Source organism: Hydrogenophaga sedimenti (genome assembly GCF_051857515.1).
Classification (GTDB): Bacteria; Pseudomonadota; Gammaproteobacteria; order Burkholderiales; family Burkholderiaceae_C; genus Hydrogenophaga.
Genome location: NZ_JBPZHA010000017.1, coordinates 1 through 56,527, shown reverse-complemented (window position 1 = coordinate 56,527; position 56,527 = coordinate 1). Strand labels below are relative to the sequence as shown.

52 protein-coding genes and 1 tRNA gene (1 of these 53 cut by a window edge) are annotated in these 56,527 nt (G+C 63.7%); 16 read left to right on the top strand and 37 right to left on the bottom strand.

Annotated features, from left to right (window positions below):
• The 6 genes from ACS5NL_RS21260 to ACS5NL_RS21235 all read left to right on the top strand — a co-directional run.
• A protein-coding gene (locus ACS5NL_RS21260) for an OmpA family protein (protein ID WP_439355961.1) crosses the window boundary here: on the top strand, positions 1–573 show its 3' portion. The gene continues 75 nt to the left of window position 1, outside the view; the window shows 573 of its 648 coding nt (coding positions 76–648); its start codon lies off the left edge, out of view; its stop codon occupies positions 571–573.
• A gap of 39 nt (positions 574–612) precedes the next feature.
• Positions 613–1,782, top strand: coding sequence for an LPD7 domain-containing protein (locus tag ACS5NL_RS21255; protein WP_439355960.1), 1,170 nt, complete (start codon positions 613–615; stop codon positions 1,780–1,782).
• A gap of 9 nt (positions 1,783–1,791) precedes the next feature.
• Positions 1,792–3,102: a DUF1173 domain-containing protein gene (locus ACS5NL_RS21250; protein WP_439355959.1), complete on the top strand. Its 1,311-nt coding sequence runs from the start codon at positions 1,792–1,794 to the stop codon at positions 3,100–3,102.
• 72 nt (positions 3,103–3,174) lie between these two features.
• Positions 3,175–4,347, top strand: coding sequence for a Fic family protein (locus tag ACS5NL_RS21245; RefSeq protein ID WP_439355958.1), 1,173 nt, complete (start codon positions 3,175–3,177; stop codon positions 4,345–4,347).
• Between the two features lie 178 nt (positions 4,348–4,525).
• Positions 4,526–5,656 carry a hypothetical protein gene (locus ACS5NL_RS21240; protein WP_439355957.1) on the top strand — a complete coding sequence of 377 codons (1,131 nt, stop codon included), beginning with the start codon at positions 4,526–4,528 and terminating at the stop codon, positions 5,654–5,656.
• Positions 5,657–5,697: 41 nt separating this feature from the next.
• A complete protein-coding gene (locus ACS5NL_RS21235; RefSeq protein ID WP_439355956.1) occupies positions 5,698–6,570 on the top strand; it encodes a hypothetical protein in 873 nt (290 codons plus the stop codon).
• Between the two features lie 26 nt (positions 6,571–6,596).
• On the opposite strand, the gene ACS5NL_RS21230 is transcribed toward ACS5NL_RS21235, so the two are convergent.
• From ACS5NL_RS21230 to ACS5NL_RS21200, 7 genes are all read right to left on the bottom strand, one after another.
• On the bottom strand, positions 6,597–9,623 hold the full coding sequence (locus tag ACS5NL_RS21230; protein WP_439355955.1) for an N-6 DNA methylase: 3,027 nt from the start codon (positions 9,621–9,623) through the stop codon (positions 6,597–6,599).
• 128 nt (positions 9,624–9,751) lie between these two features.
• Positions 9,752–10,846 carry a DNA cytosine methyltransferase gene (locus ACS5NL_RS21225; protein WP_439355954.1) on the bottom strand — a complete coding sequence of 365 codons (1,095 nt, stop codon included), beginning with the start codon at positions 10,844–10,846 and terminating at the stop codon, positions 9,752–9,754.
• Positions 10,843–11,043: a ribbon-helix-helix domain-containing protein gene (locus tag ACS5NL_RS21220; protein ID WP_439355953.1), complete on the bottom strand. Its 201-nt coding sequence runs from the start codon at positions 11,041–11,043 to the stop codon at positions 10,843–10,845. The genes ACS5NL_RS21225 and ACS5NL_RS21220 overlap by 4 nt, the downstream gene beginning before the upstream one ends.
• Before the next feature lie 147 nt (positions 11,044–11,190).
• Positions 11,191–11,493: a hypothetical protein gene (locus ACS5NL_RS21215; RefSeq protein ID WP_439355982.1), complete on the bottom strand. Its 303-nt coding sequence runs from the start codon at positions 11,491–11,493 to the stop codon at positions 11,191–11,193.
• 140 nt (positions 11,494–11,633) lie between these two features.
• Positions 11,634–12,332 (bottom strand): hypothetical protein, encoded by a 699-nt coding sequence (locus tag ACS5NL_RS21210; RefSeq protein ID WP_439355952.1) that lies wholly within the window; start codon positions 12,330–12,332, stop codon positions 11,634–11,636.
• A 132-nt stretch (positions 12,333–12,464) separates the two neighbouring features.
• Complete coding sequence (locus ACS5NL_RS21205) at positions 12,465–13,436, bottom strand: relaxase/mobilization nuclease domain-containing protein (RefSeq protein WP_439355951.1); 972 nt, start codon at positions 13,434–13,436, stop codon at positions 12,465–12,467.
• Between the two features lie 16 nt (positions 13,437–13,452).
• Positions 13,453–14,028 (bottom strand): hypothetical protein, encoded by a 576-nt coding sequence (locus tag ACS5NL_RS21200; protein ID WP_439355950.1) that lies wholly within the window; start codon positions 14,026–14,028, stop codon positions 13,453–13,455.
• 246 nt (positions 14,029–14,274) lie between these two features.
• Between ACS5NL_RS21200 and ACS5NL_RS21195 the strand changes: the two genes are divergently transcribed.
• Positions 14,275–15,222 carry an LOTUS domain-containing protein gene (locus tag ACS5NL_RS21195; protein WP_439355949.1) on the top strand — a complete coding sequence of 316 codons (948 nt, stop codon included), beginning with the start codon at positions 14,275–14,277 and terminating at the stop codon, positions 15,220–15,222.
• Here ACS5NL_RS21195 and ACS5NL_RS21190 read toward each other — a convergent pair.
• The 10 genes from ACS5NL_RS21190 to guaB all read right to left on the bottom strand — a co-directional run bounded on the left by ACS5NL_RS21190 (position 15,182) and on the right by guaB (position 28,554).
• Positions 15,182–16,111 carry a ParB/RepB/Spo0J family partition protein gene (locus ACS5NL_RS21190; RefSeq protein ID WP_439355948.1) on the bottom strand — a complete coding sequence of 310 codons (930 nt, stop codon included), beginning with the start codon at positions 16,109–16,111 and terminating at the stop codon, positions 15,182–15,184. The genes ACS5NL_RS21195 and ACS5NL_RS21190 overlap by 41 nt on opposite strands.
• The gene (locus tag ACS5NL_RS21185) at positions 16,092–16,949 is read right to left on the bottom strand and encodes a ParA family protein (RefSeq protein ID WP_439355947.1); all 858 of its coding nucleotides are present in this window, start codon (positions 16,947–16,949) and stop codon (positions 16,092–16,094) included. Before ACS5NL_RS21185 ends, ACS5NL_RS21190 begins: the two co-directional genes overlap by 20 nt.
• Positions 16,950–17,175: 226 nt before the next feature.
• The gene (locus ACS5NL_RS21180; protein ID WP_439355946.1) at positions 17,176–18,036 is read right to left on the bottom strand and encodes a DUF932 domain-containing protein; all 861 of its coding nucleotides are present in this window, start codon (positions 18,034–18,036) and stop codon (positions 17,176–17,178) included.
• A gap of 77 nt (positions 18,037–18,113) precedes the next feature.
• On the bottom strand, positions 18,114–18,566 hold the full coding sequence (locus ACS5NL_RS21175; RefSeq protein ID WP_439355945.1) for a single-stranded DNA-binding protein: 453 nt from the start codon (positions 18,564–18,566) through the stop codon (positions 18,114–18,116).
• 701 nt (positions 18,567–19,267) lie between these two features.
• The gene (locus ACS5NL_RS21170; RefSeq protein ID WP_439355944.1) at positions 19,268–19,804 is read right to left on the bottom strand and encodes a JAB domain-containing protein; all 537 of its coding nucleotides are present in this window, start codon (positions 19,802–19,804) and stop codon (positions 19,268–19,270) included.
• 384 nt (positions 19,805–20,188) lie between these two features.
• Positions 20,189–22,210, bottom strand: coding sequence for a ParB/RepB/Spo0J family partition protein (locus ACS5NL_RS21165; RefSeq protein ID WP_439355943.1), 2,022 nt, complete (start codon positions 22,208–22,210; stop codon positions 20,189–20,191).
• 438 nt (positions 22,211–22,648) lie between these two features.
• Positions 22,649–23,041: an ATPase gene (locus ACS5NL_RS21160; RefSeq protein ID WP_439355942.1), complete on the bottom strand. Its 393-nt coding sequence runs from the start codon at positions 23,039–23,041 to the stop codon at positions 22,649–22,651.
• 722 nt (positions 23,042–23,763) lie between these two features.
• A complete protein-coding gene (locus ACS5NL_RS21155; protein WP_439355941.1) occupies positions 23,764–25,170 on the bottom strand; it encodes a tyrosine-type recombinase/integrase in 1,407 nt (468 codons plus the stop codon).
• A gap of 226 nt (positions 25,171–25,396) precedes the next feature.
• On the bottom strand, positions 25,397–27,013 hold the full coding sequence (gene guaA, locus ACS5NL_RS21150; RefSeq protein WP_439355940.1) for a glutamine-hydrolyzing GMP synthase: 1,617 nt from the start codon (positions 27,011–27,013) through the stop codon (positions 25,397–25,399).
• A 71-nt stretch (positions 27,014–27,084) separates the two neighbouring features.
• On the bottom strand, positions 27,085–28,554 hold the full coding sequence (guaB, locus tag ACS5NL_RS21145; protein ID WP_439355939.1) for an IMP dehydrogenase: 1,470 nt from the start codon (positions 28,552–28,554) through the stop codon (positions 27,085–27,087).
• A 172-nt stretch (positions 28,555–28,726) separates the two neighbouring features.
• On the opposite strand from guaB, the gene ACS5NL_RS21140 reads away from it, so the two are divergent.
• On the top strand, positions 28,727–29,335 hold the full coding sequence (locus ACS5NL_RS21140; protein ID WP_439355938.1) for a DUF4124 domain-containing protein: 609 nt from the start codon (positions 28,727–28,729) through the stop codon (positions 29,333–29,335).
• A 25-nt stretch (positions 29,336–29,360) separates the two neighbouring features.
• Here the strand turns inward: ACS5NL_RS21140 and ACS5NL_RS21135 are convergent, their stop codons facing one another.
• The gene (locus ACS5NL_RS21135; protein ID WP_439355981.1) at positions 29,361–29,690 is read right to left on the bottom strand and encodes an RnfH family protein; all 330 of its coding nucleotides are present in this window, start codon (positions 29,688–29,690) and stop codon (positions 29,361–29,363) included.
• The gene (locus ACS5NL_RS21130; RefSeq protein WP_439355937.1) at positions 29,690–30,133 is read right to left on the bottom strand and encodes a type II toxin-antitoxin system RatA family toxin; all 444 of its coding nucleotides are present in this window, start codon (positions 30,131–30,133) and stop codon (positions 29,690–29,692) included. Before ACS5NL_RS21130 ends, ACS5NL_RS21135 begins: the two co-directional genes overlap by 1 nt.
• Positions 30,134–30,182: 49 nt before the next feature.
• Between ACS5NL_RS21130 and smpB the strand changes: the two genes are divergently transcribed.
• A complete protein-coding gene (gene smpB, locus ACS5NL_RS21125; protein WP_439355936.1) occupies positions 30,183–30,674 on the top strand; it encodes an SsrA-binding protein SmpB in 492 nt (163 codons plus the stop codon).
• 25 nt (positions 30,675–30,699) lie between these two features.
• On the opposite strand, the gene ACS5NL_RS21120 is transcribed toward smpB, so the two are convergent.
• From ACS5NL_RS21120 to ACS5NL_RS21055, 14 genes are all read right to left on the bottom strand, one after another.
• On the bottom strand, positions 30,700–31,800 hold the full coding sequence (locus tag ACS5NL_RS21120) for an enoyl-CoA hydratase/isomerase family protein (protein ID WP_439355935.1): 1,101 nt from the start codon (positions 31,798–31,800) through the stop codon (positions 30,700–30,702).
• A 20-nt stretch (positions 31,801–31,820) separates the two neighbouring features.
• Positions 31,821–32,837 (bottom strand): DMT family transporter, encoded by a 1,017-nt coding sequence (locus ACS5NL_RS21115; RefSeq protein WP_439355934.1) that lies wholly within the window; start codon positions 32,835–32,837, stop codon positions 31,821–31,823.
• Positions 32,838–32,888: 51 nt separating this feature from the next.
• The gene (typA, locus tag ACS5NL_RS21110) at positions 32,889–34,715 is read right to left on the bottom strand and encodes a translational GTPase TypA (protein WP_439355933.1); all 1,827 of its coding nucleotides are present in this window, start codon (positions 34,713–34,715) and stop codon (positions 32,889–32,891) included.
• Positions 34,712–35,689, bottom strand: a complete 978-nt coding sequence (truB, locus tag ACS5NL_RS21105) for a tRNA pseudouridine(55) synthase TruB (RefSeq protein ID WP_439355932.1) — start codon at positions 35,687–35,689, stop codon at positions 34,712–34,714. The genes typA and truB overlap by 4 nt, the downstream gene beginning before the upstream one ends.
• Positions 35,690–35,691: 2 nt before the next feature.
• Positions 35,692–36,063, bottom strand: coding sequence for a 30S ribosome-binding factor RbfA (gene rbfA, locus ACS5NL_RS21100; RefSeq protein ID WP_411364493.1), 372 nt, complete (start codon positions 36,061–36,063; stop codon positions 35,692–35,694).
• 15 nt (positions 36,064–36,078) lie between these two features.
• Positions 36,079–38,916: a translation initiation factor IF-2 gene (gene infB, locus ACS5NL_RS21095; protein ID WP_439355931.1), complete on the bottom strand. Its 2,838-nt coding sequence runs from the start codon at positions 38,914–38,916 to the stop codon at positions 36,079–36,081.
• Positions 38,917–38,947: 31 nt separating this feature from the next.
• Complete coding sequence (nusA, locus tag ACS5NL_RS21090; RefSeq protein WP_439355930.1) at positions 38,948–40,447, bottom strand: transcription termination factor NusA; 1,500 nt, start codon at positions 40,445–40,447, stop codon at positions 38,948–38,950.
• Between the two features lie 46 nt (positions 40,448–40,493).
• Positions 40,494–41,069: a ribosome maturation factor RimP gene (gene rimP, locus ACS5NL_RS21085; RefSeq protein ID WP_439355929.1), complete on the bottom strand. Its 576-nt coding sequence runs from the start codon at positions 41,067–41,069 to the stop codon at positions 40,494–40,496.
• A 157-nt stretch (positions 41,070–41,226) separates the two neighbouring features.
• Positions 41,227–41,448: a DUF2788 domain-containing protein gene (locus ACS5NL_RS21080; RefSeq protein ID WP_439355928.1), complete on the bottom strand. Its 222-nt coding sequence runs from the start codon at positions 41,446–41,448 to the stop codon at positions 41,227–41,229.
• A 21-nt stretch (positions 41,449–41,469) separates the two neighbouring features.
• Complete coding sequence (locus ACS5NL_RS21075) at positions 41,470–42,207, bottom strand: DUF2189 domain-containing protein (protein WP_439355927.1); 738 nt, start codon at positions 42,205–42,207, stop codon at positions 41,470–41,472.
• Between the two features lie 125 nt (positions 42,208–42,332).
• A complete protein-coding gene (locus ACS5NL_RS21070) occupies positions 42,333–43,928 on the bottom strand; it encodes an ABC transporter ATP-binding protein (protein ID WP_439355926.1) in 1,596 nt (531 codons plus the stop codon).
• Positions 43,925–44,953: an ABC transporter permease gene (locus tag ACS5NL_RS21065; protein ID WP_439355925.1), complete on the bottom strand. Its 1,029-nt coding sequence runs from the start codon at positions 44,951–44,953 to the stop codon at positions 43,925–43,927. Before ACS5NL_RS21065 ends, ACS5NL_RS21070 begins: the two co-directional genes overlap by 4 nt.
• 4 nt (positions 44,954–44,957) lie before the next feature.
• Complete coding sequence (locus ACS5NL_RS21060) at positions 44,958–45,983, bottom strand: microcin C ABC transporter permease YejB (protein WP_439355924.1); 1,026 nt, start codon at positions 45,981–45,983, stop codon at positions 44,958–44,960.
• Positions 45,984–45,998: 15 nt separating this feature from the next.
• On the bottom strand, positions 45,999–47,843 hold the full coding sequence (locus ACS5NL_RS21055; RefSeq protein WP_439355923.1) for an extracellular solute-binding protein: 1,845 nt from the start codon (positions 47,841–47,843) through the stop codon (positions 45,999–46,001).
• A gap of 38 nt (positions 47,844–47,881) precedes the next feature.
• Between ACS5NL_RS21055 and fabI the strand changes: the two genes are divergently transcribed.
• Together fabI and ACS5NL_RS21045 are read left to right on the top strand one after the other, a co-directional pair.
• Complete coding sequence (fabI, locus tag ACS5NL_RS21050; RefSeq protein ID WP_439355922.1) at positions 47,882–48,679, top strand: enoyl-ACP reductase FabI; 798 nt, start codon at positions 47,882–47,884, stop codon at positions 48,677–48,679.
• 28 nt (positions 48,680–48,707) lie between these two features.
• On the top strand, positions 48,708–49,589 hold the full coding sequence (locus ACS5NL_RS21045; protein WP_439355921.1) for a DNA ligase: 882 nt from the start codon (positions 48,708–48,710) through the stop codon (positions 49,587–49,589).
• Between the two features lie 20 nt (positions 49,590–49,609).
• On the opposite strand, the gene ACS5NL_RS21040 is transcribed toward ACS5NL_RS21045, so the two are convergent.
• On the bottom strand, positions 49,610–49,828 hold the full coding sequence (locus ACS5NL_RS21040; RefSeq protein WP_439355920.1) for an HP1242/YdcH family protein: 219 nt from the start codon (positions 49,826–49,828) through the stop codon (positions 49,610–49,612).
• 29 nt (positions 49,829–49,857) lie between these two features.
• Positions 49,858–52,140 (bottom strand): Orn/Lys/Arg family decarboxylase, encoded by a 2,283-nt coding sequence (locus ACS5NL_RS21035; RefSeq protein ID WP_439355919.1) that lies wholly within the window; start codon positions 52,138–52,140, stop codon positions 49,858–49,860.
• A 158-nt stretch (positions 52,141–52,298) separates the two neighbouring features.
• Here ACS5NL_RS21035 and ACS5NL_RS21030 point away from each other — a divergent pair, with 158 nt between their 5' ends.
• From ACS5NL_RS21030 to ACS5NL_RS21010, 5 genes are all read left to right on the top strand, one after another.
• On the top strand, positions 52,299–52,724 hold the full coding sequence (locus ACS5NL_RS21030) for an NfeD family protein (RefSeq protein WP_439355918.1): 426 nt from the start codon (positions 52,299–52,301) through the stop codon (positions 52,722–52,724).
• Positions 52,725–52,780: 56 nt separating this feature from the next.
• A complete protein-coding gene (locus tag ACS5NL_RS21025) occupies positions 52,781–53,698 on the top strand; it encodes an SPFH domain-containing protein (RefSeq protein ID WP_439355917.1) in 918 nt (305 codons plus the stop codon).
• Between the two features lie 41 nt (positions 53,699–53,739).
• Positions 53,740–53,824, top strand: a tRNA-Ser gene (locus tag ACS5NL_RS21020).
• Positions 53,825–54,171: 347 nt separating this feature from the next.
• A complete protein-coding gene (locus ACS5NL_RS21015; protein ID WP_439355916.1) occupies positions 54,172–55,113 on the top strand; it encodes a ParA family protein in 942 nt (313 codons plus the stop codon).
• Between the two features lie 8 nt (positions 55,114–55,121).
• Positions 55,122–55,517 (top strand): hypothetical protein, encoded by a 396-nt coding sequence (locus ACS5NL_RS21010; RefSeq protein ID WP_439355915.1) that lies wholly within the window; start codon positions 55,122–55,124, stop codon positions 55,515–55,517.
• A gap of 16 nt (positions 55,518–55,533) precedes the next feature.
• Here ACS5NL_RS21010 and ACS5NL_RS21005 read toward each other — a convergent pair whose 3' ends face one another.
• Complete coding sequence (locus ACS5NL_RS21005) at positions 55,534–56,256, bottom strand: hypothetical protein (protein WP_439355914.1); 723 nt, start codon at positions 56,254–56,256, stop codon at positions 55,534–55,536.
• Between the two features lie 47 nt (positions 56,257–56,303).
• On the bottom strand, positions 56,304–56,527 hold a 224-nt coding region (locus ACS5NL_RS21000), incomplete at its 5' end, for a hypothetical protein (protein WP_439355913.1).

The following is a 56,527-nucleotide window of genomic DNA, read 5'->3' as shown; positions in this document are numbered from 1 at the left end:
CCCAAGCCCCCCACCGTGGACGAATCTCAGAAGCGGCCCGCCAATGCGCAGATGGCCGTCGACCTGCAGGTGTGCAAGAACGATTTGCAGAATACCCGCATCCAGGCCAAAGAATCCAGCCGCCTCGCCGAGACCACCACCGCCACGTTGGCCCACATGGCGGCGCGCCAGCAGCTGGTGGCGTCGATTCAGGAGAAAGCGCAAGCCAACAGCGTGCGCATCGTCCACTTCGACTTCAACAGCACCCGGGTCTCGATCCCCGCCGAGGAGGCATCGGCTCTGGTGGAAGAAGCCAAGACCGCGCCGCTCGTGGTGCTGAGGGGGCGCACCGATGGCACCACCGACTCTTCAGCCGAAAGCCGTATCGCGCAGGCCCGGGCCAACGCCGTGCGCGACTACCTGATTGCGGCGGGCGTGGACGCCGCTCGCATCCGCACCACCCACCAACCCAGCGGTGACCACCTGGCCGACAACAGCAGCCAGAGAGGCAAAAACCTCAACCGCCGCGTCGAGATCGAGGTGTACCGGGTGACACCGGTGTCCGCTCAAGCCCCTGCCCCTTCCCAACTCTGACAAACCGCCAGCCGGAATCAACCACTGAAGGAGACCACCATGGATGAAAGAGCTGCACCGGCCCGGCGCGTGGATCAGACCACGGCAAACACCAGCGCCTCCTTGGGCGGCACGGTGGAACCCGTGGATCGCGCCGCCGTCGCCATCCGCACCTTCCAGGCACCCGAGCCGGAGCCGGGCGAGCGGTATGAACTGCGCGACCCGTTCGCCGAACTCACCTACCGCACCGACCGCTACCAGGACATGGTGGCCAAGGCCGACCAGCTCGGCGCCAACCGGTTCGTCGTCGTAGATGTGCGCGGGCAAAAGTCCTTCGTTCACAAGATCGACGGCCAATGGCAGCGAGACGAATCCCGTGATGCCCAGCCCCCTGCGACTGCACCGCAAGCGAAACCGGCAAAGACCGATCCAGCACGCCAGACGGCGGAGTCGAATGTCATCCCCCTGCCCGCCAAAGACAAAGGCATCGAAACACCCGAAGCATCCAGCCCGCCAGCCAGCGCCCGCATGGAGGTCCAGGCCGAACGCGAAGCCCTCGTCTCCCGGCTGGAAGCCGCCTTGGTGGACCGCTACATCATCAAGCGCGCCCCGGTCACGCTGGGCGACGTCAGCCTCGGTCTGACCGAATACCGCTTCCGCGGTGATACCTCTCGCGTTGCCTTCACCGAATCCACCTTCCGACTGGTCACCGACACCAACAGCCCCTCAGTGGCCCGCTCCATGGTCGATGTGGCCGAAGCCCGCAACTGGCGGTCCCTGCGAGTCACGGGCAGCGAAGACTTCCGGCGCCTGGTCTGGCTGGAAGCCGCAGCGCGCGGTGTGAAGACCCTGGGCTACGAGCCCAATCCGGCCGACCTGGAACGCCTCAAGGTGGAGCGCGAGCTGCGCCAGATCAATCGCATCGAGCCCAACCGGGACGCCAGCGCACCCACGGCCGCCACCAACACCGACAAACCATCGGGTCGCGGCAGCGGTGGCCGCAAGACCGTGCTGGCCGCCATCGAAGCCATCCTCGTCGCCAACCGCGTGCCCGAGAAACGGCGCGAAGCCGTCATGGTCGCCGCCGCCGAGAAGCTCGCCCAGCGCATCCGCGACGGCCAGAACCCCAGGGTCCGGGTCTACGACAAGAACGCACCGCCCCAGCGCCCGGCCGTGACACCTCAACCAGATCAGCAGCGCAGTCGCGAACGCGCTGCGCCGGCTCGTTGAAGTTTTGCAATGACCACACCTGTGGCCTCAGACGCGGTCTACGCCATTGGTGACCAGCGCTGGGCGAGAGACGCCCCCGGCTTGGCAGAGGCCATTGCCAACGCGCACGAACACCACCTGCGCCCCCGCTGCCTGTGCCAGCCCATCGGGCCGGGCGTTGACATGTACGTGGCCCGCGTCCTGAACGGTTACACCGTCAAACGCATGCCCAATACTGGCAGCCAGCACGCCACCACCTGCCCGTCTTATGAACCGCCGGCCGAGTTCAGCGGCCTCGGCCCGCTGGTCGGCACCGCCATCGTCGAGAACCCGGCCACCGGCACCACGACCCTCAAGCTCGACTTCCCGATGACCAAGCTGCCCGGCCGGGCCGCGCAGCCCCCCTCCGCCAGCACCAGCAGCAGCGTGGTCGCCCACGGCCACCGGCTAGGCCTGCGCGCCCTGCTGCACTACCTGTGGGATCAGGCCGAAATGACCCACTGGAACCCCGGCTTTGCCGGCCGGCGCACCTGGGGCACCGTGCGCAAGCACCTGCTGCAGGCCGCCGACAACAAGGTCGTCCACTGCCACGCCCTGCTGCGCAGCCTCTACGTCCCCGAAGTGTTTTCGGTGGAACAGCACGAGGCGATCCTGTCCCGCCGGCAACGCTTGTGGGCCCATGGCGCCCCGAGACACGGACAACCCCAGCCCCTGCTGCTCATGGTGGCCGAAGTCAAGGACATCGCGCCCGCTCGCTACGGGCACAAGGCTGTCTTCAAACACCTGCCTGACCAGGCCTTCGTGCTGGACGACGCGCTGTACCGGCGCCTGGGCAAGAGCTTTGAACACGAACTCACCCTCTGGGGTACCGAGCCCGACCTGCATCTGCTCATGATCGCCACCTTCCGGGTTGACGAAGCTGGCACGCCGGGCATCGTGGAACTGTCCCTCATGCTCACCACCGCGCAGTGGCTGCCGGTGGACGACGGCTGGGACAGGCAACTGGTCGGGGCGCTGGTGCGACAGGGGCGCAGCTTCATCAAGAGCCTCCGGTACAACGTGCCCACCACCCAGGCACTGGTCTGCGCCAGCCTGCTGGACTGCGGCCTGACCCCCTGTCCTCTCTTCATTGACCGCGAGTACAACCCGAAAGCATCCCCGTCGGCCGAAATCACAGAGCCCGACAGCGACAACCCTGAATGGCGGTGGAGCCCAACCCAGGGCGACATGCCTGCGCTGCCGCTGCGCCAGCAGACCGACCCGATCCAGCTTCCTCACCCAGCTCCTTCCAGTTCCGATATCAGGAATTTTCCAGATATCCGAATCAAACCAAATATATAAACGTATATCCGAAAAGGATTTTTTGACTTAGAGTCCAGATATCCATCCACCCCATTTCAGATTCCAGCCCCCATGGTTCAGTTTGTTCACCACCCGCTGCGGCTGCTGAACCCCAGCTTTGACTCGCCGCTGCTGGATGTATTGACAGACCTGGAGCACCTGCGGCGCCTGCAGATCCAGGGCACCACGCCCATGCCGGTGTTCATGCAGCTCAAGCAGGTCTTCCACGTGCTGGAGAGCCTGGCCTCGGCACGCATCGAGGGCAACCACACCACCCTGGCCGACTACGTGGAAGCCCGGGTCATCGACGGTCCGAATCGGTCCGAGCAACTGCAGGAGATCGCCAACATTGAGCACGCCATGCAGCAGTTGGAAGACAGCGTGGAACCCGGCGCCCCGTTGACGGAGCACCTGCTGCGCGGCCTGCACGCCACCACGGTGGCCGGCCTCAAGCGGGAAGGCGACACCAACCCCGGCGGCTACCGCCAGGGTACGGTGAAGATCGCCCAAGCCGAACACCTGCCGCCCGAAGCGCCCCAGGTGCCGGACTACATGACCGAGCTGGTCACGTTCATCAACCGGGCGGACCCGCCCAAGTACGACCTGATGAAGGTCGCGCTGGCGCACCACCGGTTTGCCTGGGTGCACCCGTTTGGCAACGGCAACGGCCGGGTGGTGCGCCTGCTTACCTACGCCATGCTCATCAAGTACGGCTTCCGCGTGAACGCGGTGGGCCGGCTTCTCAACCCGGCCGCCGTGTTCTGCGCCGACCGCAACGCCTACTACGCCCGGCTGGGCGACGCCGACGCAGGCACCGACGAAGCGCTGGAGCGATGGTGTGTATATGTGCTCAGCGGCGTGCGCGACGAACTGACCAAAGTAGACCGCCTGGCTGACTACGAACACCTCAAATCCAAGGTGCTACTGCCTGCGGTGAACTACGCCCGCGAACGGCAGCTGATCACCCCGCTGGAACAGGCCGTGCTGACCACCACCATCAAAGCCGGCACGGTGAAGGCGGGCGACCTGGAAGCCGCCATGCCCGACCTCAACGCCAACCAGCGCACTTACCAGATACGCAAGCTGGTGGACGGCGGCATGCTGCAACCCATCAACCCGGGCGCCCGGCAATACAGCATTGGGTTCAGCCACAACATGCTCCTGCGTGGCGTGGTGCGCGCCTTGACGGATGAAGGGTTCATACCCGAAGCGCTAGTTGCGCCGCAGGCTAAACCTGCAGCTTAGCGCCGAGCAGCAGCCTTTGTCTCGGCGGCACTCAACAAGCCAAGAGAAACCACCATGTCATAGTGTGCAACGGTCAATAATCTACATACATGGCTACGGATGAACTTTCCTCGCCATCACAAAAAATACGAGATTTGGCTCTACACCGGTCGGAGAATCCTAGGAAAGACAAGGACACATGGCAACAGCAAAGAAACCAAGGTCGCCGAAAGCACCTCCGTCTCAGCTCCAGACGGTGCGCCAGATTGCGACCGCCGATCTAAAGTTTGACCCGGAAAATCCACGGTTCTACCGCCTGAACGACGCGAGCAATGTGGAAAGCGTCGTCGAGGAAATGCTGGACAAGGAGGGGGCGCAGAACCTTATGCTCTCCATCGGGCAGAAGGGGTACTTTGCCGGCGAACCGTTGCTTGTGGTTTCCGAGGATGGCAATGCACCCTTTACGGTGGTTGAAGGCAATCGCCGCCTAGCTGCGGTGAAGCTGCTGAATGGAGAAATCCCACCGCCAGCGCGCCGGAAGACCTCGATCGGCCAAATCCGCGCCGAAGCGGTGGTCAAGGAATTCCCTGTTGCCTTGCCTTGCCTTGTCTACACGGCCAGAAAGGACGTCCTACGCTACCTGGGCTACAGGCACATTACCGGCATCCAGGAATGGGATGCTCTCTCCAAGGCTCGGTACCTTGCGGAGCTGAAAGAAACTTTCTATTCAAATGATACGAAGACGGATCAGCTCAAGTCGCTGGCTAACGAGATCGGCAGCCGGAGTGACTATGTTGCTCAGTTGCTCACGGCGTTGAATTTGTACATACGCGCTGAAAGCAGCCAAAACTTCTTCGGCCTGCCTCTTACTGCAAAGGATGTGGAATTTTCCTACTTAACTACAGCGCTGAACTACTCCAGCATCTGCGAATGGCTAGGCCTTGAGAATAAAAGCGACGTGGAGATGCCTGGCCTGCAAGAGGCAAACCTAAAGCGTGCATTTGGTTGGTTCTTCTCGAAGGACCAGCTAGGCCGTACTGTTCTCGGAGAATCCCGCAACCTTTCAGATCTGGCAGCGGTCGTCCAGAATCCTGAAGCGGTCAAAGTGCTCTTGGAGACAAACCAACTCGCCGAAGCCTATTTGTACAGCGACGGTCCGCTCCAGGCACTGGAAAACGCCATGCAGGCAGCCATTGACCGCGTCAACACAGTGTGGAAGATGGTTCCCAGCTCCAACACCGTCAACAGCTCGCACCTGGAAATGGCCAAGAAGCTCGCTGAACAGGCGCGCCTTGTCCGGACGGCGATCGAGTCGAAGCTGGAGCAGTAATGTTCATATCACTGGACCAGCCGCCCCAGGGGACGGAAGGCATGTTCTGGGCCGATTTCGCTGAAATCAAAGCCCTTGTCCATCCCGATAGATGTTTCACGTCGGGGGACCTATCGGGCGTTGCGCAGCGGGCCAAGGACATGGGGCGTGGATTTGAGCCAGCTGCTCGTTGGCGCGACATCTTGAACTACGTACAGATCCGTGGCGCTGCATTCGGCACTGCGTATCCATTCGAGGTTTCCGACGATCAAGACACCATTGCAGTTGCTTTCGACGGTTCCCAGCGGCAACGCCTCTATCTCGCACTGCTTCTGGCGTCGTCCCTGCGCACACTTGAGAAGGGTCGCAGGAATGGAGTTGCTCGCATCTTTGAGGAAATTTCGTTTGCCGTCTTTTCGAAGCTCCTGCCCCCTGGATCCGAGATCCGGGCAACATGGGCAGGGCCTGGCCGGCCTGCACCCTACGAGGGTACGCTGTTCCAGAAGCTGACGGCATTGGCTGCCGACTTGCGCTGCACACCCAACTTTGCCCAAGCCGACTTCAATCTCGCAGACACCGGCGATGGTGGCATGGACATTGTCGCTTGGCACCCCATGAGTGACCTTCGGTCAGGCATTCCCATCGCAATGGCCCAATGCGGCTGCTCGCGCGATGACTGGGAACACAAGCAACTAGAAGCGCATCCGGTCAAGCACAGCCATCGGCTGCCCGTCATGCATCCTTGGGCTAACTACTACTTCATGCCGCTCGACTTCCGGCGTGCAGATGGAGATTGGGCAAAGAAAAGCGATCTAGCTGAGGTAATCATTGTTGACCGCCTCCGCATTCTTGGGCTTGCCGAGCAATTTGCAGTTCTCGATGAAATGCCAGCTTTCGCATATGTCGACGAGGCCCGCGCCGCAGCTATCACGTGATTCATCTGCCCCCAGCAGAGAGTCGTTCAGATTGCGAGCAGATCACGAACCTGTGCATCCAACAAAGCGAGATCCGAAGGACTCGCATTCCCTGACCTAGCCGTCAGGTCCCGGGCAATGCTTCCGATCGCGGCCATCTGCTCGTCTCCTTCGTCGAACTTCGGAATATTCAGGTATTCCGCTACGCTTGCCCCGAGACTGAGCTGGGCAGCATATGCGGAAACGGCCTTGGCGATGATGGGCGCATTCAGGAAGCCCGTCAGATAGGCGGCCTCCGGCTCCGAGTCCACAGGTATGAAATAGAGCTTGTGATCCGGAATCACGGTCTTTTCCCCCGCGTAGTCGATCTCTGCGCTTCCGATGTAGGCGGCAGCAAACGAGTTACCCATTTCCCTCCAAAGCACCTTGAAGGGTGCAAACGTGTAGGGGCCAGTGCTCCAGAGCGAGTAGAACGCCTGCCCCCTCTGGAACCTTTTCAAGCTCGAGCGCTGTTCAAGTTGGTCTTTAAAGCGATTGAGGAACTTGAAGGTCTGCGGGAATGCCGCCGGCAAATCAGGGTCGCCATGCATGCCCCGCTGAGGTACGAGGATGCGAAGCTCTGGTTCAGGCACCGCATTGAATGGTGCAACACCGCGCCCGCGCAAGAGCGGAAACAAGTGCTCAGACTCGACGTTCGCCGTGACCTGTGGAATGCCTTTCGTTTTCCCGATGTCCGCTACGTTTTGCACGGTCACCAGTCCCGGCCCGGACTGGCCGGTAGCGTGGACCCAGAAGATCCCGTTACGGTCTGTGGTAATCCCTTTTCGAGCCTTGTATTCAGGCTTTGCTCCCGCAGCAAAAACCTTCGCGAACACTTCTTGGTCCTGCACAGATCCCACAAGCCACGGCCGCATTCCATCACCGCCAGGTACCGGCACCGCGATACCGTCGATGCGCTTGGCGATGAGGCGGAACTGCTCCGCGGAAGCATAGGTCCGCAGGTTCGGTGAAGCGTCCTCGCCCGCTACCCAAGCGCGGTATGGAACAGGGAATTCTGTGGGCGCATCCCTTTGCACCATCAGGAACGTTGCATGGTTGCTAACACCGTCAAAGGGCCTGATCTCTTGGTAGTCCTCGACCAGCAGAACCTTGCACGGTAAGCGCCCGTTATCGATCGAAAACCGCCTGAATCCGGCGCTGGATTCGGTGGTGAACACCGAGCCTGGCAGGAAGAAGCCAAGCCGCCCGTCCTCGGCGAGATAGTGCTTCACCGCCTGGTAGGTGATCACGGTCGAGATGTCCGACTCGATGCCGCCCACCCACTTATCCGTACTGAATACGCCGAGGCCGCGGCAGTGCTGCTGGATCGACTGGGCGTAGTCCTTGGGTAGATTGCTCCATTTCACCCATGGTGGGTTTCCGCAAACGTGCGAAGACGGCGGGATCGCGCCGGCTGCGAATCGGTCGGCCAGTATCGAGCACCAGATGCCGTTCCAGCCTTGGTCGTGCAGATCCACCAAGTTAGCGACTGTCGTGCTGACGATCGCAATGTCAGAAGGGTCCAGGCCCATACTTTGGAGGTCGAAAAAGATGGAACTGCAGATTTTTGCTGCCGGATAGTCGGCATCGATCAGCGTCCTGACCTTCGAGAAGATCCGGAAGAACTCTGGGTGCGCGATCATCCGCTCTGGGACGGAAAACTCCCTGGGACCGACCTCTGTATGCAGCATGTAGCTGTAGTTGGAAAAGAAATCGACAGCAGCTGGATTGATGGCGTCCGCCAAGTACACCGGCAACCGGATGGGCTGCGCCGGATCCAGGTGCGGTGACAAGAAGACGGCAAGCGACCCCTTTGCTGCGAGAACGGCAAGGGGGTTGAGATCGATTCCGTGAATCCCTGCGAGCAGGGACTGCGCGGTCGCGCCGCTGCAGGCTTTGCGGCGGCGCCTGATTGCTTCGAGCAGGAAGGTGCCTGACCCGCATGTCGGGTCGGTCAGCGAATCGGCAGGTTCCCACCCCATCAAGTCCATCCCGTGCTCCGCCAGCCAGTCAGGCGTGTAGAACTCGCCAAGCGCATGCCTGACTTCCCTGGGAATAAACCGCTCGTAAATGCCTTTAAAAAGGTCGCGCGTCGTATCCGCGTGCTTCTTCGACACGGTGAAATCAACGCCCCCGAGCCGGCCGAGAAGCGCGCCGAGATGGGGCTGGTAACGGGGCCAGTCCCCGTCATCCAGGTACCAGGAAAAGAAGTCTCCGCTGAGCATGTTCAGGATGCCCGCATGCTCGAAAAGCTCGCCCGTTTCGACCGCCCGCAGCCGTTGCGCGATAGGTACGCCTTGCTGCAGCACGTCCTGGCTGGCACGTGGCAGCGCACAAGCAGCCACAACTTTCGCAATGATGGCGATGTAGGTGTTCAGCGCAAAAAGGTAGGCTGCCGGGTTTTCTTGGTACGGCTGGTCATGCGAAATCTCCTGCCGGGTGAGCAGCTTCTTCATCTGTGCTGGCTGGAACCCCACGACCTGGCTGAACAGCCTGCGCCACTCAGCAAACAGCATTTTCGTTTTCGAGGTGGCAGGCGAAGCATCCGCTTTGCAGATGCTGGCATAGAGTTCTGGAATGAGCGCGGACCCATATTCGGAGTCCGGTCCCACCAGCGCTTGCAGGAGCTGCGGATGTACGAGCGGGCGGCCATCGTTCTTCAGTGCAGCAAGCAAGCGGTCCGCCGAAAAAGCGTCGAACGCAACAACTCCCTCCCAGGTAGCGGCAGCCCCTTCGAACTTGCCAAAGGTTACATGGGCTCCATCCCAGGCGACTAGCACATACTCCTGCAGCGCCCTGCCCTCCTCCGCGGAGATCAGCTCTGCATATTCTTCAGCTTGCTGGCGCGCATGGCTCGCCTTGCTTCCCGCGCGCCCGCCGAACGACTTGGGTGGCTCATACTCGATGATCACTGCGCCGTGTGCCACATCGGCGAATTTGGTCGGCTTGCCCGTAGTTTTAAGGGCCCGCTCAAGCTGGAACGGAGTCCAAGGGATCGACAGGGCAAGGCAGGCTTGCTCCAGCGCGTTCTCCAATTCATGCCTCAGCTGGGCTTCGTTCCTTGAAGCCTCTGAAGCAGAAAGCACTGCGTTGACCAGCAAAGAGCATGCGCGGCGAGTCACAGGCCTTCCCATGCCATTTTGCGAGCAATGTCCATCCGGGCTTACCTCGCCTTGGAAGGTACTGCGCCAGTGCTGACCAGGCCCGCGCCGGAAAATAAGTGCGAGAAGATCGCCTTAGCCAGCTTGGGTGGAACAGCATTGCCGATCTGCGTGAACTTGGATGCAGTGTCGCCGACGGGGACGAATTTGCTCCCGAAGGTTTGTATGCGCGCGCACTCACGCCAAGAAAGCCTGCGCGCCTGTTCCAGCTTTGGTCGGCTCGGATCTGCCGCAAGGTGCTCGTACTGGTCAGAGAAGTCCCACCGTTGCTTCCATCCATCAGCGAGGTTCGACCACGTCAGCGTCATAACCGGACTGGCTGGATGCAGCGTGATGTGCCGCCAGTTGGCCACAACAGTGAACCCAGGATCAGCCCACTTGGCCTTGCGGTTCCGTGACATGTAGTACCAGGAAAAGTGGCCAGTGGGATCGTGCGGCCGCTCGTAGAACTCGCCCTCCGGCCAAAGAGGCAGGCTTTTGATTGCTTCGCCGTGTGACGCATACGGTTTAAGCGGACCAGATGATTTGGTCTCTTTCCCGTGCGTCGGAGAGGGAAACTCGAACTCCTGGTTCAAGTCTTTCCGCACACCAACGATGAAAAGGCGCTTGCGGGACTGCGGCACGCCATAGTCCCTAGCATTCAGTACCTGATAACTGACGTTGTAGCCCTCTTTTCCATAGGCATCCACCTGCTCCCTCAAGAACGTGCCACTGTTCAGCTGCTTCAGTCCTGACACGTTTTCGGCAACGAAATACTTTGGGCGGACGATGCTGATGACGCGCAGGAACTGCTTATAGAGGTTGGTACGCTCGTCTTTCTCAGGATCCCTATTTCCCGCCATCGAAAATGACTGGCATGGATAGCCACCGACGACAACATCAGCATTTGGAAATGCTCCGATGCCGGCGATATCCTCATTCCGGATGTCTGCATCGGGAAAGTACTTTTCGAGTGTCTTGCAAGCGTCGGCAAGCACATCGTTTGAAAAAATAACATGACCGCCAGCCGACTCGACGCCGAAATCCATCCCTCCACACCCAGAGAAGAGGGATAGGACCCGAATTTCATCGCCATTCTTTTCAAATATGTTGCTCACGTTCTATTGCTTCTCAGCTGTGCATCTTCGGCATCGGCGCCTTGCGGGAGAAGCGGCCACTTGGATTTCAAGTAGCCATCGATCGCGTCCCTAACAACCCAAGCCAGAGAAACTTTGTTCTCTGCTGCGATCTTTTCTAGAACCTGGTATTGCTGTTCAGAAAAGCTGATCGACGCGCGGACGGTGCGCTCGTGCATGCTGCTATCGTGACGTTTTGACGGAGACTGCATAGCTTTTTTACCGCGGTTGGAGAGCCTCTTCACCGTATTACACCACAGTGGTGAACGCGCCATCCGCGGCCCCTTGCATCAGCTGCGACGGCTAGGTTCGTACTGATGTGGGGCCTATGAATTGCCGAATCCGCTCTTCCGTCGCCTGGAGGTCCCGGACCTCGCACTCCCAAAGCTCAAGGACCGCCCAACCAAGATCCGGCAATGCATATTGCATGCGTCCCGCGCGCGGTTCGCCTCGATTTTTGGAGACCACTTCCCCAGGTTCGACTTTGATCCAGGCGCCAGCTTGCATCCGTGCCCATGCCAGAAGCAGCCGTGCACCAAGATGGCCTTCCGATGCTTGGGCAGGACCACATCTGGGCGACCAGGTAGGTCTTTGCGATGCAGCCGAAAGCGATACCCAAGGCGGTGCAGCAGCGACCTGACAGCAAGTTCAGGCTTGGTGTCTTGGCTTCAGTTCCGACTCATAAGACGGGATCTGGCATCCGGCGTTAGGGTGTCCATCAGGGATCGACATCTTGATCGCGAAGTGCCTGATGGCAGTTCAGCAGCCATCACGTCCATGCGACCCTGCAGGCCAAGTATTCGCTCAAAACAATGTGCACGAAATTGCCCTGCGTCTGTCCCACAAGGTAACGGTAGCGGCCCTCCTGGATGTCGAGCCAGCCATCTGCGACTTTGTCCCCGCTCGGGAACATTCGCATGAATGCTCTCGACCCAAGCTCCGGCCAGATAGCTGCAGGGCCGGGTTCCGGACACTCGAAGAAGGTGCGCTGAGCCTCACACATCCGCGCCAGCGGCACGAGCACGACCTCATCGGGTTCGTCCATCTCCTGGATGCTCAATTCGAAGTCGAGGTGGCCGCGCGCGAGCTTGACCACGATGCTCCTCACGCGATCCATGTCCGCCCTCCATGTCTGTCCGCCGATGGGGTCGTCGACCATCGAGGCTTGGATTTGGCTGGCAAGTTGCGGCGTACTTTGAAGGATCCTTGCAATATTCGTACGGCGTAGCGACGAGGGATCGGTGGAACCATTGATCGCGCATTCAATGAAGCACGCCAGGTATTGCTCATCTTTGGAAAACGATTGGTTGCATCTCTCGCACGCATTGACCACCGGCAGGTTCGGCGGGAACGGCTCATCAAGCAATACCTTAGAAGGGCAATGGTCACGCGTATTCGGCCTTCCACCACAAAAGACGCACATTCCCGTCGATCGTTCGTCAACGAATAGCTTTCGTGGATCATTCATCGCATCCTCTTTGAATATCTGAAATTGCTGTGGCGGTAGTTAACTTTGTTAACTTTGTTAACTTTGGTATGTCCGCGCTCCTCTCGCCGGCCGACCAGTTTGCAGCAATCTTGGTGCAGATTCTTTTGGGCATCAACGGCGAATCGGCATATCAACAACAGTATCCAGAAGCTGAGGTCCTATACCGGCCTCATGCGCCATCTTCTGCACATTCCAGGAGAAAGTCGCCTCCTGGATAAAGACCGCAATCGATCCAGCCAGCTTCACGTCCCGCGCGTCGGGTGATCCTGCCAGGGCACGCCCTATGTGCAGCCAGCCCTTCAAGGCTTCGGCCCTGCTGGTGCGGGCCTTGTCACCTGAAGTGCTGCTCGGACGAGGCTTCCTCAATCGCCCTGCCTCGCTGGCTTTCAGTTGCCACAGGTCAGGGTGGCTCTCGCTCCGTCCACGGGTAGCCTGCCGGGTGGCTTCAGCCTCGACCCCATAGCCACGCAACTTCTCAGCAAAGGTCTCGCGCCATCGCTGCAGGTCTGCCTTGCGCGGGTTAAGTCGTCTGCCGTTCATCGACTCCGCCCGCACGCTGATGTGCACGTGCGGGTTGGCCTGGTGGTCGTGCAACACCATCACGTACTTGTGGTCCGCCAGCTCGATCTGCGCGAACTCGCGTGCCGCCCGCTGGACGATCAGCGGGTCGGTGCCCCGGGGCATGGACAGCATGATGTTGAAGGCCTCGCGTCGGTACCCTTCATCCCCGATCAGACTGCCGCCGTAGCGCCAGTCTTCTCCCAGTTCGTGCACAGCCGACTTGCCGCGCACCGTGTCGCCTTGTTCGGTCTCGATGTCGAGTCGGCCGTTCTTGCTGATGTAGCGGAAGTGGGCGGCAATGGCCAGCATTCCCCGCCCTCCCCCGGTGACCTTGACCATGACCTGGGGCGCTCTCTTCACCACTGTGGCTTCGATGCGTTTGCGGATGGCGTCTGCGCGTTGACGCATGCCACCATCACCCAGCCTGGGCTGCGGCTTGACTTTGACCACCCGATTGCCCGGGTAGAACAGGCGATCACCCCACTGGATGAGCACCGCATCGATGTTCGGTGCTTGGCTCATGGCGTTCTCCTGGCAGTCACCGGCCGGGCCGGTGGGTGGTTTCGGCGGATGACACACGCGGGCGCAGATCAGCCATCAGGGCCGCCGCCAGGGTGAGGTGGCGATGGATGTCTCCGTCCAGCGCGTCGAGCATGTCGCGGTAGACCAGCGCCTTTTGCACGTTGCTCTGGGCCAGCAGGCGCGTGAGGGCGTGGATGTTGCGGCTGAGGCTGGAGAGCTGCGCGTTGGACGTGGTGAGCGCAGAGAGCATCTCGGTGCGGTTTGCGCCCGTGGTCAACGCGGGGATGCCGGCGACGAGCCCTGCCAGGTAGGCGCCGCGCGACAGCCCTGCTGCGCGCGCACCGGCTGCCAGTCTCTCGGCATCACAGGTTGTCAATCTGATTGACAACTTGATCTGGGACTGGCGCAAAGGGGCGATGCTCTCGAAGCCTGTGATCGGCGGTGGAAGCGATTCAGCCTGCCCAATTTCGCGGGCCACAGCCCGACGAACCAGCACCGACACGCTCTCACGCCGAGCCTGCGCATGGGCCACCAACGCGGCCTTCAGACCGCGCATATCGACCGTGACGAAGTCAGGGTTGTGGGTGTTCATGGGCCAACCGAAAGGTGCAAACGTGAGCGAAGCGAATCGTTTGTGAAACCGGCGGCGTGCCGCCTATCCTGCAATCAACCATGCACCTATGCTCTCCGAGGATCGCCCGATCCGAGGTGCTGGATTCGGTCGAAAATCCAGCCAGACCCTTGCGGCGCCGATGGCGGCCAGGTTGTCAATCTGATTGACAACCGGCCAGGCAGAGGTCGCATGCAGACACCTTTGAACCACCTGGGAAGGAACGCTTTGAACGACACGTCGCAGCCCCGCGGACTGGAAAGAACACTTGAGCGAGATGAGGTGCTGCGCCGGATCGGTCGCAACGTGGTGAATTTCCAGGTGGTTGAGGCCATGCTCAAGCACCTCAACGCCACCGCTTCGGTACACGGGCCAGCAAGCGAGTTGGCAGAGCGCATGGAAACGCAGAGAACTGCCGTGCACCGGAAGACCATGGGCGAACTGGCAGGCAGGATGGTGACCCATGTCCTGCAAGCACCACCCGAACACCAGACGCCGGACGAGATCTCGGAGCCCTGGGTTGGCTTTCACTTCTCTGTGGAAACCGACGCACAGTTCATTGACCAGCAGGACCAGGAGATGCGCGCCCTGGTGGACGCGCGCAACGATCTGATTCACCACTTCCTGCCGCGCTGGTATTCGGCAGTGGACGGCGATGCAGAAGCTGCCCTGGCTTACCTGGATGCCCAGCGTGACGAAACCTTTCGCATGCTGGACAGACTCAAGTGCTGGGTGACAACGATGGATGAAGGGCGGAAACAGCTGGCGGCCTTCCTTGCATCGCCTGAGGGTGAACGGCAGATGGAACTGGGATTCCTGCAGGGCAGTCACCTGGTGGCGATGCTTGGTGAAATCGCCCTGAAGACCGCAAGACCTGATGGTTGGACGTACCTCACCACGGCACTCAACTTGATCCGTAGAAAGGCGCCCGACGAGCTGGAAGATCTGCAGAGGCGCTACGGCCACCAGAACCTCAAAGGCATACTGCTGGCCGCCGAGTACTTCGATGTGATGGATGAAGCAATGTCCAACGGCGGCAGTCGCGCGGTGTACCGGATCAATGATCGGTACACGCTGCTAATTGGGCAAGGCGATGCGGCCGAACAGGTGTCGGCAACCAAGGATCTCCCTGTTGTCAATCAGATTGACAACTCGTGTCCCGCGTCAGGCCGATAAGGATCAGTCGACTCGTGTCAACAGCCTCCGGTTGGCCACCCGTCATGGGGATCACGAAGAGCTGTCTTGCCTTGGGCGGAGCCTGCAGCGTGTTCACCACGACCTCGGCTCCATCCAGAAGAGCAATCAATTTGAGTGGCTGTTGACGTGACTTCCGAGATGCTGTTGCAGCGTCTCCACTCCTGAGACCCGCCTCCATGGATTCGAGCAATGCTGATGTGCCGCGTCGGACGCTGCCAGAATCCACAGCAAGATCGGCCCGAAGTGCCATCACAGCATCCCGGGTGATGGGGCTGCGATCCGAAGTCCAAGCCTCAACGTACTGCGGATGTTCCCCGGCCAGCTTACGCAGCTCATGGAGTTCATTCAGACCGCGGCACCGCCCTTCCCGGTATGCGGCCAGCAACCAGTCGGGTGGATCGATCAACGCCGTCGCCAGCGTCACGTACTGCCGGCTCTTGCCGATGGCCCGAGCGATGTCAGCCTGCGTCTGCCCCTGGTTCAATGCGCGTTGAACGAACAGCGCAATCTCCAGCGGGCTCAGACCCTTGCGCTGCTCGTTCTCGATGAACTGGTCCACGCTGTTGGAGGTCTGGTCCACAAAAGCGGGTATCTCGGACAGTCCAACCCTTTTGCAGGCCCGAAGGCGCCGGGCTCCAAAGTTGAGCATCCAGCGCCCGGGCTGTGTCGGGTGCGTGCGCACCGAGACGGGCTGGCGCACGCCTCGCTCCCGGATGGTTTCGGCGAGTTCGTCCAGGCTCTGCTCGTCGAACTCCTGGCGGGGTTGATCCGGGTCTTCGTCGATGGTGTCCAGCGGAATCCGCAAGGGGGTTCCGCCCTCTCCCCCGATCGGCGGCAGCAGGTCCAGACTATCCAGCGACAGGGCCATGGTCCGCTCCGTTGATGGGGGCTGTTGAGGCTGTATGCGCAGGCGTTTCCGACAGCACGGCTTTGGCGATCACGACCATGGTCACCTCGATCTCGCGCCAGGCGTCTCGCGCGGCGGTCTTCTTCATCTCCCACAGCACCAGGCCTTCCGCCTGCGCTTCGGCCACGGCCGAGCGGCGCGGCATCGACGCGAACTGCCCTGGCTTCGGTCCGTAGGGGATCAGGATGGGGTGGAACTTCTGCACCAGTTGGAGGAAGTTCTCCCGCTGGAACGGCGTGGCCTCCACCATCACCGGCAGGAGCCCGATCAGGTGTAGCTTCGGGTTCAGCATGTTCTTGATCTTGCGCACACCTACCCGTGGGTGATTGAGCAGGGCGTGCACGCCGTCCAGGGCTTCCTGGTTGAGCTGGATCGGCGAAAGCACAAAGTCGGCCGAGGCAAGTGCCGTGGTCATGCGGATGTCCGGGTTGGGGTTGGTGTCGATGAGGCAGACATCGAACCGGCCGTCCATGGCCTTCAGGAAGGCCCGCAGGTGGTTCGCGAAGTCGTTGTGCAGGCCGGGCTGGCGCTCCAGCCCGGACAGGTCCCGGTCGGCGGCGACGAGGACGAAGTCCGCGGCCGGGATGACCGGGTTCGTCTGCGTGAGCAAGGCGCTGGCCGGGACTTCGGCCATGGCCGCGCGCTGGGACTTGCGCAGCGGATCGGAAAAATTGCCCTGGTGGTCCAGGTCGATGGCCAGCACGCGGCAACCGAGTTTGCGGAAGTAATGGGCCAGCAAGGTGGCGACGGCGGATTTGCCGACGCCCCCCTTCTGGTTGGCGAGCACAAGGGTCTTCATGGGGGAGTCCTCCGGCGCGACCGACAAGGGAGGTCGAGGCGGAGGACGTTTCCCGGGCGCCGCGCTCGATGCGCCAGCGGCCGGGATCGCGCGAGCCGGCGCCGGCCGGCGAGCGCGTTTCAAAACTTCACGCGCACGCACCGCCCGATGATGGGCGCGCTGCGGCGCGTGGGCGGCGCTGGATTTGGGGTCGAATCCAGCGCCGGGAACGCTCATACCCTGTGGATCAGGCCTTGAGCTTGCGCATCTCTTCGGCCAGCACCCACAGCGCGCGGTTCAGGCTCACGCTGCGGTCGATGCTGGCCACCGGGCGGGTGTGCAGGCGTCGGCCCTTGGCGCCGCGCCCGGGCTGGCCACCGCGCAACGCGTTCTCCTGCACCCGCTGAAAAGTGGTCCACAGGCTGTTGCCGAAGTCTTCCGGACGGCGGGCTTCGATCAGCTGCTCGGCGGTCACCGGCGCCGGTGGTTCGCCCTCCCCTCGTTCACCGTAGCGCAGCGCCAGGGCGGCGGTGGCGAAGGCCTGCTGTTCCTCGCGCCGCAGCGGCAGGGCTTTCATGCTGTCGGTGGAGGCGTCCACCACCTCGAAGTCCTCCAGCACCCGGAACGCGCCTTCGATCACCTCGTCCTGAATGTTGCCCTTGTGCGGGATGCGGATGTCGTTGGTGACGTCGCCCACCACCAGACCATTGCAGCAGACAAACCTGAACACGCCCGCCAGCATCTGGTAACTGCTGGCGCCGTCGTGGCTGTTGATCAGGATGATCTCGTTGGCCTCGGGCCGGGTGTTGACCTGCCCGGCGTGGCGCATGCGGATCATGTGCTTGGTGAACTCGGTCTTGCCTTCGATGCGGCTCTTGCTCTGGGCCACCATGAAGGGCTCGAAGCCTTCCTGGCGCAAACCGCGCAGCACGTCGATGGTGGGGATGTAGGTGTAGCGCTCGGAACGGCTGCCGTGTTTGCCCTCGGCAAAGATGGACGGTGCGGCCCGGCGCATCTGGTCTTCGGCCAGCGGGGTTTCGCTGCGGATGACGAATGTGTTCTGACCAAAGCGGGCGGCCAGACGGGGGGAATGGGCGGTAGAGATCATGGTGATGCTCCTGGATCGAAGAATCGGGAAAGATGGAATGAGAGAAGCCGGGCGGCCGAACCGCCCGGTGTGCTGCGTCAGGCGTGTGCCGGTTGGCGTTCGCTGCGGGCCTTGCGGCTGCTGTTGGGTGCGATGGGGGCGGCTGCGGGTGGATCACCGGCACCTTCGCGCGCGCGGCGGGCCTCGCCTTCGGCTTTGCTGTCGAGGTAGTCGATTTCGTCCATGGTGAAGGCCAGCCCGTAGACCTCGACCCCGTCGTTGTCCTGGTAGTTGTTGTTGCGCACCCGCCCGACGATGTTCACGTGCGAGCCCTTGCCCAGGTACTCGGCGGCGTGTTCGGCCTGCTTGGCCCACAGCGTCCACTGGATCGCGGTGGCCTCTTCGGACCGCTCTTCGCCGCTGCCCCGACGGTTGTTGCTGATGGCGGTCAGCACCGCTTTGGCGACCTTGCCTTCTCGCCCGTTGACGAATTCGAGCTTGACGGCGGATGCCAGGTGCGCGTGGCGCTGGATGACTTGAACGTTGGCCATGGTGAAACTCCTTGCAAGAGCGACCAGCCGGACCCCGATCCGGGCTCCTCAAAACCGATCCTCTCGCTCGGACTCCCTCGCTCCCGCCCACGGGCGGGCGGGGGGTGGGCAAGGCCCCTTCCCTCGGGAAGGGGTGGGGGATGGGGAAACCTTGCAGCACGAAACAGTGAGCCAGTCACCCGGCCCACCGCTGAAAGATCCCCCCACAAGTCCCCCTCACCTGTGGATGGGGGCGCCGTGGGGGGATGACGGTGGGCCCATTGGCGCACGCGCTGCCACAGCCTCTTCGGGCGACCAGCACAGCGCAGGCGACCGAGCTACTTGAGCAGCGGCGGCTCTGCGGACGGCGTGACACCAAGCGCAGCGACTGGCGCGGCGTTCGAGCCGCTGCGATCACTTCAGGCGTTCGCTGTCTCCGGAATTCCCAGCGGCCCGGCTCCGGGCATGGCGGGTGACCGGGGGGACGATCTGGCGTGCGGGACGGGACCAGAGCGCAGCGGCGGGAGCGGACCGAACGTCAGTTCGTCCAGCGGGCTCGTTCACGCGCAGCGGGAAGGAAACCAGACCGCGATCCCCGGGCACGGGAAAGGGCCGCTGTCCCAAGTTCTGCCGGTGAACACCGGCCATGCTCCGCCCTCCCCTGTGCCCGCGCACAGCGCGCTGATCAACAACAAAAAACTTGGGGCCGAAGGCCCCAGGGGTTACACGAGGCCTTGCTCGGCCATTGAATTGACCGCGTCGCCCGCCACGATGAAGTGGTCGAGCACCCGCACATCGACCAAGGCCGCCGCCTGCTTGAGCGTCTGGGTCAGAACCTCGTCGGCACGCGATGGACGGGCAGCGCCGCTCGGATGGTTGTGCACCAGGACCAAAGAGCAGCTGTTGCGCAGGAGCGCATCGCGCACCACCTCGCGCGGGTACACAGATGTCTGGCTCACCGTGCCCCGGAACATCTCGACGTAATCCAGCACCCGGTTCTGCGCATCCAGATGCACCACGGCAAAGACCTCGTGTGGCAGGTTGCCCAGTCGGGCGCGAAGGAAGTCCTTCACCACAGTGGGTGAGTCCATCAAGTCGCTGCCGCGCACCTGAGCGGCCAGCAATTGCTGCGCCGCCAGCAGCACCTCGTCGGCCTCGGCCGGGCGGTACTGGCCCGCGACATCGCGCACCAGCAAAGCGGAAGCGGCAACCGAGAGTGCCTGGAAGGAATCGAGGGAAGAGAACAGATCGTGCTGCATGACCAACTCCGGTGATCGGGCGGGATTGCCCGAGACCGGAACCGGCACGCCGCAGCGCAGCGGTCACAGGTTCGAAGACGGCCGAGAGGCCGCCAGCGCCCAAAGGGCGCGCAGACCTTGACGGCGAGAACGGTGTGCAAGGATGAAGGGAACAGCAAGCCAGCCCCACCAAACCTGCAGGCGTGAGGAAGGCAAGCGCAGCGCGCAGGCCGGGACGGCCGGAGGCGTCAGCGATCGGCGCCCGACAGGGTCGAGACGCCTGGACACCTGTGGCCTGGTGGCTCGATGCGCAGCACCAGAGCGCGGTCCGGCTGTGCCGGAGACGCACAAAAAATCCCGGCCGAAGCCGGGATGAACTGGAGCGTTTCGGAACGTGTCGCTGTTTCAAGCGGCCTGATGATCTTCCGGCTCGTGCTCGTTCAGCGCTTCATCGGTCTGCACAGGCTCGGTCAGCATCTGCGGCAACCAACCCGAACCAGCGGCCAGCCGCTCGGCTTCGCTGGCGATCTGCGCCTTCTTGAGTTTCGCCAGCCGTTGCACCTCACCCGGCGCAAAGATCTGGACGGCCTCCAGCGCCTTCGCCTTCGATACGTGGTCGAAGTAGCCTGCCGCCGTGGGCGTCCACCAACTGTGCATGTCCAGCCCCACCGCCTTCGCCAGCAGCGCAGCCGGGGTTTCGTCTTCGCGCTGTGCGATGGCAGAAACCGTCAGCCCCACACACAGGGCCAACAGCGACAGCAGTTCTTCGTGCTCCATCGCCAGCAGTTCGGCAAAAAGGGCTTTCGGGTCTTCCGGCAATCGCGATATCCATGCCTCGCGCACGGCTCGCAGGCCCTGCGCAGCCGGTGCCTCCGCCACGTCTGGCGCATGTTGCTCCAGACGGTCCTGCGGCGTGGCGCTGATGTTGACCGGCGACACACCGTAGCCACCCAGAATCAATCGCAGTGCCAACTGGTGCACCAGCGCCACCAGAGCGATGCGGGGATGGCGGGCCACCTCGGCCTGCAGGGCGGCAGTGCGGTGCGCGCTCAAGCGCCGCACCAGCTTCTCGGACAGCTCTCCCCGGCTGGCTGGAGTTTCTGCTGAATCCCCCTCGCCTCCTACGTGTGCGTCCGGCGTTGGCCGCTCCTGCCCCCGCAGCGCCTTGACCTGTTCCTCGCGCAGCAGCCCACGATGCACCACCACGGCCCCCATGGGGTCCACCGACACCACCGCCCCGGCCATGGCGACGATGTCGGGATCGTAGACCACCAGGGTCTGTTCAATGGCGTCCAGTTGATCGTCCAGGCGATCCAGCTCTTCATGCAGGGCTTGTGCACCGTCATCGCTCAGGTCTTCGTCCTCGTCGTCGAGCTTGTCTTGAAGCCGCGCCTGCACCGCCTCCAGCTTCTCGATGCGTTTGGCCTCGGCCTTGGTGGGCTCCCGACGCGAGCGCCGCGCCCGCTGGAAGGTGTGCATTTCGGCTGAGGACACGCGCGGCGTGACTTCCACCCAGCCCCAGCCCTCGGCCCGCACCGATTCGGCCGCATCGGCCAGCCGGTCGCGGGCCAGCGTCTCCAGCAAACCGGCATCAGTGAGGAACACCCCTTTCTGCTCGTCCGCGAACAGGTCGCGCCGGATGCCACCACCCGCCGCTTCATAGGCATTCACGCCCACGAAGCGCGCCAGCGCATCGCGGCAGGCGTCCACCTCGTCGCGGGTCAGGTGGTCCCGCAGGGACTCCGGGTGGCGCTGCCACTGTGGCACCTCGTAGAACGCGGCTTCCTGCGCACCATGGTCGTCGGTGATCGCCAGGGCCATCAACTGCTCCAGCGAGACAGAGCCTTGCTGGTAGTCCGCCAGCAAGCGGGGCGAGACGTTCGCCAGCCGCAACCGTCGCTTGACCACCAGCGGAGTGACGCCGAAGTCGGCTGCGATGTCCTCCAGCGACCGGCCTTCGGCCACCAGCGACTTCCAAGCGAACAGTTCATCCACCGGGGTCATGGGCTCCCGCTGCACGTTCTCGCTCAGGCTCACGGTGCGGGCCGAGGTGTCGGGCACCAGCAGACAAGGCACCGGGTGGTCCTTCGCCAGTTTGTGGCGCTTGACCAGCAGCTTCAAGGCTGCCAGCCGCCGACGCCCGGCCACCACCTCGAACCACTGTCCATCGGGCGAAGTGATGACGGTCAGGTTCTGCAGCAAACCCACGCGGGCGATGGACGCGGCAAGTTCGGGAATGGCAGTGCCGCCGCTCTGGCGCACGTTGCGGCTGGAAGGCCGCAGCCGCGACAAGGGGATCAGGTGCAGCTCGTAGGGAGCCACTTCCGGCACGGTGACGGATTCACCGGAAATGCTCGAAGTGCCGAGGGCTGCCGCAGCAGCCACGGCGCTCAAGGCCAGAGTTTCGGATTGGGTAACGGTGTTCATGTGAAATCTCCTGTCCCACGCGGGGATCTTTTTCAAACAATGGAAGACATCGAAAAGGGATGGAAAGTCAGTCGGTGCTTTGCATGGGCGCTCTCCTTGGGTGTTGGGCTCCGCAGGGGCCGCGAAGCCCTTCGCGGCCATGGGCAGCAGCTGGGGCCGGCGCGGGTGCACCGTCAAGGGAGGAAGCGAAGGCGCTGGCGCGGCCCGCAGGCGCAGCCGAGGACACGGGCGCCGCAGCGGCCCTTGACGGGGGGAGCGCCCGCAAAGGCCAGGCAAGCCGGTGAAACCGGCGCGCAGGGGGTGCGAATCGCGCAGCACTGCCGGAGAGAAAGGGGTCGGCCCATTGGGTTGAGGGTCAACCCCAACAGCGCAGCACAGCAACAGAAAAGCGCCGCTCCCGCGATGTACGGGGCGGCGCCACAAGGCCTCAACGCAGCGTCAATCTGTCGCAGGCACCATCGCCTGCAGTTGTTCGATCACGCCAAGCTCGACAAAGGCACACGGCTGCTCGGCCGCGACCGGAACGTTGAACACCCGGGCGAAGGCATCCCGCTTCAAATGCGCCAGCCGCCCGGTACGGTACGCCTGATCAGGCTTCATCAGGCCCGAACCCGACGGCGTTACGCTGCGCTGCGGATCGCATTCGCCCAAGGCCACGAAGCCCTCCGAAAACAGGCGCTGGTGCTCGGGACACAGCCCCCAGCCCGTCGCCGTGTGGTGCTTCATGCTCGCGCGCAGGCGCCGGTCAAGCAAGATGTTGCCGGTATCAAAAGCAGTGCCGCACACCAGACAAAGCTGCTGCTCCAGCGAAACGTGTGATTTGTCGTCCATGACCAACTCCAGTGATCGGGCGGGATTGCCCGAGACCGGAACCGGTACGCCGCAGCGCAGCGGTCACAGGTTCGAAGACGGCCGAACGGCCGCCAGCGCCCACAGGGCGCGCAGACCTTGACGGCGAGAACGGTGTGCAAGGATGAAGGGATCAGCAAGCCAGCCCCACCACACCTGCAGGCGTGAAACAGGCAAGCGCAGCGCGCAGGCCGGGGGCATGCCATCGGCCGGAGACGTCAGGGATCGGAGCCGAATGGCCGCGCCCCACAGGGGCGCGGGGCGCAGCCCGCAGAGCCCGACGGCGGCACGCCGGGACGCTATATCAAAATCGGCACTCTTCAACTGCTGCACCAACAGCACCGAAGACAAGTCATCCAGACCCGTTTGCATACCCCATGACCACAGCCGCAAGAGCCGACATCACACCTTGGGCCTTCCGTGCCCGGTTCCGCCGGGGCGCGTTCGGCTGGAAAGGCACTCAGCTGGCCATCGGCCGCCTCAACGAAGCCTTGGCCGAGATCCGTGCCGTCGCTCGACACGACCCCGCCCGTGCGGCTGAAGGTGCCGTGCTGCTGCTGGAGAAGCTCTCCCCTGCCCTGTGCCAGATCGACAGTTCGTCGGGCGCCCCGGATCAGCCATGCGCCCGTGAGCGCCCCCGTGCGCGAGACTTCGTACCGAGTTACGCCACCTCCCCGAGGCGCTGCACCGGGTCTTCCTTCGGCCTACAAGTTCATGCCTTCTGCGTCGTGTGCCGCCGCATCGATCTTCGCCTTCCCCCCGACAATGACCTCTCTCGCGGTTTCCCCGCGTATCCAGCAGTCCACCATGTCCGCCCATACCTGCATCAGGACTCGCCGAGGCCCGGACAATCGAGCATGGTTGTAGGCAGCCGCGATCTGGTCTTTTTTCTGGTGGGCCAGGCAGGCTTCCACCAGTGCCTCCGGGAAGAGCGCGTCGTTGAGGCGTGACGAGAACGTTCGGCGCAGGTCGTGCACGGAGACCGGCAGAAACAGCTCTTGAGTGGGTGCTCGATCCTTGTTGATCCGGTGCACCGAAGCGGCGATCGTCCGGTTCAGCGTGGCCTGGCTGATCGGCTCGGCGGAGTCATAGCGGCTCGGATGGAGAAAGCTGCTCGACGGGAAACAGGTTCGAAGCGTCGTCAGGATGTCCAGGGCCTGCTCTGCCAGGTACACCGTGTGCGGCTTGCCTGCCTTCATCCTCTCCGCTGGGATCAGCCACTGTGCCCGCTCCCAGTCCACTTCCGCCCAAGTAGCCCCGATGAACTCACCTTTGCGCACACCCGTCAGCAGCAAGAACCTTACCGCCAGCCGAAGTGTCGGCGCGGTGCCGGTCATCTCCAGACCGTCGAGCAATGTCTTGATTTCATAGCGGTTCAGGTTGCGCTCGCGCGGGACAAACGTCGCGTAGGCCTTCCGAGCAAGCGCTTCCGCCGGATTGGCGATTTCGACGCCTTTGCCACTGGCAAACCGGTAGACCTGCAGCACCAGTTCCCTGGCGTGCACCGCCGGACCTGGGCCTCGCTCCTTCTTGACGCGGTCGAGCAACTCACCCAGCGCAACCGGCTTGATTTCATCGAGGTTCAGCTTCCCGAACGGGCTGGCCAGGATGCGGTCGTAGATCGAACGCCGCAAAGCCAGGGTGCTGTCGGCCAGGCGCTCGGCGCCACTCTTGGCGTCGGACTTGAATTCAAAGTACCGGGTCGTCCACCGCCCGAAGCTCATGGCGTCGGCGACTTCGCTGCGCTGCTCAACCTTGGCCCGTGCGGGTGATCGTCCGGAACTCACATCAACACGCGCCCGAGCCAGCAGGAGGCGCGCTTCCTCCAGCGTCACATCCATGCCGTAGGCCAGGTGAGATCGCTGGGCCTGGCGGGCAACCGGTTCATGGCGCCCGATGGTCAGTGTCTCGCGGCGGCCGCTCAATCGATAGTCGTAGCGGAAGGATCTGCTGCCACTGGGCGAGACGACGACGTACAGACCGTTGCCTCCGTCGCTGACCTTGTAGGCACGCTCACCCGGCAGCAGTTCTCGCAGTTTGGCTTCCGTCAATCCGTGGCGTGTTCTCGCGCTCACCACTCCGACCCGCGCCCGTTCCATCAAGGTTTCCATGAGATCTCCGATCCGTTGCTTGTCGCAGGACCGAAATACCGTCATGGGGTCTGACGGTATCGCTGCAGGCCTGCCAGCTTAGGTGGTCGGATACCGTCAGGTCAACCGTCAGAACGCCTGGGACGCACTGGGATTCGATGGGACGCCTTGGGACGCTAAGTCCTTGTCCCCACAGAAAAATCGGGTTTTCCTGGGATGTTCCGAAACACCTTGGGACGATCTTGACTCATTCCCACTCGATCGTCGCCGGGGGCTTGGAGCTCACGTCGTAGGTCACGCGGTTGATGCCGCGCACCTCGTTGATGATGCGGCTGCTGACCTTCTTGAGCAGCGCGTACGGCAACTCGGCCCAATCGGCGGTCATGAAGTCGCTGGTCTGCACCGCGCGCAGGGCCACCACGTAGTCGTAGGTGCGGCCATCGCCCATCACACCCACGCTCTTGACCGGCAGGAAGACCGTGAAGGCCTGGCTGGTCAGGTCGTACCAGGTCTTGCCCGAGATCGGCTCGATGGTCGAGCGCAGCTCTTCGATGAAGATCGCGTCGGCCCGGCGCAGCAGGTCGGCGTAGTCTTTCTTGACCTCGCCCAGGATGCGGACGCCCAGGCCCGGGCCCGGGAACGGGTGGCGGTAGACCATGTCGTGCGGCAGGCCCAGGGCCACGCCCAGTTCGCGCACCTCGTCCTTGAACAGGTCGCGCAGCGGTTCCAGCAGCTTGAGACCCAGCTGTTCCGGCAGGCCGCCGACGTTGTGGTGGCTCTTGATGGTGACGGCCTTCTTGCTCTTGGCGCCACCGGATTCGATCACGTCCGGGTAAATTGTCCCTTGTGCCAACCACTTGGCACCTTTTGTAGATGCACCACTTGAAGTGAGTTTGGCGGCCTCGGCCTTGAAGACTTCGACGAACTCGCGGCCGATGATCTTGCGTTTGGCTTCCGGATCGCTCACGCCGGCCAGGTGGCCGAGGAACTGGTCGGCCGCGTCGACGCGGATGACTTTGGCGTGCAGCTTGCCGACGAACATGTCCATCACCATGTCGCCCTCGTTCAGGCGCAGCAGGCCGTGGTCGACGAACACGCAGGTCAGCTGGTCGCCGATGGCGCGGTGGATCAGGGCGGCCGCCACGGAGGAGTCGACCCCCCCGGACAGGCCGAGGATCACTTCCTCGTCGCCCACCTGCTCGCGGATCTTCTGCACCGCTTCTTCAATGTGGTCGCGCATCACCCAGTCGGGGCGCGTGCCGCAGATCTCCAGTACGAAGCGCTCCAGCAGCGCCCTGCCCTGCACGGTGTGCGTCACCTCGGGGTGGAACTGCACGGCGTAATAGCCGCGCGACTCGTCGGCCATGCCGGCGATGGGGCAGCTGTCGGTGCTGGCCATGAGCTTGAAGCCGGGCGGCATTTCGGTGACCTTGTCGCCATGGCTCATCCAGACCTTGAGCATGCCGTGGCCTTCCGGGGTGTGGAAGTCGGCGATGTCCTTGAGCAGGGGCGTGTGGCCACGGGCGCGCACTTCGGCGTAACCGAACTCGCGCGTCTTGCCGGCCTCGACCTTGCCACCCAGTTGCTGCGCCATGGTCTGCATGCCGTAGCAGATGCCCAGCACCGGCAGTCCCAGCTCGAACACCGCGTCGGGCGCTTTGTCGTCCACCTCGTAGACGCTGGCGTGGCTGCCCGAGAGGATCACGCCCTTGAGCTGGCCGTCGGCAGCGAACTCACGCACCCACTCACTGCTGACGTCGCAGGGATGCACTTCGCAGTACACGTGGGCTTCGCGCACACGGCGGGCGATGAGCTGGGTGACCTGGGAGCCGAAATCGAGGATGAGGATTTTCTGGTGCTGCATGGCGGTGTGGGGCAGAGCGTCAGGAAAAAGAAAAAGGCCGTCGCGCTGGACGGCCTGATGGGTGAGCCTGTTTACTCGGCTCGGTAGTTCGGTGCTTCTTTGGTGATCTGCACGTCGTGCACGTGGCTCTCGCGGATGCCGGCCGAGGTGATCTCGACGAACTCCGCCTTGGCGCGCATGTGTTCGATGGTCGGGCAGCCGCAGTAGCCCATGGAGGCGCGGATGCCGCCGGCCATCTGGAAGATGATCGACACGACCGAGCCCTTGTACGGTACGCGGCCTTCGATGCCTTCGGGCACCAGCTTGTCGGCGTTCGGGTTGCCGGTGCTGCTTTCCTGGAAGTAGCGGTCGGCGCTGCCCTGCTGCATGGCGCCGATGGAACCCATGCCACGGTAGCTCTTGTAGCTGCGGCCCTGGTACAGCACGATTTCGCCCGGTGCCTCTTCGGTGCCGGCGAACATGCCGCCCATCATCACGGTGTTGGCGCCGGCCGCGATGGCCTTGGCTATGTCGCCGCTGTAGCGGATGCCGCCGTCGGCGATCATGGGCACGCCGGTGGTCTGCAGCGCGGTGGCCACGTTGTCGATCGCCATGATCTGCGGCACGCCCACACCGGCCACGATGCGGGTGGTGCAGATGGAGCCGGGGCCGATGCCGACCTTGACGCCGTCGGCGCCGGCTTCCACCAGCGCCAGCGCGGCGCTGCCGGTGGCGATGTTGCCGCCGATCACGTCGACCTGCGGGTAGTTCTGCTTGACCCAGCGCACGCGGTCGATCACGCCCTTGCTGTGGCCGTGCGCCGTGTCCACCACGATGGCGTCCACGCCGGCTTTCACCAGCGCTTCCACGCGTTCTTCGGTGCCTTCACCCACACCCACCGCCGCGCCCACGCGCAGACGGCCCGCCGCGTCGCGCGCGGCGTTGGGGAAGTTCAGCTGCTTGGTGATGTCCTTGACCGTGATCAGGCCCTTGAGCTCGAAGGCGTCGTTGACCAGCAGCAGGCGTTCGAGCTTGTGCTTGTTCAGCAGGGTCTTGGCCTCGGCCGGGGTGGTGCCGTCGGGCATGGTGATCAGGCGCTCGCGCGGCGTCATGATCTCGCTGACCGGCAGGTCGTAGCGGGTTTCAAAACGCAGGTCGCGACCGGTGACGATGCCGACCACCTTGCCGGCGTCCACCACCGGGAAGCCGGACACACCCAGCTCATCGGACAGCTTCATGACCTGGCGAACGGTGGTGGCGGGGCTGATGACCACCGGATCGCGCAGCACGCCGGACTCGTAGCGCTTGACCTTGGCCACGTGGGCGGCCTGTTCCTGCGCCGAGAGGTTTTTGTGGATGATGCCGATGCCACCCTCCTGGGCGATGGCAATCGCCAGCCGGGCTTCGGTCACCGTGTCCATCGCAGCCGAGACCAAAGGCAGGTTCAGCTGGATGTTGCGGGAGAACTGGGTGGCGAGGGAGGTGTCCTTGGGCAGGACCTGGGAGTACGCTGGGACGAGCAGAACGTCGTCAAAGGTGAGCGCTTTGCCGAGGAGGCGCATGGGGTAAAGCTCCAAAAACACGATTGTACCCGGGCAGCTAGGTGGCTTGAGGAGACACCAAAGCCCTTGTCTGTGACCGTCCAACACCGTTTCGCCGCCAAATGTGCCACTTCGTCACCCCGCGGGGTTGGGCTGTGGCAGTGGCCAGTAGCACCGGGTTAAACTGGACCGCATGTCTAGCCGTCACACACCCTCCTCCTTCTGGCGTGCCCTCGCGTTTGCTGCCTGTGCCACCTTGGCCAGTGGCACGGCCATGGCGCAATGGCTCTGGATCGACAGCTCCGGCAACAAGGTCTTCAGCGACACCGCGCCGCCACCCGGCACGCCGGAAAAGAACATCCTGCGCAAGCCCGGCAACCGGGCCGAACCCAAACTGAGCGACCCGGCGGCCGCTCCCGCTCCCGTTGGTGCTGCTGCAGCGGGCACCAGCCCGGCACCGGCCACCGCACCGAAGGTCAGCGGCAAGGACGATCAGCTCGAAGCCAAGAAGAAGCTCGCTGAAAAGCAGGCCGAAGAAGCTGCCCAGGCCAAGAAAAAGGCGGAGGCAGAGCAGTACGCCAAGGCGCGAGCCGACAACTGCGAGCGTGCAAAGCGGGCCAAGGCCACACTGGATGCGGGAACCAGGCTGTCCAGCACCAACGCCAAGGGCGAGCGCGAGATTCTGGACGACAAGGCCAGGGCCGCCGAGGCCAAGCGTGCCGAAGACGTTGTGCGCTCTGACTGTGGCCCGATGCCTGCGGCTGCACCCGCTTCGCCAGGTACCGCACAGGCCAAGCCCTGACAGGGATGGCTGGCCGCGGGACGGCTCAGTAGCCCGCCTTGGAGTTGGGTCGCCTCTTCGAGAACAGGCCTGCGCCGCGGGCGCCCTGCCCCACGAACCGTTCCCGGCGCGCAACCTTGGGATCGACCCGCAGCGCTCGGTAGATCTCCAGCCGGTCACCGTCCCGGAGCACCGCATCGGCGGTCGTCTTGCGGCCCCAGACGCCGGCGCCCAGGCGCCCGTCGGCCAGACCCTGGAGTTGCACGTCCCATCCGGCCTGCTCCAGTGCGGCCCTGACGGGAGTGCCCTCCGGCAATTCCAGTTCCAGTTCCCATACCTCACGCGGCGCCGGGGCATGGACCAGGACGACGCGCATCATGTGCCGTAGACCTGATCGGCGCGTTTGACGAAGGCATCCACCAGGCTGGCCGCGATGCGGTCGAACACCGGTCCGACCAGGGTGGCCAGCGTCTGGCTGGAGAAACCGTAGGTCAGCTTGAACTCCACCTTGCAGGCGCGCTGGCTGCCATCGCCCAGCGGCGTGAAGTCCCAGGCGCCTTGCAGATGGGAAAACGGGCCGTCGACCAGTTCCATCAGCACCTGGCGGTCGTCGACGTGCCGGTTGCGGGTCGTGAAGTTCTGCTTGATGCCACTGATGGCCATGTCCACGCGGGCGACCATGCCGTGCTCGTCGCGCTCGATCACTTCGCTGTGGTCGCACCACGGCAGGAACTGCGGATAGTGCTGGACATCGGTCACCAGCGCGAACATTTCGTGTGCGCTGTGCCAGAGCAGGACGGACTTCTGAATCGTTTTCATACAATCAGCGCCCATTGTATGGGCCACCTCTGGCCCCACCTTCCACTTCATGTCCACCAAACCCAGCAAAGCCGCCGCCAAAAGCACGGACAGTCGCATCGCCGAAAACCGCAAGGCACTGTTCAACTACGCCATCGAAGAGCGCTTCGAGGCGGGCATGGTGCTGCAGGGCTGGGAGGTGAAAGCGCTGCGCGAAGGCAAGGTGCAACTCACCGACGGCTATGTGGTCATTCGCGAAGGCGAGCTGTACCTGATCGGTTGCCAGATCAATCCGCTCAACACGGCCTCCACCCACGTCAGTCCCGACTCGGTGCGCACCAAGAAGCTGCTGCTGCACAAGGACCAGATCCGGCGCCTGGTCGGCAAGGTCGAGCAGAAGGGCCACACGCTGGTGCCACTGAACCTTCACTGGAAGAGCGGCAAGGTCAAGTGCGAGATCGCGCTGGGCAAGGGCAAGGCCGAGCACGACAAGCGCGACACGATCAAGGACCGCGAAGGCAAGCGCGAGGTCGAGCGCGCCATGAAGCAGCACTCGCGCTGAGCACGGACCGGCGGAGCCCGGGGCGTCAGCCCAGCGTGCGCAGCGGGTGTGCGGCGGCGGGCCAGGGACTGTCGAAGAACGCGGAGACCGATGCCGGCGTGACGTCTTCGATGCGCGCCGGGTTCCAGCGCGGCGCATGGTCCTTGTCGACCGCCAGTGCACGGATGCCTTCGACCGTTTCGCTCGCGGTCCCTGGGCGCAGATGGAAACAGCGGCGCACCAGGTCGCGCTCCATGCGCAGCTCCTCGGCCAGCCCCATGCCGCGGGCGCGGCGCACCTGCTCCAGCACCACGTGCAGCATCAGCGGCGAACGCTTGCGCAGCAGGGCCGCGGTGCCGGACGCCCAGGCACCCTCCCCGGCCTCCAGCGCCTTCACGATCTCGCCCACGCTCTCCAGCGAAAACACGCGGTCGATGTCAACCTGCGGGAAGCTGGCCTTCAGCGGCGCCTTGTGGACGTGGTTCAGGCACCAGCGTTCCACGGCCTCGCCGTTTTCATACGGTGTCTGGCCCAGGCTGTCCCACAGGCCGGTCAGCCGGCCGCTGTCCATCAGCGCATCGGCCAGGCCCGCCGACAGGGCTTCGTTGCCACCGAGCACCAGGCCGGTCAGCGCCAGGTACTCGCCCAGGCGGCCGGTGCAGCGGCTGAGGAAGTAGCCGCCACCCACGTCGGGAAACAGGCCGATGCCGGTCTCGGGCATCGCGATCTTGCTGCGTTCGGTGACGATGCGCAGGCTGGCGCCCTGGCTGATGCCCATGCCACCGCCCATGCAGATGCCGTCCATGAACGCGATGTAGGGCTTCGGGTAGGTGTGGATCAGGTGGTTGAGCGCGTATTCCTCGGTGAAGAAATCTTCAAGCTCGGGATTGCCGGACAGCGCGGCCTGGTGAAAGAAGCGGATGTCGCCGCCGGCGCAAAAGGCGCCGAACGGGCCCTCCTTGCCGGAGCCCCGCACCACGACGGCAAACACCTGCGGATCATCGCGCCAGGCCAGCAGCGCCGCCGTGATGTCGCGGATCATGCCCAGCGACAAGGCATTCAGCACCTTGGGTCGGTGGAGGGTGATGCAGCCGACGCGCCCACGGACTTCGGCGATAACGTGGGATTCAGGGGTGTCGTGGCTCATCTTCCGTTCTCCTCGGTGTGTCAGTGTGGCGTGGCGCCGCTTTCATCCGGAGCAGGAGGTGGTGCGGCAGCGGCACGGCTGCGCCAGGCCAGCACCTCGTTGGTCAATAGCGCCCCGATGACCACGCTGCCCCCCAGTATGACCTCACGGCCCGGGGTTTCGTTGGCCCAGAGCCAAGCCCAGACAATGCCGAAGATCACTTCCAGCAGCGCCAGCAGCGACACTTCGGGCGCCTTGAGCGAGCGTGCGCAGACCACCGCCAGCGCGCAGGGGATCGCCAGCTGGACCAGGCCCAGCAGGGCCAGCCAGGCGATGTCGCCGGCCGTGGCGGCAAACGGCATGGCCATCGGCAACGTGGCAAAGGCCGAGATCAGCGCGCCCACCAGCACCGAAGGCACCAGATCGATGGACTCGCCGTGCTGCTGGCTGCGTTGCACCACGGTCCAGTTGACCGCGCCGGCCAGGGGCACACACAGCGAAGCCAGCGAACCCAGCACCAGACCGGATGCGTTGGCGGCCGGATCGGTGAAGGCGGTCCACATCTGGCTGCCGTACATGTAGACGATGCCGGCGCCGGCCACCACGATGGCGGCCCAGGTGCGCAATGGCAGGCGCTGACCGATGAACACGCGCGCCACCAGTGCAGTGAACAGCGGGCCGGCCGCCATGATCACCAGCACATTGGCCACACTGGTGAAGGTCAGTGCCAGCATGAAGGCGGTGAACATGGCGCTCCAGCAGGCGCCCGAGATCCAGAAGGCCTTCGATCGCGGCAGCAGGCCCCAGTGGTGCTCCAGCACACCCTCGCCGGCCTGGGCGCTGGTCAGGCCAGCCTTCCGGTCGGCCGCGCGCCACAGCGGGAGGATCACCAGCAGCGACAAGGCGGTGAAGGCGCTGCGCCAGAAGGTCACTTCGAACCGCGCGGCGGCTTCAAGCTGGCGCGAGACCACCCCGGCGATGGACCACATCAGGGTCACCGCGACCATGAGGAATACCGCCTGGGTGTGACTCAGGCGGCTGAGCAGCTGAAACGGCATGGCGTGTCGGGACGGAGAGCGGTGGCGGCGTTTCGCCAGCCACCATGCTCATCAGGCCTCGCGCGAAGCGCGCTTGCGGTCGTGTTCCTTGAGGTGGCGCTTGCGCAGGCGCACGCTCTTGGGCGTGATCTCGACCAGCTCGTCGTCCTCGATGAACTCGACGCCGTACTCCAGCGTCAGGTCGATCGGGGGCGTGATCTTGATCGCGTCTTCCTTGCCGCTGACGCGGAAGTTGGTCAGCTGCTTGGTGCGGGTGGCGTTGACGATCAGATCGTTGTCGCGGCTGTGGATGCCGACGATCATGCCCTCGTACACCGGGTCGTTCGGCTTGACGAACATGCGGCCGCGGTCGTCCAGCTTGCCCAGGGCGTAGGTGAAGATTTCACCGTCGTCCATGGAGATCAGCACGCCGTTCTTGCGGCTGGCGATGTCGCCCTTGTGCGGCTCGTAGCTGTCGAAGATGTTGGAGATCAGGCCGGAACCACGGGTCAGGTTCAGGAATTCGTTGGTGAAGCCGATCAGGCCACGCGCCGGAATGCGGTACTCCAGGCGCACGCGGCCACGGCCGTCCGGCTCCATGTTGGCCAGCTCGCCCTTGCGCTCGCCCAGGGCCTGCATCACGCCGCCCTGGTGCTGCTCTTCGATGTCGGCCGTGACCAGTTCGATCGGCTCGCACTTCTCGCCGTTGATTTCACGGAACACCACGCGCGGCTTGGAGACCGCCAGCTCGTAGCCTTCGCGGCGCATGTTTTCCAGCAGGATGGTCAGGTGCAGTTCACCGCGGCCCATCACTTCGAAGATGCCGTCTTCGTCGGTTTCCTTGACGCGCAGCGCCACGTTGGACTGCAGTTCCTTCTGCAGACGGTCCCAGATCTGGCGGCTGGTGACGTACTTGCCTTCGCGACCGGCCAGCGGGCTGGTGTTGACGCAGAAGTTCATGGTCAGGGTGGGCTCGTCCACCTTGAGCATGGGCAGCGGAGCCGGGTTGACCGGATCGGTCACGGTCACGCCGATACCGATGTCGGCGATGCCGTTGATCAGCACGATGTCGCCCGGGCCGGCTTCGGTGGCCTGCACACGGTCCAGACCCTGGAAGGTCAGCACCTGGTTGATGCGGCCCTTGATGGTCTTGCCGTCCGGACCTTCCATGACCAGCACGTCCATGTTGGGCTTGATGGTGCCCTGGCTGATGCGGCCCACGCCGATGCGGCCGACGAAGGTGGAGAAGTCCAGTGCCGAGATCTGCAGCTGCAGCGGTGCGGCCGGGTCACCTTTTTGCGCGGGCACATGCTTGAGCACGGTGTCGAACAGGGCCGACATGTTCGGGCCCCACTGTTCGCCCGGAGCGCCCTCTTCCAGAGAGGTCCAGCCGTTGATGCCCGAGGCGTACACCACCGGGAATTCCAGCTGCTCGTCGGTCGCACCCAGGTTGGCGAACAGGTCGAAGGCTTCGTTGATCACCTTGGTGGGGTTGGCACCGGGCTTGTCCACCTTGTTGACCACGACGATGGGCTTCAGACCCAGGGCCAGCGCCTTCTTGGTCACGAAGCGGGTCTGCGGCATCGGGCCTTCCTGGGCGTCGATCAGCAGCACCACGCCGTCGACCATCGACAGGGCGCGTTCGACTTCACCGCCGAAGTCCGCGTGGCCGGGGGTGTCGACGATGTTGATGTGGGTGCCTTCCCAGCTCACGGCGCAGTTCTTGGCCAGGATGGTGATGCCGCGCTCGCGTTCGATCGCGTTGTTGTCCATCACCGTGTCCACGACCTTTTCGTGTTCGGCGAAGGTGCCCGACTGGCGCAGCAGCTGGTCCACCATGGTGGTTTTGCCGTGGTCGACGTGGGCGATGATGGCGATGTTGCGGATCTGTTTGCTCATGATGCGAGTTCCGGTGAGGTTTCCAGGATTTGCTGTATTTCGATGGGGCTCAGCAGCCGCCCCGGGATGAGTTCACCGGCCCTGGTGTGGCCGCTGCCCAGCAGGACCGGTGTCGATGCGGGCTCGCCGACCGGGCCGTAGATGGTCACGTGCTCCTGGTCGGGCCAGGCTCCCCGGCGGCGCAGGCCGCTGAGGAAACGCCCGGCATTGTCGCTGTCGAGCGTGACGGGCGTGTGTTCGGGCAGCAGCGCATTCACCGGCAGCAGGCGTTCGCGCCGCTGCGGTTCGTCCAGCGCTTCGAGTGCTTCCACCGTGATGCACTGGCTGGCATCGAAAGGACCGGTCTGCACGCGGCGCAGGCGGGTCAGGTGGCCGCCACATCCCAGTGCTTCACCAATGTCTTCGCCCAGCGTGCGGATGTAGGTGCCCTTGGAGCATTGCACCCGCAGGCTCAGGAACGGCTCGTCGCCCTCCAGCCGCAGGTCCAGCAGTTCCAGCTCGTGGATCACCACATGGCGCGGTTCACGCTCGACGGTTTCGCCGTTGCGCGCGTATTCGTACAGCGCCTTGCCGTCTTTCTTGAGCGCGCTGTGCATCGGCGGGATCTGTGTGATCGGACCCATGAAGCGGTCCAGCACCTCGACCACCTGGCCGACGGTGCAGCTCACCGGGCGGGTCTGCACCACCTCGCCTTCGGCATCGGCGGTGGTGGTGGTCACGCCCAGGCGGACCACGGTCTCGTAGGTCTTGTCGGCGTCCAGGTGCAACTGGCTGAATTTGGTCGCGGCACCGAAACAGATCGGCAGGACTCCGGTCGCCAGCGGGTCCAGCGTGCCCGTGTGGCCGGCTTTTTCGGCGCGCAGCAGCCACTTGGCCTTCTGGAGAGCCTGGTTGCTGGAGAGTCCCAGCGGTTTGTCGAGCAGCAACACCCCATGCACAGGGCGCCGCTGCACCCTGGTGCGTGGCGCTTCCATGCTCAGTCGTCCTTTGCGCGGGAGGAAACCGCCTTGGCGATCAAGGCGTTCATGTCGGCCGCACGCTCGGTGGTGCGGTCGAACACGAAGTGCAGCGTCGGCACGGTGTGGATGTGCAGGCGCTTGAACAGGCCGGTGCGCAGGAAGCCTGCCGCGGCGTTCAGGCCCTGCTGGGTCTCTTCGGGATCGCCCGTGAGCAGGCTGAAGAAGACCTTGGCGTGCGCGTAGTCGGGCGTCACCTCGACCGCATTGATCGTCACCATGCCCACCCGCGGATCCTTGAGCTCGCGCGCGATCAGCTCGGCCAGATCGCGCTGGATCTGGTCGGCCACGCGGAAACCGCGGTTGGGAACGGAAGAAGCTTTGCGGGGCATGGTTGTCGGAGCCTGTTACAGCGTACGGGCCACTTCCTTGACCTCGAAGAATTCCAGCTGATCACCTTCCTTGATGTCGCTGTAGTTCTTGAGCTTGATACCGCACTCGAAGCCTTCCTTGACTTCGCGCACGTCGTCCTTGAGGCGCTTGAGGGTGTCGATCTCGCCGGTGTAGACCACCACGTTCTCGCGCAGCAGGCGGAAATGGGCGTTGCGCGTGACCATGCCGGAGGTGACCATACAACCGGCAATCGTGCCGATCTTGGTGGCCACGAACACGGTGCGGATCTCGGCCGAACCGATGACCTCTTCGCGCTTCTCGGGTGCCAGCATGCCGGACATCGCCGCCTTCAGCTCATCGACGGCGTCGTAGATGATGTTGTAGTAGCGCAGGTCGACGTCGTTGCCTTCGGCCAGCTTGCGTGCACCCACGTCGGCGCGCACGTTGAAGCCGATGATGATCGCCTTGGAGGCGATCGCCAGGTTGACATCGGACTCGCTGATGCCGCCCACGCCGGAGAACACCAGCTGGACCTTGACTTCTTCGGTCGAGAGCTTGAGCAGCGAGGCGCCCAGCGCTTCCTGCGAGCCCTGCACGTCGGCCTTGATGATGATCGGCAGCACCTTGACTTCGCCGGCCGAGATGTCGGAGAACATGTTCTCCAGCTTCGCTGCCTGTTGCTTGGCCAGTTTGGTGTTGCGGAACTTGCCGGCACGGTAGGTGGCGATTTCGCGCGCACGGCGCTCGTCGGTCATCACCATGAAATCGTCGCCGGCCTGGGGCACTTCGGCCAGACCCTGGATTTCCACCGGAATCGACGGGCCGGCTTCCTTGATCGGCTTGCCGTTCTCGTCGAGCATGGCGCGCACGCGGCCGGAGGTCTGACCGACCAGCACCACGTCGCCGGTCTTGAGCGTACCGCTCTGCACCAGCACGGTGGCCACGGAACCGCGGCCCTTGTCCAGGCGCGCTTCGATCACCAGACCCTTGGCCATGGCGTCGACCGGGGCCTTGAGCTCCAGCACTTCGGCCTGCAGCAGCACCTGTTCGAGCAGGGCGTCGACGCCCTCGCCGGTCTTGGCCGACACACCCACGAAAGGCACGTCACCACCGAATTCTTCCGGCACGACCTCTTCGGCCACCAGCTCGGAACGCACGCGCTCCAGGTTGATGCCGGGCTTGTCGATCTTGGTCAGGGCCACCACCATGGGCACACCCGCCGCCTTCGCGTGCTTGATGGCTTCCTTGGTCTGCGGCATGACGCCGTCGTCGGCCGCGCAGACCAGGATCACGATGTCGGTCGCTTGGGCACCACGGGCACGCATGGCGGTGAACGCCTCGTGGCCCGGGGTGTCGAGGAAGGACACCATGCCGCGCGGGGTTTCCACGTGGTAGGCGCCAATGTGCTGCGTGATGCCGCCGGCTTCGCCCGCGGCCACCTTGGCGCGGCGGATGTAGTCCAGCAGCGAGGTCTTGCCGTGGTCGACGTGACCCATGACGGTCACGACCGGCGCGCGAGGCAGCAGTTCGGCCTGCTGCTGGCCGGATTCCTCGTCGGTGAAGGCTTCCGGATCGTCCAGCGCCGCCACGACGGCGGTGTGGCCCAGTTCTTCCACCACGATCATGGCGGTGTCCTGGTCCAGCGGCTGGTTGATGGTGACCATCTGGCCCAGCTTCATCAGCTGCTTGATGACCTCGGAGGACTTCAGGCTCATCTTGTGGGCCAGTTCCGCCACCGTGATCGTCTCGGGCACGTGCACCTCGATGACCTTGGCTTCGGTCGGTGCCACAAACGTGCTCTGGGCGTTGTCGCGGCTGTCGCGGTCGCCACGGCGGCCGCCACCCTTGGGACCGCTGCGCCAGTTGGAGCGGCCGGCGCTGGTGTCGCCCCGGGTCTTGATCTCTTTCTTCTTCGCTGCGTCGTCCTTCCAGGTCGACGACAGGTTCTCCGACTTGACTTCCTTCTTGCCGGCCGTGCCCGGGGCCGCCGGTGCACCAGCCGTCTTGGCGGCAGCCGTGCCGGCAGGCTTGTGCAGCGTGCCCTTGATGGCCTTGGGATCCGGTGTCGGCTCGGGCTTCTTGGCCACGAGCGTCTTGGCCGGCGCGGCCATCATGGCGCGGATGTTGGCGGCTTCGGCCTCGGCCTTGCGGCGGCGCTCCAGCAGATCCTGGGCGCGATGTTCTTCGGCCTGACGGGCTGCGGCCTGCTTGTCGGCTTCGACCTTGGCGGCGGCATCGCGATCAGCAGCAGCCTGGCGCGTGGCCTCAGCTTCAGCCTGTGGCACCGGTGCAGCGGCAACAACCGCCACTTCCTTTTGGGCCTTGGCCGCGGCTTCCGCCGCAGCGACCGCCGCCAGACGCGCAGCTTCGGCCTGGCGCGCCTCTTCGGCTTCGCGTTCCATGCGCTTCTGCGCCAGCTCTTCTTCCTGGCGGCGCAACAGCTCGGCCTGACGGCGGGCTTCTTCTTCGCGACGGGCCAGTTCGGCGGTGTCGATCACGGGAGCCGCGGGCTCCACGGGTTCGGGCACCACCTCGGGGGCTGCCACCTCATCGTCGCGCTTGACGAAGGTGCGCTTCTTGCGGACTTCGACCTGGATCGTGCGCGCACGCCCGGTGGCGTCGGCCTGCTTGATTTCGGTGGTCGACTTCTTCACCAGGGTGATCTTCTTGCGCTCGGCACCCGCCGTGCCGTGGCTGGCCTTGAGGTGACCGAGCAACTTCTGCTTGTCGGCCTCGGTGACGGCATCGGTTCCTGCGGACTTGGGCACCCCGGCGGCAGACAGCTGCTCCAGCAGGGTGTGGGTGGGCTTGTTCAGCTCGGCGGCCAATTCGGCGACGGTGGTACTGGTCATATGTGTTGTTCTCCGCTCAGGCCTGCTCGGGTCAGTTGGAAGCAGGCGATTCCTCACCGGTGAACCAGTGAGCGCGGGCGCGCATGATCAGTGCAGTCGCCTCTTCAGGCGTCTGGCCGGTCATGTCGGTCAATTCATCGGTGGCCAGATCGGCCAGCTCGTCGCGGGTGTGCACACCGCCGTCGGCCAGCTTGGCGATCAGCTCGGGCGTGATGCCGTCGAGGTCGCGCAGGTCCTGCGACACCTCTTCGACACTTTCTTCGCGGGCGATTTCCATCGTCAGCAGGGCGTCCTTGGCACGGGCGCGCAGCTCGTTGACGGTGTCTTCATCGAACGATTCGATTTCCAGCATTTCCTGCAGCGGCACGTAGGCCACTTCTTCCAGGCTGGTGAACCCTTCTTCGATCAGGATGTCGGCGATTTCCTGGTCCACGTCCAGCTTGGCCATGAACACCTTGCGGATGCCGTCGGCCTCTTCGGCCTGCTTCTGCGCCGACTCGTCGGCGGTCATGATGTTGATGCGCCAGCCGGTCAGCTCGGATGCCAGGCGCACGTTCTGGCCACCACGGCCGATGGCGATCGCCAGGTTTTCCTCGTCGACCACCACGTCCATTGCGTGGCGTTCTTCGTCCACCACGATGGAGACGACGTTGGCCGGCGCCAAGGCGCCGATCACGAACTGGGCCGGGTCTTCGGACCACAACACGATGTCCACGCGCTCGCCGGCGAGCTCGTTGGTCACGGCGTTGACGCGCGAACCACGCACGCCGACGCAGGTGCCGATCGGATCGATGCGCTTGTCGTGCGAGAGCACGGCGATCTTGGCGCGCGAGCCGGCGTCACGGGCGCAGGTCTTGATCTCCAGCAGGCCCTGCTCGATCTCGGGCACTTCCTGGCGGAACAGTTCGATCATGAAGGCCGGGGCGGAGCGCGAGAGGATGATCGGCGCGCCGCGCAGCGTCAGGTCCACTTCCATGATCATGGCGCGCACGCGGTCGCCGGTGCGGAAGTTTTCCTTCGGGATCATCTCGCTGCGCTTGAGACGGCCTTCGACGCGGCCGCTCTCGACAATCAGGTCACCCTTGTCCATGCGCTTGACCGTGCCCACGAACACCTTGTCGCCGCGCGACATGAAGTCGTTGAGCAGCATTTCGCGTTCGGCATCGCGGATCTTCTGCAGGATCACCTGCTTGGCGGCCATGGCGCCGATGCGGCCGATCGGCACGCTTTCGACGGGCTTCTCGATGTAGTCGCCCTCTTCGATGTCGGCGATCTCGTCGCGGGCATCGCTGAGCAGTTCCTCGGCGTCTGGATTCTGCAGGCCGGCCGAGTCGGGCACGACCAGCCAGCGGCGGAAGGTTTCGTAGGCGCCGGAATCCGGGTCCATCGCCACGCGGATGTCGACCTCGCCCTTGTAGAGCTTCTTGGTGGCCGAGGCCAGCGCCTGTTCGACGGCGCCCAGCACGACGTCGCGCTCGACGTTCTTCTCGCGCGAGATGGCATCGATCAGCATCAACATTTCGCGGTTCATATCACTCGCCTACCTTTCCGAAACTCTTCTCGAATCAAAAACAAACTCATGCGCCGTTGCCACGGCCCTTGAAATTCACAATGGGCGCGAGCCTGGCCTGCTGGACTTCGTCCAGCGTGAAGCCTAGCGCCTGCAGGGGGGGCGGCACACGCTTCTTGCTCACGCGCTGACCGGGTTTGACCGGTGGCTCGTCGCTCCAGACGATCTGCCACGTCACCCCGTCGGCGGCCCGCTCCAGCGTGCCGCGAAACTTCTTGCGGTTGGCGGCCACAGCGCCGCCGGTGGCACCGATCGGTGCCTTCAATGACAGATCCACCAGATGGCCGGTGAAGCGGATGTAGTCCGCTTCGTGGCGAAGGGGCCGGTCAATGCCTGGCGAACCCACTTCCAGGCGCCGGTAGTCCAGTCCCTCGACCTCCAGCAGGTAATGCAGCTGGCGGGTCACCTTTTCGCAATCTTCCACCGTCACGAACTGTTCGGGACCGGGCTCCGCACCTTCGGCTGGCGCCTGCCATGGCACATCGATCGTCACACGCAACAGGCCACCGGCGGAGCGTTCGACTTCCACCAGGTCAAAACCCAGTCCGGTCACGGTTTGTGCGATGGTGTCCTGCCAGCCCATTGGTTACGGTTCTTGCCTTGTTGGAAATGCGGGTTGTCGAAAGCGTTCGGCCAAAAAAAATGGGCCGGTAGTTACCCGCCCATTTGGTCGTGAAGCTCGCATTGTACTCTTTTGGAGCCCCCATATGCAAGATCGAGGCCTGATCTGCACACCTATTTCATATGCCCAACACCCACTGAATGATGTTTTTGGCCAGAAAACCCATCATGCCCAGTGAAAGCACCAGAAAAATGATGAAGGTGCCGAACTTGCCGGCCTTGGCTTCCAGGGCCAGGTTCAGCACGATGAACAGCATGTAGAGAATGAACGCGCCCACCCCGAAGGTGAGGCCGAACTGGGCGATCTGACCTTCGGTCAGACCAAATATCGTGTTATCCATTTGACGGGGAAAGGGTGCAGCTCAATGGGCCGGCACCGGCGCAGGGGACTTGGGAGCGGTAAGGTCGCGGTAGGCGTGCCAGCTGGCGTGGGCAATCAGTGGAATGACGGGGATGAGCCCGAGCAGACCGGTGACCATGCCCAGACCGACCAGCATGGCGATCAGCACGGCCCACCACACCAGCGGCGCCGGATAGTCTGCCACGGCGCGCCAGCTGGCCGTCACCGCCATGCTGACCGGCACGCTCTTGTCGATCAGCATCGGGATGGCCACCACACTGGATGCGAATACAGGTGCCGCCAGCAGCGAGCCGAGCACCAGCCAGGCTTCGAACAGCCCGACCTGCTTGACGAGGACGATGTGGCGGACGAAATCGACCGGCTTGAGGATCGGTACGGGAGACCACAAGGTGATCAGGCCGGCCGACGTCATCACCCAGCCGGTCCCGGCCAGGCCCAGCAGCAGGCCGAAGCGGACCAGCCGGCCATCGAACGAGCGCCAGAGTGCCAGGACATCGCCCAGTCCGGCCTTGCGACCGGCCATGCGCTCGCGGCTGATGTGGTAGAGCCCGGTGGCGAGCACCGGGGCGACGATCAGGAAGCCGGAAAAGGCGCCCGCCAGCAACCAGAAGCGGTCGTGCGCCAGCCAGAGCAGGAACCAGCCCACGAGGGTCAGCGCCAGACCGTGCGCCAGCCCGGGCAGCGGGTTGGCGCGCAGATCTTCCCAGCCCCGCTCGATCCAGCGGGTGGGCGAAATCATGTCCACTGGCACGGGCCGGGTCGACGCGGGCTTCAAGCTTGGGTTCATGGGCAACGGGTGGTTGGGCGTGGTCGGGTGAACTCGACAGGGCGACAGGTCGCCATGACCGATCCTAATTCATCGCCTCAGGATGCCGCCCGGACCAGTGCCTGGGTATAGGGGTTGCTCGGATGGTTCAGCACCTGCGCGACATCACCGTGTTCGAGTACCTGTCCGTCCTTGAGCACCAGCACCTCGTGCGCCATGGCGCGGATCACGGCGATGTCGTGCGTGATCAGCAGATAGCTCAGACCCCGCTCGCGCTGCAGCCGCTGCAGCAGCGCGAGTACCTGTTGCTGTACCGTCACGTCCAGCGCGCTGGTCGGCTCGTCGAGCACCAGCAGGCTGGGCTGGACGATCAGTGCCCGTGCGATGGCCAGACGCTGGCGCTGGCCGCCGGAGAATTCGTGCGGATAGCGGTCCAGCCAGTCGTCGGCCTGGGATGGCTCCGTGGTCAGCCCGACGTTGGCCAGCGCGGCCGTGACCCGCTGGCGGCGTTGCGCCGCGTTCAGTTCCGGCTCATGGATGCTCAGGCCCTCCCCCACGATCTGCTCGACCGTCATGCGCGGCGACAGCGACGAAAACGGGTCCTGGAACACCACCTGCACTCGCCGGCGCAATGCCTTTTCCTTGCCATCGACCTTGGCCTGATCCCACTCCGTGTCGGCCACGCGCAGCCGGCCCTCGTGCGGCAGCAGGCCCAGCGCGGCCAGTGCCAGCGTCGACTTGCCGGACCCGGACTCGCCGACCACGCCGAGCGTGGTCCTGGCCGGGATCGCGAAGTCGGCCGACTGCAGTGCCAGGAAAGATCCACGGCGAAACCAGCCGCGCACACCAGGAATGGGCACCGGATAGGACACCCGCAGGCCGTCGGCGCGCAGCACTTCCGGCGAGCCTGGCAGGGGCTCGACCACATCCCGGCGTGCCTCGCTGGCCAGCAGCCGCCGCGTGTAGGCATGGGCCGGCGCGGCGTAGACCGGGGCCACGGCGCCCTGCTCCACCAGATGGCCTTTTTCCATCACCGCCACCCGGTCGGCGAAGCGCCGCACCAGATTCAGGTCGTGGGTGATCAGCAGCACCGCCATGCCATGCTGCCGCTGCAGATCGTTCAGCAGGTCAAGGATCTGCGCGCGCACCGTCACGTCCAGCGCCGTGGTCGGCTCGTCGGCGATCAGCAGTTGCGGCTCGCTGGCCAGGGCCATCGCGATCATGGCGCGCTGGCGCTGGCCGCCGCTGAGCTGGTGCGGAAACGCCCCGGCACGCCGGGCGGGTTCGGGAATGCCGGTGGACGCCAGCAGCTCGATGGTCGAGGCTTTCGCCTGGGGCGCGCTCAGCCCGCGCTTGAGCTGCAAGACTTCGGCGATCTGTTCCCCCACGCTGTACAGCGGGTTCAGCGCGGTCATGGGTTCCTGGAAGACGACGGCGATGCGGTCACCGCGCAAGCCGCGCAGCGCGTGTTCGTCCAGCGCCAGCAGGTTCTGGCCGTTGAACATCGCCGTGCCGCTGACCTTGGCGTTGTCCAGGAGGCGAAGCAGCGACAGGGCAGACACGGTCTTGCCCGAGCCCGATTCGCCGACCAGCGCCAGCTTTTCGCCCTTGTCCAGCGAAAAGTCGATGCCATGCACCACCTCCTGCCCGCCAAACGAGACGGTCAGGCCGCGAACATCCAGCAGCACGCTCATCGCTCTGCCTTTCTGGGGTCCAGCGCATCGCGCAGCGCATCGCCCATGAAGGTCAGCAGCAGCAGGGTCACCACCAGCACGCCGAAGGTCGAGATCGATATCCACCAGGCGTCGGGGTTGTTCTTTCCCTGGCTAAGCAATTCGCCCAGCGACGGCGTGCCCGGCGGCACGCCCAGACCGAGGTAGTCCAGCGACGTCAGCGCCAGGATCGAGCCACTCATGCGAAACGGCAGGAAGGTCACCACCGGCGTCAGGCTGTTGGGCAGCACGTGGCGCCAGATGATCTGCCCGTTGGACAGGCCCATGGCCCGCGCGGCGCGCACATAGTCCATCTGCCGGTTGCGCAGGAACTCCGCCCGCACGTAGTCCGACAGCCCCATCCAGCCAAACAGGCTGAGCAGCACCAGCAGCAGGCCGATGCTGGGTGACAGCACGGCCGAGAAGATGATCAGCAGGTAGAGCTCCGGCATCGACGACCAGATCTCGATGAAGCGCTGGAACGCCAGGTCGGTCTTGCCGCCGTAGAAGCCCTGGACCGCACCGGTCACCACGCCCAGCACCGTGCCGATGGCCATCAGCGCCAGACCGAACAGCACGCTGACCCGGAAGCCGTAGATCAGCTGCGCCAGCAGGTCGCGCCCGCGATCGTCGGTGCCCAGCCAGTTGTCTGTGGTCGGGCGCGAGGGGTTGGGCTCCTTGGCGAAATAGTTGAGCGTCTTCGGACCGTAGGGGTTGGGGGCGTAGAGGGCCCAGTTGCCGTTCTGCGTGATCCGGTCGCGGATGTACGGATCGAGATAGTCGGTGGGCGACCCGAAATCGCCGCCGAAGGTGGTCTCCGGCAGCTCCTGCACGATGGGGAAATAGGTCCTGCCTTCGTAGCGCACGACCAGCGGCCGGTCGTTGGACAGCACCTCGGCAAACAGGCTCAGCACCACCAGGCCGCAGAAAATCACCAGGCTCCAGTAGCCCAGGCGATTGCGTCGGAACCGTTGCCAGGCGCGTCGGGAGGGAGACATCGAGGCCATGGCGTCAGTCGAACTTCACGCGCGGGTCGACCCACACGTAACAGAGATCGGAGATCAGCTTGGTGACCAGACCGATCAGGGTGAACAGGAACAGCGTGCCCAGCACCACCGGGTAGTCGCGCCGGATCACGCTTTCATAACCCAGCAGGCCCAGCCCATCGAGCGAGAACTGGGTCTCGATCAGCAGCGCGCCGGTGAAAAAGGCACCGATGAAGGCCGCCGGAAACCCGGTCACGATGGGGATCAGCGCGTTGCGGAACACGTGCTTCCACAGCACCTGCCGCTCGCTCAGCCCCTTGGCGCGCGCCGTCATCACGTACTGCTTGCGGATCTCTTCGAGGAAGGCGTTCTTGGTCAGCATCGCCGTCACCGCGAAGCTGCCCAGCACCATCGCCGTCACCGGCAGTGTGATGTGCCAGAGGTAGTCGACGATGCGCGCGCCCCAGGTCATCTCGTCCCAGTTCGACGACGTGAGCCCGCGCAGCGGAAACCACTGCAACTGCCCACCAAAGACCACCAGCAGCGCCACGCCCAGCACGAAGCCCGGGATCGCGTAGCCCACCAGCACCAGCAGCGTGGTCACCAGATCGAAGCGCGAGCCCGCCCGCACGGCCTTGGCCACGCCCAGCGGCACGGCGACCAGGTAGCTGATGAAGAAAGTCCAGAGGCCCAGGCTGATCGACACCGGCAGCTTCTCGACGATGAGCTGCGACACCGCCTTGTTCTGGAAGAAGCTGGTGCCCAGGTCGAAGCGCGCGAACTGGCCCAGCATCTGGAAGAAGCGCTCGTGCGCCGGTTTGTCAAATCCGTAAAGTGCCTTGATCTGTTCCAGCCGCTTGGCGTCGACGCCCTGCGCGCCGCGGTAGACCGAGCCACCTTCCGCGCCCACGCCTTTGCCCGCTTTGGCCTCGGCCAGGTACTGCTCCACCGGGCCGCCCGGCACGAACTGGATCACCACGAAGGTCAGCAGCAGCACCCCGAACAGCGTCGGGATCATCAGCAGCAGGCGTTTGAAGATGTAGGACCACATGTCTGTACCGCCCGGTCAGGGCTTGCTCCACCAGGTGTCGATGGCCCAGTCCTCGCCGGCGGCGTACGGTGGCATCGTGTCGGGGCGGGCCAGCCGCCAGGCGTTGTAGACCATGCGGTGGGTGCTGGCCGACCACTGCGGCACCAGATAGTGGCTGTGCGTGATCGCGCGCTCCAGCGCATGGCAGGCGGCCAGGAATTCGGGTCGGGTTTCAGCGCCGACCATGCGCGCAATCAGCGCGTCGACGGCCGGACTCTTGACGCCGGCCATGTTGCCGGAGTCCTCCGTGTCGGCGGCCTTGCTGCCGAACAGATCCGCGTATTCCGGCCCCGGGTTGTGCGTGCCGCCAAACGCCAGCGACGTGATGTCGAAGTTGAAGGTTTGCAGGCGCTGCTGGTACAGGGCGAAGTCGACCGGCCGGAAATTCAGCTGCACGCCCAGCTTTTCCAGATTGCGCGACCAGGGGGTGACCGTGCGCGCGCCGGTTTCCTGGCTGTCGAGGTATTCGAGCACCATGGCATCGCCCTTGGTGTTGCGCAGCGCGCCATCGCGCACCGTCCAGCCGGCGTCTCGCAGCAGGGCTTGCGCCTTGCGCAGGTTGCCCCGCAGGGAGTCGTTGCCGTCGGTGCGCGGCGCGCGATAGGCCGGACCGAATACCGCCGTGGGCAGCTGCTTGCGCCAAGGCTCCAGCAACGCCAGTTCGGCCGCGCCCGGCGGCCCCTCGGCCGCGCAGTCGGTGTTGCCGAACAGGCCCTGCACCCGCTGGTAGCCGCCGTAGAACATCTGGCGGTTCATCCACTCGTAGTCCAGCGCCAGGCCCAGCGCCTCGCGCACCCGGATGTCGTCCAGCGGCGGGCGGCGGGTGTTGAGCACATAGCTCTGGAAACCGGTCGGCAGCTTGTGGGTGAACTCGGCCTTGACCAGTTCACCGGTGTCGAAGCGCTTGCCGTTGACCCGCCGCGCCCAGTCACCCGCCGAAAAGAAACGCATCAGGTCGAACTCGCCCGCCTTGAGCGCCTCCAGGCGGGCGGTACCGTCTTTGTAGATCTTGACCGTGATGCGGTCGAAATTGGCCGTGCCGCGACGCACCGGCAGTTCGCGTGCCCAGTACTTCGGGTCGCGCACGTAGGTGATGTCCTTGCCGAACCGAACCGGCCCGATCCTGTAGGGCCCGCTGCCGATGGGGACGTCCATCACCACCTGGTCAAAGCCCTTGCGCTGCCCGGTCTTCGGGTCCTTCTCGTCGCCCCAGGCCCGGCTGAACACCGGCAGGCCGCCCACGGTCAGCGGCAGTTCGCGGTTGAACTTCTTGAACCGGAACCGAACCGTGCGGTCGTCGACCACATCCGCGCCGGCCACATCTTCCAGAATCGTTTTGTAGGCGGGCGAGGTGTAAGGGCCAACGAGCGTGTCGTAGCTGTGCTTCACGTCTGCCGCCAGCACCGGCTGGCCGTTGTGGAAGCGGGCCTCGGGTCGCAATTTGAAGGTGACCGACAGACGATCGGGCGCCAGGCTGACGTCCTGCGCCAGCAGGCCGTAGGCCGCGCCGGTCTCGTCCAGCGCGCTGGCCAGCAGGCTGTCGAACATGAGGTTGGACAGGTAGGCCGGTGCCGATCCGCGCTGGGTGAATGGGTTGTATTTGTCGAAGGTGGAGACCCGCAGGTTGCTCACCAGCCGCAGCTCGCCGCCTTTGGGCGCCTGCGGATTGACATAGGCGAAGTGCTGGAAATCCGCCGGGTAACGCAGTTCTCCCCAGAGCGCGTAGCCATGGGCGGCCCAGACCGGCGCCGCCAGAAACCCCAGCGCCAAGAGGAACAGCGGGCGCAACGGACGGGGAAGCCGGACACGGGGGACATGCATGCGACAATTCTGCTGGAAATTTTTCTGGAGTCTGAACAATGGGTTTTCTCGCCGGCAAAAAACTGCTGATCACGGGCGTGCTGTCCAACCGGTCCATCGCCTACGGCATTGCCAAGGCCTGCCACGCGCAAGGGGCGGAGCTGGCTTTCAGCTACGTGGGTGAACGGTTCAAGGACCGCATCACCGAATTCGCCGCCGATTTCAATTCGAGCCTGATCTTTGATTGTGACGTCGGCGACGACGCCCAGATCGAGAAGCTGTTTGCCGACCTGTCGCAGACCTGGCCGACCTTCGACGGCTTCGTGCACAGCATCGGTTTCGCCCCGCGCGAGGCCATCGGTGGCGACTTCCTCGACGGACTGACCCGCGAGAACTTCCGCATCGCGCACGACATCAGCGCCTACAGCTTCCCGGCCATGGCCAAGGCTTCCCTGCCCTACCTGAACCCCAACGCCGCGTTGCTGACGCTGAGCTACCTGGGCGCGCTGCGGACCATTCCGAACTACAACACCATGGGTCTGGCCAAGGCCAGCCTGGAAGCCAGCGTGCGTTACCTGGCCGAGTCGCTCGGCCCACGCGGCATGCGCGTCAACGGCATCAGCGCCGGCCCGATCAAGACCCTGGCCGCCAGCGGCATCAAGGACTTCGGCAAGCTGCTGGGCTACGTGGCCGCCGCCTCCCCGCTGCGCCGCAACGTGACGATCGAAGACGTCGGCAACGTGGCCGCCTTCCTGCTGTCGGACCTGGCCTCGGGCGTGACCTCCGAGATCACTTACGTCGATTGCGGCTTCAGCCAGACCGCCGGCATCAGCCGCGACAGCGAGTCGGTCGCCTGATCGGTTTCACTCCGCCCTGACCATCGACATGACCAGCACCGGCCGCCGCAGCTTCCTCGCTGCGGTGGCCGGTGCTTTTTTGTGCCCGTTCGTTTCCAGCGCGGAGCCTGCCGCGCCGGCGCTCATGTTGGCCGGGAAGTACCACCCCGGACTGGATCTCGGGGCCTACTGGGTCAGCGAGAAATACGACGGCGTGCGTGGCTACTGGGACGGGAAACAGCTGTGGTCGCGCGGGGGCGAGCGCCTGAATCCGCCGGCCTGGTTCACCGAAGGCTGGCCCGCGGAGCCCATGGACGGTGAACTCTGGGCTGGCCGCGGCCGCTTTGAACATGCCAGCGCCACGGTCCGGCAGCTGCAGCCCGACGACACGGCCTGGCGCCAGATGCGGTTCATGGTGTTCGATCTGCCGGCACACCCGGGCGTGTTCGATGCCCGGCTGCAGGCCTACCAGTCCCTGCTGGCGCGGCTGAACCTGTCCTGGGTGGTGGCGGTGCCGCAGCAGCGCGTCGAGAGCCATGAAGCGCTGCAGCGCCAGCTCAGGTCGGTGGTGCGTGCCGGAGCGGAAGGGCTGATGCTGCACCGGGGCGACTCGCTCTACCGCGCGGTGCGCGGCGAAGACCTGGTCAAGCTCAAACCCTTCGACGACGCCGAAGCCCGTGTGCTGGCGCACCTGCCCGGCAAGGGCAGACACGCCGGGCGCCTGGGCGCGCTGGAAGTGGAAACGCCCGAGGGTCTTCGGTTCCGCCTGGGCAGCGGGTTCACGGACGTCCAGCGGGAACATCCGCCGGCCCTGGGCACCTGGGTTACCTACCGCTACCGGGGGTTGCACGACAGCGGCCTGCCCCGCTTCGCGACCTACCTGCGCGAACGCCCCGACTTCAAGCCGCCACAAGCAAACAGCCCGCGCTGAGCGGGCTGTTCATGGGGTGATCAGGTGCTGGCCGCCTGACGCAGATGGGCGTAGATCTGGTCCTTGAGGGCCAGCTTCTCTTTCTTCAGGCGCTCGATCTCGACCGTGGTGGCCGGCTGGATGTGGGCCTCCATGTTCCGGATGGCCTGGTCCAGCTCGTTGTGTTTGTCGAACAGGCGGGTGAAGTGGTGATCGTGGCCCTTGAGGCGGGAGATCAGATCGCGGTATTCGGGAAACATCGGTGCTCCTCTGGATTCGGAGCCCCAGCTTACCCCGCCTTCACGCAGTCCGCAAAGTACCGAACCACACCGTCGGCGCCGGTTTCCTGCACCAGGCCGTGGATGTCGGTCTCGAAGCCCGGGCATTCGCGCGCGAACTCGCGGTTGAACTTGAGGTAGTCCACGATCTTCTTGTTGAACACCTCACCCGGGATCAGCAGCGGAATGCCCGGCGGGTACGGCGTTACCAGGCTGGTGGTGATGCGGCCTTCCAGGTCGTCGATCGGCACGCGCTGCGTGGTGCGGTGGGCGATGTTCGCGAAGGCGTCGCTGGGCTTCATGGCCGGCGTGTGATCGCTCAGGTACATGTCGGTGGTCAGGCGCGCGATGTCGTACTTGGCGTACAGCTGGTGCACGTGCTGGCACAGGTCGCGCAGGCCCATCTGCTCGTAGCGTGGCTGCTTGGCGCAGAACTCCGGCATGATCCGCCACATCGGCTGGTTCTTGGCGTAGTCGTCCTTGAACTGCTGCAACGCGGTCAGCAGCGTGTTCCAGCGACCCTTGGTGATGCCGATGGTGAACATGATGAAGAACGAGTACAGGCCGGTCTTTTCGACCACCACGCCGTGCTCGGCCAGGAACTTGGTGACGATGGAGGCCGGGATGCCGGTCGGCTCGAAGCGCCCGTCCAGGTTCAGGCCCGGTGTGACGATGGTGGCCTTGATCGGGTCCAGCATGTTGAAGCCCGGCGCCATGTCGCCGAAGCCGTGCCAGTCGTCTTCGGTGTCCTTGTCATCCTTCTTTCGATTGAGCACCCAGTCGCTGGCGCGGCCGATGCCTTCGTCGACCAGATCGTCCGGGCCCCACACCTGGAACCACCAGTCGTCGTCGCCGAACTCAGCGTCGATCTGACGCATGGCGCGGCGGAAGTCCAGCGCCTCGGCGATGCTCTCCTCCACCAGCGCGGTGCCGCCGGGCGGTTCCATCATGGCGGCCGCCACATCGCAGCTGGCGATGATGCTGTACTGCGGGCTGGTGCTGGTGTGCATCAGGTAGGCCTCGTTGAAGAGGTGGCGGTCCAGCTTGGTGCTCTGCGAGTCCTGCACCAGCACGTGGCTGGCCTGGCTGATGCCGGCCAGCAGCTTGTGGATCGACTGCGTGGCGTACACCACCGATTTCTGCGGGCGCGCCCGCTTCTTGCCCATGGCGTGGTAGGTGCCGTAGAACGGGTGGAAGGCGGCGTGCGGCAGCCAGGCCTCGTCGAAGTGCAGGTTCTCGACGTAGCCGTCCAGCAGGTTCTTGATGGTTTCGGTGTTGTAGAGCACGCCGTCGTAGGTCGACTGCGTCAGGGTCAGGATACGCGGCTTGACCTTTTCGGCGTCCACGCCGGCCAGCAGCGGGTTGGCGCGGATCTTGGCCTGGATGGCCTCGATCTCGAACTCGGCCTGCGGGATCGGGCCGATGATGCCGTAGTGGTTGCGCGTGGGCTTGAGGAAGACCGGGATCGCGCCCGTCATGATGATCGAGTGCAGGATGGACTTGTGGCAGTTGCGGTCCACCACCACCACGTCGCCCGGCGCCACCGTGTGGTGCCAGACCATCTTGTTGGACGTCGAGGTGCCGTTGGTGACGAAATAGCAGTGGTCGGCGTTGAAAATGCGCGCGGCATTGCGCTCGCTGGCGCCGATCGCGCCGTTGTGGTCCAGCAGCTGGCCCAGCTCCTCCACCGCGTTGCACACGTCCGCACGCAGCATGTTCTCGCCGTAGAACTGGTGGTACATCTGGCCCACCGGGCTCTTGAGGAACGCGACGCCGCCCGAGTGGCCCGGGCAGTGCCAGGAGTACGAACCGTCTTCGGCGTAGTCCAGCAGCGCCTTGAAGAACGGCGGCTGGATGCCTTCGAGGTAGCTTTTGGCCTCGCGGATGATGTGGCGCGCCACGAATTCCGGCGTGTCCTCGAACATGTGGATGAAGCCGTGCAGCTCGCGCAGGATGTCGTTGGGCAGGTGGCGGCTGGTCTTGGTCTCGCCGTGCACGTAGATCGGCACTTCGGCGTTCTTGCGGCGGACTTCGTCGATGAAGTTGCGCAGGTTCAGCACAGCCGGGTCCAGGTCCGGGCCGGGGGTGAACTCTTCGTCGTCGATCGACAGGATGAAGGCGCTGGCGCGGCTTTGCTGCTGCGCGAACTGCGACAGGTCCCCGTAACTGGTCACACCGACGACTTCGAAGCCCTCGGTTTCAATGGCCTGCGCGAGCGCGCGAATGCCCAGGCCCGAGGTGTTTTCGGAACGGAAGTCCTCGTCGATGATGACGATGGGAAAGCGGAATTTCATCGGGGATCTCCTGCCGGACCGGTCCGGGGCAGCGTGGGTGGAACTGGGAAGCGGGCAAGTGTACGGAAATCGGTGGGCACCGTAATTTTGGTTCGCCCTTTTGGCGCAGAATGTGGCGCACGCCAGACAGGCGTGCTGCAGAACACGGAGGACGTTTCATGGCTGAGTCGACTGTGTGGTGGCTGCTGGCCGCGGCGATGGTCGCGCTGGAGCTGTTCACCGGGACTTTCTATCTGCTGATGCTGTCCATCGGCCTGGCCGCGGGGGCGCTGGCCGCGCACCTGGGGCTTTCTGAAACCGCACAGCTGGTCGTGGCTGCGGTGGTCGGTGCCTCCGCTGTGGTGCTCTGTCACCTGTTCAAGCGACGCCGCCGGGGCGATCCTTCAGTGCGCTCGCTGCGCAGCGTCAACCTCGACATCGGCGAGACATTGCAGGTCGACCACTGGCTGGCCGATGGCACGGCCCAGGTCCGCTACCGCGGCGCGCAATGGACCGTGGTGCTGGCGCCCGGTCAGCCGGCCGAACCCGGCACCTTCCGGATCAACGAACTGGTGGGCAGCCGGCTGCAGGTCGAACGGGCCTGAACACGGCGCCGCTTCGCGCCTCCGAGTTTCATCTTTCAATTCACAGGGACGTCTTCATGGAAATTGCCATCCTTCTATTTGTCATTGCCGCGATCTTCATCATCCGCGCGGTCAAGGTCGTGCCGCAGCAGAACGCCTGGGTGGTCGAACGGCTGGGCAAGTACAACTCGACCCTGGCACCCGGCCTGAACTTCCTCGTGCCCTTCGTCGACAAAGTCGCCTACAAGCACAGCCTGAAAGAAATTCCGCTGGACGTGCCCAGCCAGATCTGCATCACGCGCGACAACACCCAGCTGCAGGTCGACGGCATCCTGTATTTCCAGGTCACAGACCCGATGCGCGCCAGCTATGGTTCGTCGAACTACATCGTCGCCGTGACCCAGCTGGCCCAGACTTCGCTGCGTTCGGTGATCGGCAAGCTCGAACTGGACAAGACCTTCGAAGAGCGCGACATCATCAATGCCCAGGTCGTGCAGGCGATCGACGAAGCGGCGCTCAACTGGGGCGTCAAGGTGCTGCGCTACGAAATCAAGGATCTGACGCCACCCAAGGAAATCCTGCACGCCATGCAGGCGCAGATCACGGCCGAACGCGAGAAGCGCGCCCTGATCGCCGCATCGGAAGGTCGCCGTCAGGAGCAGATCAACATCGCCACCGGCGAGCGCGAAGCCTTCATTGCCCGCTCCGAAGGGGAGAAACAGGCGGCCATCAACAAGGCCCAGGGTGAAGCGGCCTCGATCACGGCTGTGGCCGATGCGACCGCGCAGGCGATCGAGCGCATTGCCGCCGCCATCCAGCAGCCTGGTGGCGAGCAGGCGGTGCAGTTGAAGGTGGCCGAGCGCGCTGTGGACGCCTACGGCAAGGTGGCCGCCGACGCCACCACCACCCTGATTGTTCCGGGCAACATGACCGAGGTTTCGGCGCTGATCGGCTCGGCCATGCAGATGGTCGGCACGACAAAAGCCAGGGGCTGAGAAAAACCACATCTTTAGCCTGCTACAATGGCAGGCTTCGCGGAGAGGTGGATGAGCGGTTTAAGTCGCACGCCTGGAAAGCGTGTGTGGGCTAATCCCCACCGCGGGTTCGAATCCCGCCCTCCACTACAAGCATTGATGACGAACGGGCCCACGCGGCCCGTTTTGCTTTTCTACCCACCGCTTTATCCATTGCTGAAGAGGGTATGTGCCCAGCCTCTGAAGAGTCACTTTTGGGCATGTCTGGCAATGCCCTCATGCGTGGGGCTGCGAGGACAGCAGGACAGGAACATCGCGTTGCCGGTGAATCCGCATGGGATCTTCCCATCGCCCTACCTTAAATTCGATTCTGCGACTCTCTTGGCCAAGAAATCCTCGCACGAACGGACCTCTTTTAGTCATCAGGCTCTCGGCTGGCATGGTAGGCTTCATGTAAGCGTCAATTACACGACTGTAACTTTAGGGAGAAAGCTGTGCCAATCGTCGTCAGCATGATTAACTGGAAGGGTGGCGTCGGCAAAACCTCACTCACACTTCACCTAGCCGCAGGGCTAGCATCAAGACACTCAAAGAGAGTCTTGTTGATTGATCTGGACGCTCAGTGCAACCTCTCGTTTCTTGCAGTAGGCCTTACCGCGTACGTGGATCACACCTACGCAAAGAATGGGCCAACGCTGAAGACTGTATTCGATGCGTACTTCGATCGAACACCGATAAATGCAAAGAATGTAATTCTTGAGAAACGGGTTCGTGCCAGAGCTGGAAAAGTCTTTACGCAGGTCGGTATTGTCCTTTCACATCAAGAACTTACGCTGCTGGACATGAAGCTTGCGCGCGAAAAGCGATCAGGCAAGGATCACCGCGAGGAAACACGGTTTGAGATTGAAAAGCTCTCAGTCATTAAGCACGTGATTGACGCTGTAGCTGAAGAGTATGACTATGTCTTGCTTGATTGCCCTCCAAATGTAAATCTTGTCACTCAGAACGCATTCTTTGCAAGCGACTACTATGTGGTCCCTGCGATTCCCGATTTCCTATCGACCGTAGGCATATCCCAGATCACGAAATACATGGACCAGTTCAATCAAGACTACCGTTCGATGTGGACCTACGCAGGGCTACCTGACGCATATGGTGACACGAAGTTCGGTGGCATCATTTTCAATATGGTCGACGAGTATGGGGGTGGGCCAAAGGCTGGACACGAGCAGATCATGGCATCCACCGCCGGGCAACTTGGGGCGGGTGCTATCTTCACAAACTACATCACTGATGGCGATGGCATGTCCACTGCTGCACAGGTCAACTTGCCCGTCTTCGCCTACAGCGACCTTCCGCGCGCCCAGCAGAACGCAGAAAAGCAGGCGATGTACATGGGCAAGGTAGTCGATGAATTCTTTAAGCGCATTGTCTAGGCATCGACATGAAGACTCATGAATTCGCACGATATCTAGAGCAGTTGGCGCGTCTATTACGCCAGCTTCCAGATACCGAGCTTGATCCAAAGCGGTCGGCGGACTTACAGGCTCTTATGCCTGGAGGCGATCCGAATGCAAAGGCACGGACAAGATTGGAAGGGGGCCTACCAGAAAAAATAGCAGCCAAGCTCCGGGAAATGTCACCCGCTGAGATCGAAACGTATTTGCTTTCCGACGAGGAGGCGTTTACAGTCGTCTTTCTTTCTGCATTAGCAGACCACCTCGGACTCACATCGCAAAAGCGCCAAAGCAAGAACGCGCTGGTCAATATGATCACTAGGCACTTTGAAGCGACAAAGATGCATAGCATCATGCGAGGAACACGGCCAAGCGAGAACTAGCTCAATTAACCAATAGTTACGCGGCAATCAATCGTTGGAACTCGGCAATTCTGCCGTTGCGATCGAAGCACTGGCTCGCGAGGTAAGTCACGTCCTCTGCCGCCAACGCTGCTGCGTCGGCGCTATTCACCGCGGTCTTTAGCATGCCCAAAGCGAGCTTCATCGTTTCTATTGGGTAGGCCAGCATGGCGTGATCGGGATCGAACGCGAACATGTGAAGGTTGTCGCCGATATAGTCACCAAGTAACCGACGTACTCCAAACCGCTCAATGTTCCGGAAGTGCGCGGGCGCACTCGGCTCGGAGAAACGCGCGACCTTGTAGTTGGCTGCCTCTCGCCTTGCCATCAACCAAGCGAAGGGTGTATCGGCTCCAATTGTTTGGGATAGGAGAAGGCTGCCAGGAACAAGTTGCTCAAATGCTTCCAGCACCACCGCGTGAGTATTTCCCGAACGCTTCTCGGGGCGCTCACCAACCACGGCTTTCCAAAGGTACGGTGTCCTACCAACATAGATCAAGCTCGCCCCACCAAATTCCAGCATTGCACGTGTCAGATAGAAGACGCTGTAGTAGAGCTTGACCGTCGCCCAAGTGAACAGTCTTCGATCGAGCCCTTGAGCTGCCTCACCGATGGTCAATATGCCTGAGTAAAGAGCATCACTCGCGTCCTGCGAGAGCGCCGCGCGCAGTTGCTGTGCGTCAGTGCTGGTCAGCGCCTTGGTCGCGATCGCCGCACCCACGCGCCCGTGCAATAGCCCTGACGCAACTGTCTGAGCGCGATGCATGGCTAATACTTGAGCTTGTTCTTGGCGGAGTCGTTAGCTGGTTTGAAGGCGGCCTGAAGCCGTTCGTAGATCTTCTTTTGGGCCTGCGTGCTGCCCTGCCCTTTGAACCGCCCCGGGTTTTGAGGAGGCTCTTTTCCCTGAGAGGATAGAGCCATGAGCAAGAAGTCGAACCAGTTTTCACCAGAAGTGCGCGAGCGTGCCGTTCGCATGGTCCTGGAGCACCGGG

What these genes read in the sequence shown, in the direction of transcription:
- ACS5NL_RS21040 (WP_439355920.1), bottom strand. Translation starts at nt 49,828, where the DNA reads ATGTTTCCCGAATACCGCGATCTGATCTCCCGCCTCAAGGGCCACGAT.
- ACS5NL_RS21250 (WP_439355959.1), top strand. Translation starts at nt 1,792, where the DNA reads ATGACCACACCTGTGGCCTCAGACGCGGTCTACGCCATTGGTGACCAG.
- guaB (WP_439355939.1), bottom strand. Translation starts at nt 28,554, where the DNA reads ATGCGCCTCCTCGGCAAAGCGCTCACCTTTGACGACGTTCTGCTCGTC.
- ACS5NL_RS21160 (WP_439355942.1), bottom strand. Translation starts at nt 23,041, where the DNA reads ATGGACGACAAATCACACGTTTCGCTGGAGCAGCAGCTTTGTCTGGTG.
- truB (WP_439355932.1), bottom strand. Translation starts at nt 35,689, where the DNA reads ATGGAAGCGCCACGCACCAGGGTGCAGCGGCGCCCTGTGCATGGGGTG.
- ACS5NL_RS21180 (WP_439355946.1), bottom strand. Translation starts at nt 18,036, where the DNA reads ATGATCTCTACCGCCCATTCCCCCCGTCTGGCCGCCCGCTTTGGTCAG.
- ACS5NL_RS21060 (WP_439355924.1), bottom strand. Translation starts at nt 45,983, where the DNA reads ATGTGGTCCTACATCTTCAAACGCCTGCTGCTGATGATCCCGACGCTG.
- ACS5NL_RS21080 (WP_439355928.1), bottom strand. Translation starts at nt 41,448, where the DNA reads ATGGATAACACGATATTTGGTCTGACCGAAGGTCAGATCGCCCAGTTC.
- fabI (WP_439355922.1), top strand. Translation starts at nt 47,882, where the DNA reads ATGGGTTTTCTCGCCGGCAAAAAACTGCTGATCACGGGCGTGCTGTCC.
- ACS5NL_RS21010 (WP_439355915.1), top strand. Translation starts at nt 55,122, where the DNA reads ATGAAGACTCATGAATTCGCACGATATCTAGAGCAGTTGGCGCGTCTA.
- ACS5NL_RS21190 (WP_439355948.1), bottom strand. Translation starts at nt 16,111, where the DNA reads ATGGCCCTGTCGCTGGATAGTCTGGACCTGCTGCCGCCGATCGGGGGA.
- smpB (WP_439355936.1), top strand. Translation starts at nt 30,183, where the DNA reads ATGTCCACCAAACCCAGCAAAGCCGCCGCCAAAAGCACGGACAGTCGC.
- ACS5NL_RS21140 (WP_439355938.1), top strand. Translation starts at nt 28,727, where the DNA reads ATGTCTAGCCGTCACACACCCTCCTCCTTCTGGCGTGCCCTCGCGTTT.
- ACS5NL_RS21175 (WP_439355945.1), bottom strand. Translation starts at nt 18,566, where the DNA reads ATGGCCAACGTTCAAGTCATCCAGCGCCACGCGCACCTGGCATCCGCC.
- ACS5NL_RS21025 (WP_439355917.1), top strand. Translation starts at nt 52,781, where the DNA reads ATGGAAATTGCCATCCTTCTATTTGTCATTGCCGCGATCTTCATCATC.
- ACS5NL_RS21045 (WP_439355921.1), top strand. Translation starts at nt 48,708, where the DNA reads ATGACCAGCACCGGCCGCCGCAGCTTCCTCGCTGCGGTGGCCGGTGCT.
- ACS5NL_RS21115 (WP_439355934.1), bottom strand. Translation starts at nt 32,837, where the DNA reads ATGCCGTTTCAGCTGCTCAGCCGCCTGAGTCACACCCAGGCGGTATTC.
- guaA (WP_439355940.1), bottom strand. Translation starts at nt 27,013, where the DNA reads ATGCAGCACCAGAAAATCCTCATCCTCGATTTCGGCTCCCAGGTCACC.
- ACS5NL_RS21200 (WP_439355950.1), bottom strand. Translation starts at nt 14,028, where the DNA reads ATGAACACCCACAACCCTGACTTCGTCACGGTCGATATGCGCGGTCTG.
- ACS5NL_RS21165 (WP_439355943.1), bottom strand. Translation starts at nt 22,210, where the DNA reads ATGAACACCGTTACCCAATCCGAAACTCTGGCCTTGAGCGCCGTGGCT.
- nusA (WP_439355930.1), bottom strand. Translation starts at nt 40,447, where the DNA reads ATGAACCGCGAAATGTTGATGCTGATCGATGCCATCTCGCGCGAGAAG.
- rimP (WP_439355929.1), bottom strand. Translation starts at nt 41,069, where the DNA reads ATGGGCTGGCAGGACACCATCGCACAAACCGTGACCGGACTGGGTTTT.
- rbfA (WP_411364493.1), bottom strand. Translation starts at nt 36,063, where the DNA reads ATGCCCCGCAAAGCTTCTTCCGTTCCCAACCGCGGTTTCCGCGTGGCC.
- ACS5NL_RS21255 (WP_439355960.1), top strand. Translation starts at nt 613, where the DNA reads ATGGATGAAAGAGCTGCACCGGCCCGGCGCGTGGATCAGACCACGGCA.
- ACS5NL_RS21210 (WP_439355952.1), bottom strand. Translation starts at nt 12,332, where the DNA reads ATGAATGATCCACGAAAGCTATTCGTTGACGAACGATCGACGGGAATG.
- ACS5NL_RS21070 (WP_439355926.1), bottom strand. Translation starts at nt 43,928, where the DNA reads ATGAGCGTGCTGCTGGATGTTCGCGGCCTGACCGTCTCGTTTGGCGGG.
- ACS5NL_RS21135 (WP_439355981.1), bottom strand. Translation starts at nt 29,690, where the DNA reads ATGCGCGTCGTCCTGGTCCATGCCCCGGCGCCGCGTGAGGTATGGGAA.
- ACS5NL_RS21205 (WP_439355951.1), bottom strand. Translation starts at nt 13,436, where the DNA reads ATGAGCCAAGCACCGAACATCGATGCGGTGCTCATCCAGTGGGGTGAT.
- ACS5NL_RS21155 (WP_439355941.1), bottom strand. Translation starts at nt 25,170, where the DNA reads ATGGAAACCTTGATGGAACGGGCGCGGGTCGGAGTGGTGAGCGCGAGA.
- ACS5NL_RS21030 (WP_439355918.1), top strand. Translation starts at nt 52,299, where the DNA reads ATGGCTGAGTCGACTGTGTGGTGGCTGCTGGCCGCGGCGATGGTCGCG.
- ACS5NL_RS21245 (WP_439355958.1), top strand. Translation starts at nt 3,175, where the DNA reads ATGGTTCAGTTTGTTCACCACCCGCTGCGGCTGCTGAACCCCAGCTTT.
- ACS5NL_RS21185 (WP_439355947.1), bottom strand. Translation starts at nt 16,949, where the DNA reads ATGAAGACCCTTGTGCTCGCCAACCAGAAGGGGGGCGTCGGCAAATCC.
- ACS5NL_RS21170 (WP_439355944.1), bottom strand. Translation starts at nt 19,804, where the DNA reads ATGCAGCACGATCTGTTCTCTTCCCTCGATTCCTTCCAGGCACTCTCG.
- typA (WP_439355933.1), bottom strand. Translation starts at nt 34,715, where the DNA reads ATGAGCAAACAGATCCGCAACATCGCCATCATCGCCCACGTCGACCAC.
- infB (WP_439355931.1), bottom strand. Translation starts at nt 38,916, where the DNA reads ATGACCAGTACCACCGTCGCCGAATTGGCCGCCGAGCTGAACAAGCCC.
- ACS5NL_RS21075 (WP_439355927.1), bottom strand. Translation starts at nt 42,207, where the DNA reads ATGATTTCGCCCACCCGCTGGATCGAGCGGGGCTGGGAAGATCTGCGC.
- ACS5NL_RS21055 (WP_439355923.1), bottom strand. Translation starts at nt 47,843, where the DNA reads ATGCATGTCCCCCGTGTCCGGCTTCCCCGTCCGTTGCGCCCGCTGTTC.
- ACS5NL_RS21035 (WP_439355919.1), bottom strand. Translation starts at nt 52,140, where the DNA reads ATGAAATTCCGCTTTCCCATCGTCATCATCGACGAGGACTTCCGTTCC.
- ACS5NL_RS21130 (WP_439355937.1), bottom strand. Translation starts at nt 30,133, where the DNA reads ATGAAAACGATTCAGAAGTCCGTCCTGCTCTGGCACAGCGCACACGAA.
- ACS5NL_RS21220 (WP_439355953.1), bottom strand. Translation starts at nt 11,043, where the DNA reads ATGCACGAGCGCACCGTCCGCGCGTCGATCAGCTTTTCTGAACAGCAA.
- ACS5NL_RS21120 (WP_439355935.1), bottom strand. Translation starts at nt 31,800, where the DNA reads ATGAGCCACGACACCCCTGAATCCCACGTTATCGCCGAAGTCCGTGGG.
- ACS5NL_RS21240 (WP_439355957.1), top strand. Translation starts at nt 4,526, where the DNA reads ATGGCAACAGCAAAGAAACCAAGGTCGCCGAAAGCACCTCCGTCTCAG.
- ACS5NL_RS21235 (WP_439355956.1), top strand. Translation starts at nt 5,698, where the DNA reads ATGTTCTGGGCCGATTTCGCTGAAATCAAAGCCCTTGTCCATCCCGAT.
- ACS5NL_RS21065 (WP_439355925.1), bottom strand. Translation starts at nt 44,953, where the DNA reads ATGGCCTCGATGTCTCCCTCCCGACGCGCCTGGCAACGGTTCCGACGC.